45 protein-coding genes, 7 pseudogenes and 1 other annotated feature (2 of these 53 running past the window's edge) are annotated in these 57,671 nt (G+C 67.6%); of the genes and pseudogenes, 19 read left to right on the top strand and 33 right to left on the bottom strand.

The features are described from left to right. The 3 genes from KPL57_RS08435 to dnaK all read right to left on the bottom strand — a co-directional run. Positions 1-164 carry the start of a DnaJ C-terminal domain-containing protein gene (locus KPL57_RS08435; protein ID WP_226351152.1) on the bottom strand. It extends 1,084 nt beyond the left edge of the window, so the window shows 164 of its 1,248 coding nt (coding positions 1-164); its start codon is at positions 162-164; the stop codon falls past the left edge of the window. An 88-nt stretch (positions 165-252) separates the two neighbouring features. Then, positions 253-927: a nucleotide exchange factor GrpE gene (gene grpE, locus KPL57_RS08430; RefSeq protein ID WP_226351151.1), complete on the bottom strand. Its 675-nt coding sequence runs from the start codon at positions 925-927 to the stop codon at positions 253-255. A gap of 38 nt (positions 928-965) precedes the next feature. Next, the gene (gene dnaK / locus KPL57_RS08425; RefSeq protein WP_226351150.1) at positions 966-2,837 is read right to left on the bottom strand and encodes a molecular chaperone DnaK; all 1,872 of its coding nucleotides are present in this window, start codon (positions 2,835-2,837) and stop codon (positions 966-968) included. A gap of 206 nt (positions 2,838-3,043) precedes the next feature. Here dnaK and KPL57_RS08420 point away from each other — a divergent pair, with 206 nt between their 5' ends. Both KPL57_RS08420 and KPL57_RS08415 read left to right on the top strand, forming a co-directional pair. Further along, positions 3,044-3,643, top strand: coding sequence for a DUF3558 family protein (locus KPL57_RS08420; protein ID WP_308187911.1), 600 nt, complete (start codon positions 3,044-3,046; stop codon positions 3,641-3,643). Positions 3,644-3,902: 259 nt separating this feature from the next. Beyond that, positions 3,903-4,667, top strand: coding sequence for a transposase family protein (locus tag KPL57_RS08415; RefSeq protein WP_226351148.1), 765 nt, complete (start codon positions 3,903-3,905; stop codon positions 4,665-4,667). 216 nt (positions 4,668-4,883) lie between these two features. Here the strand turns inward: KPL57_RS08415 and KPL57_RS08410 are convergent, their stop codons facing one another. Further along, positions 4,884-5,534, bottom strand: a complete 651-nt coding sequence (locus tag KPL57_RS08410) for a transposase (protein WP_226351147.1) — start codon at positions 5,532-5,534, stop codon at positions 4,884-4,886. A 159-nt stretch (positions 5,535-5,693) separates the two neighbouring features. Here KPL57_RS08410 and KPL57_RS71900 point away from each other — a divergent pair. The 4 genes and pseudogenes from KPL57_RS71900 to KPL57_RS08395 all read left to right on the top strand — a co-directional run. Next, positions 5,694-6,260: pseudogene (locus tag KPL57_RS71900) on the top strand (PPE domain-containing protein); the annotation flags it as partial. A 935-nt stretch (positions 6,261-7,195) separates the two neighbouring features. Continuing rightward, positions 7,196-7,327 carry a hypothetical protein gene (locus KPL57_RS66115; protein ID WP_255677190.1) on the top strand — a complete coding sequence of 44 codons (132 nt, stop codon included), beginning with the start codon at positions 7,196-7,198 and terminating at the stop codon, positions 7,325-7,327. Further along, positions 7,324-8,145: an ESX secretion-associated protein EspG gene (locus tag KPL57_RS08400; protein WP_226351146.1), complete on the top strand. Its 822-nt coding sequence runs from the start codon at positions 7,324-7,326 to the stop codon at positions 8,143-8,145. The genes KPL57_RS66115 and KPL57_RS08400 overlap by 4 nt, the downstream gene beginning before the upstream one ends. Positions 8,146-8,381: 236 nt before the next feature. Then, positions 8,382-9,291: pseudogene (locus KPL57_RS08395) on the top strand (IS5 family transposase); the annotation flags it as partial. Positions 9,292-9,325: 34 nt separating this feature from the next. On the opposite strand, the gene KPL57_RS08390 reads toward KPL57_RS08395, so the two are convergent. Together KPL57_RS08390 and KPL57_RS08385 are read right to left on the bottom strand one after the other, a co-directional pair. After that, a complete protein-coding gene (locus tag KPL57_RS08390; protein ID WP_226351145.1) occupies positions 9,326-9,721 on the bottom strand; it encodes a hypothetical protein in 396 nt (131 codons plus the stop codon). A gap of 5 nt (positions 9,722-9,726) precedes the next feature. Further along, a complete protein-coding gene (locus KPL57_RS08385) occupies positions 9,727-11,403 on the bottom strand; it encodes an IS1634 family transposase (protein ID WP_226350710.1) in 1,677 nt (558 codons plus the stop codon). Between the two features lie 720 nt (positions 11,404-12,123). On the opposite strand from KPL57_RS08385, the gene KPL57_RS08380 reads away from it, so the two are divergent. After that, on the top strand, positions 12,124-12,888 hold the full coding sequence (locus KPL57_RS08380; RefSeq protein WP_226351144.1) for a transposase family protein: 765 nt from the start codon (positions 12,124-12,126) through the stop codon (positions 12,886-12,888). Here KPL57_RS08380 and KPL57_RS08375 read toward each other — a convergent pair. After that, a complete protein-coding gene (locus KPL57_RS08375) occupies positions 12,881-13,684 on the bottom strand; it encodes an ATP-binding cassette domain-containing protein (protein ID WP_226351143.1) in 804 nt (267 codons plus the stop codon). The two genes, KPL57_RS08380 and KPL57_RS08375, sit on opposite strands and share 8 nt — an antisense overlap. Before the next feature lie 197 nt (positions 13,685-13,881). Here KPL57_RS08375 and KPL57_RS08370 point away from each other — a divergent pair, with 197 nt between their 5' ends. Further along, the gene (locus KPL57_RS08370) at positions 13,882-14,646 is read left to right on the top strand and encodes a transposase family protein (protein ID WP_226351142.1); all 765 of its coding nucleotides are present in this window, start codon (positions 13,882-13,884) and stop codon (positions 14,644-14,646) included. A gap of 589 nt (positions 14,647-15,235) precedes the next feature. Here the strand turns inward: KPL57_RS08370 and KPL57_RS08365 are convergent. The 3 genes and pseudogenes from KPL57_RS08365 to KPL57_RS71895 all read right to left on the bottom strand — a co-directional run bounded on the left by KPL57_RS08365 (position 15,236) and on the right by KPL57_RS71895 (position 17,603). Beyond that, the gene (locus tag KPL57_RS08365) at positions 15,236-16,150 is read right to left on the bottom strand and encodes a ParA family protein (protein ID WP_226351141.1); all 915 of its coding nucleotides are present in this window, start codon (positions 16,148-16,150) and stop codon (positions 15,236-15,238) included. 733 nt (positions 16,151-16,883) lie between these two features. Beyond that, a pseudogene (locus KPL57_RS08360) lies at positions 16,884-17,252 on the bottom strand (transposase); the annotation flags it as partial. 36 nt (positions 17,253-17,288) lie between these two features. Further along, a complete protein-coding gene (locus tag KPL57_RS71895) occupies positions 17,289-17,603 on the bottom strand; it encodes an IS3 family transposase (protein WP_226351140.1) in 315 nt (104 codons plus the stop codon). Here KPL57_RS71895 and KPL57_RS08350 point away from each other — a divergent pair. Next, positions 17,529-18,326 carry a transposase family protein gene (locus KPL57_RS08350; protein ID WP_226351139.1) on the top strand — a complete coding sequence of 266 codons (798 nt, stop codon included), beginning with the start codon at positions 17,529-17,531 and terminating at the stop codon, positions 18,324-18,326. The two genes, KPL57_RS71895 and KPL57_RS08350, sit on opposite strands and share 75 nt — an antisense overlap. Before the next feature lie 27 nt (positions 18,327-18,353). Here the strand turns inward: KPL57_RS08350 and KPL57_RS08345 are convergent. Then, a pseudogene (locus KPL57_RS08345) lies at positions 18,354-18,527 on the bottom strand (transposase); the annotation flags it as partial. A gap of 239 nt (positions 18,528-18,766) precedes the next feature. Beyond that, a complete protein-coding gene (locus tag KPL57_RS08340; protein ID WP_226351138.1) occupies positions 18,767-19,990 on the bottom strand; it encodes an ISAs1 family transposase in 1,224 nt (407 codons plus the stop codon). Between the two features lie 208 nt (positions 19,991-20,198). On the opposite strand from KPL57_RS08340, the gene KPL57_RS08335 reads away from it, so the two are divergent. Beyond that, positions 20,199-20,792, top strand: coding sequence for a hypothetical protein (locus KPL57_RS08335; protein WP_226351137.1), 594 nt, complete (start codon positions 20,199-20,201; stop codon positions 20,790-20,792). Positions 20,793-20,859: 67 nt separating this feature from the next. Here the strand turns inward: KPL57_RS08335 and KPL57_RS08330 are convergent, their stop codons facing one another. From KPL57_RS08330 to mobF, 3 genes are all read right to left on the bottom strand, one after another. After that, on the bottom strand, positions 20,860-21,270 hold the full coding sequence (locus KPL57_RS08330) for a nuclear transport factor 2 family protein (RefSeq protein WP_226351136.1): 411 nt from the start codon (positions 21,268-21,270) through the stop codon (positions 20,860-20,862). Positions 21,271-21,508: 238 nt separating this feature from the next. After that, positions 21,509-22,135 carry a hypothetical protein gene (locus KPL57_RS08325; RefSeq protein ID WP_226351135.1) on the bottom strand — a complete coding sequence of 209 codons (627 nt, stop codon included), beginning with the start codon at positions 22,133-22,135 and terminating at the stop codon, positions 21,509-21,511. After that, positions 22,135-26,061 (bottom strand): MobF family relaxase, encoded by a 3,927-nt coding sequence (mobF, locus tag KPL57_RS08320; protein ID WP_374203683.1) that lies wholly within the window; start codon positions 26,059-26,061, stop codon positions 22,135-22,137. Before mobF ends, KPL57_RS08325 begins: the two co-directional genes overlap by 1 nt. Before the next feature lie 55 nt (positions 26,062-26,116). Here mobF and KPL57_RS08305 point away from each other — a divergent pair, with 55 nt between their 5' ends. Next, the gene (locus KPL57_RS08305) at positions 26,117-26,437 is read left to right on the top strand and encodes a transposase (protein ID WP_226351134.1); all 321 of its coding nucleotides are present in this window, start codon (positions 26,117-26,119) and stop codon (positions 26,435-26,437) included. Next, positions 26,398-26,526 (top strand) — a sequence feature (AL1L pseudoknot). (Overlaps the previous gene by 40 nt.) Positions 26,527-26,580: 54 nt before the next feature. Here the strand turns inward: KPL57_RS08305 and KPL57_RS08300 are convergent. Continuing rightward, positions 26,581-27,490 (bottom strand): annotated as a pseudogene (locus tag KPL57_RS08300) (IS5 family transposase); the annotation flags it as partial. Here KPL57_RS08300 and KPL57_RS71890 point away from each other — a divergent pair. Together KPL57_RS71890 and KPL57_RS69485 are read left to right on the top strand one after the other, a co-directional pair. Further along, a pseudogene (locus tag KPL57_RS71890) lies at positions 27,389-29,157 on the top strand (IS3 family transposase). The pseudogenes KPL57_RS08300 and KPL57_RS71890 sit on opposite strands and share 102 nt — an antisense overlap. Before the next feature lie 62 nt (positions 29,158-29,219). After that, positions 29,220-29,444, top strand: a complete 225-nt coding sequence (locus tag KPL57_RS69485) for an integrase core domain-containing protein (protein WP_308252827.1) — start codon at positions 29,220-29,222, stop codon at positions 29,442-29,444. A gap of 661 nt (positions 29,445-30,105) precedes the next feature. Here the strand turns inward: KPL57_RS69485 and KPL57_RS71885 are convergent. From KPL57_RS71885 to KPL57_RS08275, 3 genes and pseudogenes are all read right to left on the bottom strand, one after another. Beyond that, positions 30,106-30,183, bottom strand: a complete 78-nt coding sequence (locus KPL57_RS71885) for a hypothetical protein (RefSeq protein ID WP_226351185.1) — start codon at positions 30,181-30,183, stop codon at positions 30,106-30,108. 142 nt (positions 30,184-30,325) lie between these two features. After that, positions 30,326-30,688 (bottom strand): annotated as a pseudogene (locus KPL57_RS71880) (recombinase family protein); the annotation flags it as partial. 246 nt (positions 30,689-30,934) lie between these two features. Continuing rightward, positions 30,935-33,904 carry a Tn3 family transposase gene (locus KPL57_RS08275; RefSeq protein WP_226351132.1) on the bottom strand — a complete coding sequence of 990 codons (2,970 nt, stop codon included), beginning with the start codon at positions 33,902-33,904 and terminating at the stop codon, positions 30,935-30,937. A gap of 380 nt (positions 33,905-34,284) precedes the next feature. Between KPL57_RS08275 and KPL57_RS08270 the strand changes: the two genes are divergently transcribed. The 6 genes from KPL57_RS08270 to KPL57_RS08245 all read left to right on the top strand — a co-directional run bounded on the left by KPL57_RS08270 (position 34,285) and on the right by KPL57_RS08245 (position 41,329). Next, a complete protein-coding gene (locus tag KPL57_RS08270; protein WP_226351131.1) occupies positions 34,285-34,830 on the top strand; it encodes a hypothetical protein in 546 nt (181 codons plus the stop codon). A gap of 941 nt (positions 34,831-35,771) precedes the next feature. After that, positions 35,772-37,511 (top strand): murein biosynthesis integral membrane protein MurJ, encoded by a 1,740-nt coding sequence (gene murJ / locus KPL57_RS08265; RefSeq protein ID WP_226351130.1) that lies wholly within the window; start codon positions 35,772-35,774, stop codon positions 37,509-37,511. A 357-nt stretch (positions 37,512-37,868) separates the two neighbouring features. Continuing rightward, positions 37,869-38,405, top strand: a complete 537-nt coding sequence (locus KPL57_RS08260) for a transposase family protein (protein ID WP_226351129.1) — start codon at positions 37,869-37,871, stop codon at positions 38,403-38,405. A gap of 65 nt (positions 38,406-38,470) precedes the next feature. Then, positions 38,471-40,147 (top strand): IS1634 family transposase, encoded by a 1,677-nt coding sequence (locus KPL57_RS08255; protein ID WP_226350710.1) that lies wholly within the window; start codon positions 38,471-38,473, stop codon positions 40,145-40,147. Positions 40,148-40,322: 175 nt separating this feature from the next. Then, positions 40,323-40,940 carry a ParA family protein gene (locus tag KPL57_RS08250; RefSeq protein ID WP_308252826.1) on the top strand — a complete coding sequence of 206 codons (618 nt, stop codon included), beginning with the start codon at positions 40,323-40,325 and terminating at the stop codon, positions 40,938-40,940. Between the two features lie 179 nt (positions 40,941-41,119). Further along, positions 41,120-41,329 carry a hypothetical protein gene (locus KPL57_RS08245; RefSeq protein ID WP_226351127.1) on the top strand — a complete coding sequence of 70 codons (210 nt, stop codon included), beginning with the start codon at positions 41,120-41,122 and terminating at the stop codon, positions 41,327-41,329. A gap of 365 nt (positions 41,330-41,694) precedes the next feature. Here the strand turns inward: KPL57_RS08245 and KPL57_RS08240 are convergent, their stop codons facing one another. The 14 genes from KPL57_RS08240 to KPL57_RS08175 all read right to left on the bottom strand — a co-directional run. Next, complete coding sequence (locus KPL57_RS08240; protein ID WP_226351126.1) at positions 41,695-42,264, bottom strand: hypothetical protein; 570 nt, start codon at positions 42,262-42,264, stop codon at positions 41,695-41,697. 318 nt (positions 42,265-42,582) lie between these two features. Next, entirely contained in the window at positions 42,583-43,608 is a 1,026-nt protein-coding gene (locus tag KPL57_RS08235) for a low specificity L-threonine aldolase (RefSeq protein WP_226351125.1), read from the bottom strand. After that, the gene (locus KPL57_RS08230) at positions 43,605-44,846 is read right to left on the bottom strand and encodes an MFS transporter (RefSeq protein ID WP_226351124.1); all 1,242 of its coding nucleotides are present in this window, start codon (positions 44,844-44,846) and stop codon (positions 43,605-43,607) included. The genes KPL57_RS08235 and KPL57_RS08230 overlap by 4 nt, the downstream gene beginning before the upstream one ends. Then, positions 44,843-46,153, bottom strand: a complete 1,311-nt coding sequence (locus tag KPL57_RS08225) for a DUF1116 domain-containing protein (RefSeq protein WP_226351123.1) — start codon at positions 46,151-46,153, stop codon at positions 44,843-44,845. The genes KPL57_RS08230 and KPL57_RS08225 overlap by 4 nt, the downstream gene beginning before the upstream one ends. Next, positions 46,150-47,415 carry an ATP-grasp domain-containing protein gene (locus tag KPL57_RS08220; RefSeq protein WP_226351122.1) on the bottom strand — a complete coding sequence of 422 codons (1,266 nt, stop codon included), beginning with the start codon at positions 47,413-47,415 and terminating at the stop codon, positions 46,150-46,152. Before KPL57_RS08220 ends, KPL57_RS08225 begins: the two co-directional genes overlap by 4 nt. Before the next feature lie 59 nt (positions 47,416-47,474). After that, the gene (locus tag KPL57_RS08215; protein ID WP_226351121.1) at positions 47,475-48,494 is read right to left on the bottom strand and encodes an aspartyl/asparaginyl beta-hydroxylase domain-containing protein; all 1,020 of its coding nucleotides are present in this window, start codon (positions 48,492-48,494) and stop codon (positions 47,475-47,477) included. Positions 48,495-48,499: 5 nt separating this feature from the next. After that, the gene (gene asnB / locus KPL57_RS08210; protein WP_226351120.1) at positions 48,500-50,305 is read right to left on the bottom strand and encodes an asparagine synthase (glutamine-hydrolyzing); all 1,806 of its coding nucleotides are present in this window, start codon (positions 50,303-50,305) and stop codon (positions 48,500-48,502) included. A 2-nt stretch (positions 50,306-50,307) separates the two neighbouring features. After that, positions 50,308-51,552 (bottom strand): hypothetical protein, encoded by a 1,245-nt coding sequence (locus KPL57_RS08205; RefSeq protein WP_226351119.1) that lies wholly within the window; start codon positions 51,550-51,552, stop codon positions 50,308-50,310. Positions 51,553-51,595: 43 nt separating this feature from the next. Then, complete coding sequence (gene sbnB / locus KPL57_RS08200; RefSeq protein ID WP_226351118.1) at positions 51,596-52,603, bottom strand: 2,3-diaminopropionate biosynthesis protein SbnB; 1,008 nt, start codon at positions 52,601-52,603, stop codon at positions 51,596-51,598. 11 nt (positions 52,604-52,614) lie between these two features. Continuing rightward, positions 52,615-53,601, bottom strand: a complete 987-nt coding sequence (sbnA, locus tag KPL57_RS08195; protein WP_226351117.1) for a 2,3-diaminopropionate biosynthesis protein SbnA — start codon at positions 53,599-53,601, stop codon at positions 52,615-52,617. A 288-nt stretch (positions 53,602-53,889) separates the two neighbouring features. Further along, positions 53,890-54,831: a TAXI family TRAP transporter solute-binding subunit gene (locus KPL57_RS08190; RefSeq protein WP_226351116.1), complete on the bottom strand. Its 942-nt coding sequence runs from the start codon at positions 54,829-54,831 to the stop codon at positions 53,890-53,892. After that, on the bottom strand, positions 54,828-56,225 hold the full coding sequence (locus KPL57_RS08185) for a HAMP domain-containing sensor histidine kinase (RefSeq protein ID WP_226351115.1): 1,398 nt from the start codon (positions 56,223-56,225) through the stop codon (positions 54,828-54,830). Before KPL57_RS08185 ends, KPL57_RS08190 begins: the two co-directional genes overlap by 4 nt. A gap of 4 nt (positions 56,226-56,229) precedes the next feature. After that, on the bottom strand, positions 56,230-56,886 hold the full coding sequence (locus KPL57_RS08180) for a response regulator transcription factor (protein WP_226351114.1): 657 nt from the start codon (positions 56,884-56,886) through the stop codon (positions 56,230-56,232). Positions 56,887-57,088: 202 nt separating this feature from the next. Beyond that, the gene (locus KPL57_RS08175; RefSeq protein WP_226351113.1) for an IS3 family transposase occupies positions 57,089-57,671 on the bottom strand (it continues 682 nt past the right edge of the window). Within the gene, positions 57,089-57,671 belong to an annotated coding region that runs on past the window's edge; the region does not span the whole gene.

The raw sequence follows: 57,671 nt of genomic DNA, 5'->3' as shown, positions 1-57,671 counted from the left end.
ACCGCCTTGAAGCGGGCCTCGGCCTTCTCGTCGCCGGGGTTCGCGTCCGGGTGCAGCTCACGGGCGAGCTTGCGGTACGCCTTCTTGATCTCGTCCTGGGACGCCGTCGAGGAGACGCCCAGCTCGCGGTAGTAGTCCTTCTCGATCCAGTCGCGCTGGGTCACTCCGCCTCCTTTCCGTTCACGCCCGCGACGCGGCGGGAGACCTGTCGTCTCCCGCCGCACCGCGTGGTCACGTCCCTACCCGTCCTGGTCAGGCCGGGTTCTGCGGCTCGCCGTCGCCGGCGTCCGCGCCGCCCGCGGCGTCGGTCTCGGCCTCCGCCTCGGGGCGGTCCTGCACGGTCACCATCGCCGGCCGGAGGACCCGGTCGGAGATGCGGTAGCCACGACGCAGCACCGTCGACAGCACGGTGACCGTGGGGCCGGAGCCCTCGGCCGGCTCGTGCTGCACGGCCTCGTGGAGCTGCGGGTCGAAGGGCTCGCCCTCGGTCCCGAACGGCTCGAGACCGAGCTTCGTCAGCACCGCGGTGACCTTGTCCGCAGCGGCCTTGAAGGGTCCCGTGAGGTCGCCGTGCTGGGCGGCGCGCTCGAAGTCGTCGAGCACGACCAGCAGGTCGTTCGCGAACGAGACCTTCGCGTCCACCTTCGTCTGCTCACGGTCCCGGTCGGCCCGACGCCGGTAGTTGGCGTACTCGGCGCTGACCCGCTGCAGGTCCGCGGTGCGCTCGGCGACCTCGGCCCGCAGCTTCTCGACCTCCGGGTCCTCCCCGTCGGCCGGGCCCGCGACCTGCTCACCGTCCCCGGCCGGGGCCGCCGTGTCGGCGGCCCCGGTCGCGTCGGCGTCGGGACGGACCTCGCCGGTCTCCGGGTCCACCTTGCGGCGGTCCCGGAACGTCACCGGCTCCTCCTGCTTCTGTTCGTCTGCCATGTCGACCGTCCTGTCGTCCCGTGGATGGCCGCCGGCCGTCACTTGCCGCCCTTGGCGTCCTTGTCGTCGTCCACGATCTCGGCGTCGACGACGTCGTCCTGCGCGGCGGAGGCACCGGCCGCACCGGCACCACCCTCGGCACCGGCACCCGCGGCGCCCTCGGCACCGGGCTGCGAGTACAGGGCGGACCCCATCTTCTGGGACTCGGTGGCGAGCTTCTCCATCGAGGACTTGATCGCCTCGTGGTCGGTGCCCTTCAGCGCCTCCTGGGTCTCACCCAGGGCGGCGTTGACCGAGTCCTTGACGTCGGAGGGGAGCTTGTCGTCGTTCTCCTTGACGAACTTCTCCGTCTGGTAGACGAGGGTCTCCGCCTGGTTGCGGGTCTCCGCCTCCTCGCGACGCTTGGCGTCCTCCTCGGCGTGCGCCTCGGCCTCCTTGACCATGCGGTCGATGTCGTCCTTGGACAGCGCCGACCCGCCGGTGATCGTCATCTCCTGGCTCTTGCCGGTGCCCATGTCCTTGGCGGACACGTTGACGATGCCGTTGGCGTCGATGTCGAAGGAGACCTCGATCTGCGGGACGCCGCGCGGGGCCGGCGCGATGCCGGTCAGCTCGAACATGCCGAGCTTCTTGTTGTACGCGGCGATCTCGCGCTCGCCCTGGTAGACCTGGATCTGCACCGACGGCTGGTTGTCGTCCGCGGTGGAGAAGATCTCCGAGCGCTTGGTCGGGATCGTGGTGTTCTTCTCGATCAGCTTGGTCATGACGCCGCCCTTGGTCTCGATGCCCAGGGACAGCGGGGTGACGTCCAGCAGCAGGACGTCCTTGACCTCACCGCGGAGCACACCGGCCTGCAGCGCGGCACCGGCGGCGACGACCTCGTCCGGGTTGACGCCCTTGTTGGGCTCCTTGCCGCCGGTCAGCTCCTTGACGAGCTCGGTGACGGCGGGCATCCGGGTGGAGCCACCGACGAGCACGACGTGGTCGATCTGGTTCACCGAGATGCCGGCGTCCTTGATGACCTGGTTGAACGGCTGACGGGTGCGGTCCAGGAGGTCCTGGGTGATCCGCTGGAACTCCGCGCGGGACAGCGTCTCGTCCAGGAACAGCGGGTTCTTCTCGGAGTCGACCGTGATGTAGGGCAGGTTGATGCTGGTCGAGGACGAGCTGGACAGCTCGATCTTCGCCTTCTCCGCGGCCTCGCGGAGCCGCTGCATCGCCATCTTGTCCTTGGTCAGGTCGATGCCCTGGGAGGACTTGAACTTGTCGACGAGCCAGGTGACGATCCGCTCGTCCCAGTCGTCACCACCGAGGTGGTTGTCGCCGTTGGTCGCCTTGACCTCGACGACGCCCTCGGCGATCTCCAGCAGGGACACGTCGAACGTGCCGCCACCCAGGTCGAAGACCAGGATGGTCTGCTCCTTGTCGCCCTTGTCCAGGCCGTAGGCCAGCGCGGCCGCGGTCGGCTCGTTGACGATGCGGAGCACGTTCAGGCCGGCGATCTGACCAGCCTCCTTGGTCGCCTGGCGCTGCGCGTCCTCGAAGTAGGCCGGCACCGTGATGACGGCGTCGGTGACCTCGTCGCCCAGGTAGGACTCGGCGTCCCGCTTGAGCTTCTGCAGGACGCGGGCGCTGATCTCCTGCGCCGCGTAGGTCTTGCCGTCGATCTCCGGCGTCTTCCAGTCGGTGCCGATGTGGCGCTTGACCGAGCGGAAGGTGCGGTCGGAGTTGGTGACGGCCTGGTTCTTCGCCGACTGGCCGACGAGGACCTCACCGTTGCGCGCGAACGCGACGATCGACGGAGTGGTGCGGGCACCCTCCGAGTTCGCGATCACCGTCGGCTCGCCACCCTCGAGGACGGCGACGACGGAGTTGGTGGTCCCGAGGTCGATACCGACCGTACGAGCCATGGTGACTGCCTCCGAGATGTGTGGGGTATGAGTGCGTCCGGCTCAAGTTGTACCAAACCGGGGAGCAGCTCGCGCATCGCCCTTGAGTGGGCTCTGCTCAACTTGCTCTCGTGGGGGTCAACGGACCACCCGGGAGACTTGTTCCCGGGGGACTCAACTTTTATCCGCGACGTTCACGTGTGCAGGTCCGTGGCGCGGGCTAGCCTGTGGCCGGTCGATCGGCGACGGAGGATCACGTGCTCAGACCCGCTCTCCGTGGAGCACGCGTTGCCGTCCTGCTCGTCGGCCTCGCTCTCCCGCTCGCGGGGTGCCCGTCGGCCCCGAGTACTGCCTCCCCGATCTCCGCGACGCCTTTCCCTCCCCGCCCGGCCACGGTGGACGTGACCGGACGCCATCCGTGCGACCTTCTGGACGCCACACGGCGTGCCGAGTTCGGCTTGGACAACGGGCGCCCCGGCGAGGTGACGGTCGACGGCAGGCGTTCGCCCACCTGTATCTACCTCGGACGGACCGCGAAGATCGACTCCAGTGTTCAGTTCCTGCCGGTGCCCGCAGCCGACCTGGCCAGGGCACCCGGAGCCGAACTCGAAACGTTGGCCGGGTACGGGGTGGTGCGGTCGTCGGATTCCTCCGACACCCTCCCGGCTTGCGACATCGTCGTGGACATCGGCGATGACGTCTCGCTGCGAACCCAGTCCCAAGCTCTATCGACGAATCTCCGTAGCGCGGGCCTGACAGACGACGCCCTGTGCGGCCGTTCCCGTGATCTGGCCAACGCAGTTCTGGCGGAACTCACCCGGCGCTGATCACGTACGTCCGGAGTTCGCTCGTGCGAACACCCTTCGTGGGAAGCGCCGTCGCGGATCGACGACTTCCCTAGCGTTCAGGCATGTCCATCGGCCCGTCCGACTCCTCCTCGGCCACTGATCCCGGTCTGCTGAGCCAGGAGGCTTATTCAGGGCCCGTGAAATAACGATCTAGCCCGGCGTGTCGGGTTGGGCGACAGCCCGTCCATCGCGAAGATTGATTTGCCGAATCAATCCAAGATGAACGGGTTGTCGCAGTATGTACTATACCACTGGCTTTCGGCGTGATGAGATTCAGGATCTTGCCGCTCTGGTGCATGAGCAGGATCAGCGGAACGCGACTGGCCTGCGACGGCCTTGGCCGCCGATTCTGGGATTGTTCTGGTCGGTGGTGATCACGTTGGCGTATCTGCGCGGGAATCGTGTGCAGTGGGAGTTGGCGGAAACCTACGGGGTGTCGCAGTCGACGGTCAGTCGAGCGATCGCGGGGGTGACACCGTTGCTGGCACAGGCACTGCGGAGTGTCGTTCCGACTGCGGAGGAGCTTCGTGCCGATCGGCAGTACATCATCGACGGAACCCTACTGCCCTGCTGGTCATGGACCGCCATACCAGGTCTGTGGTCGGGCAAGCATCGCACCACCGGCGTCGTCGTCCAGGTCGCAGCCACCCTGGAAGGGCAGCTGTCGTGGATCTCCGACCCGACCCCAGGCTCCCGACACGACCTACATTGCCTCGACCAATCCGGCGCCCTCGACCACCTCGCCACATACCCACCGATCGGCGATAAAGGCTACATCGGGCGCGGCATGCTCACCCCGTTCAAAAAACAACCCGGCCGGGAACTTCTCGACTGGCAGAAAACATTCAACAAGAGCCTCAACCGCACACGCGCCACCATCGAGCGAGTCATCGCCCATATCAAAACGTGGAAAGTTCTCCACACAGACTACCGCCGACCCTACGCCACATTTAAAACGACGATCTCGGCAGTCATCGGACTCATCTTCTACGCACTTACCTGACGGAGCCTGAATAAGCCTCCAGGTCTCTCCCACGACCGTGCTGCAGGTCGGGGAGGCCCTGAAGCATCAGATCGACGACATGCGGTCAGCGCTCATCAGTGCGCGCACGCGGCGGGTCGACCGTTGCGGAGCCGATCCCATATCTGACCTCGCCACTCCGGCGTTCGACCGGAAGTACCAGCAGCTTCTCGAGGTCTACGCAGCCCACCAGGAGGCTTATTCATAAGCCGCAAAGAAGTAGAGGCCTACGATTGCCGCAACTGTGCTTTCGTATTTGCTGATGGGGTAGCGGTATCGGCCACCTTCTTCGCTGAGCATGCGCCATGTTTTGAGGTGCGCGATGGCGTGTTCGACGGCTGCGCGGATTCTGCCGAGGGCGGTGTTGAACTCGACTTGGCTGGGGTCGAGGTCGATACCGGGGGATCGCTTGTGCGGGACCGTGTTGATGCCCTCGACGCCGATGTAGCCGAGGTCGGCGACGGACGGGAGATCGCGCAGACGCTCCGCCAGCCCGGATGCGGCGTAGGCATGTGCGTCGTGGCGGGCGCCGTGAATCGGGACTTCGCCGACCGCGACGAGGACTCCGTCGAGGGTGGCGGCGATCTGCAGGTTCATGCCCGAGTAGCCGGCCTTGACCGAGAACAGGTCGGACACTGCGTTCCAGTCCCACGTCGGGCACACGGTGCCATCGACCAGCACTGTTCCGCCTCCGAGGACCTCCCGCGGGTCGGGCACGACGTCGGCGAGGACCTCGCCGATCACCGGGCGCAGCAGGTCCCAGCGGCGACTGACCGTGGACTGGCTGACCCCGAAGATCGCGCCCGCGAAGTCCTGGGTCACGTTCTTGCGCATCAGCGTCACCACCATGGCCACTGACCGGAACAAGCCCAACGCAACAGGCCTACCTGCAGAAACGAACTTGCCGCCGCATCGGGCGTGTACTCTCACCACCAGATCGGTGAGTTGTCTATCGTCCAACCCTGTCATAGCTTTGAATCGCAACAGCTCTTCGCCGATCCTCGTTCGATGCCTGGGAACACCGAACAAACCGGCAAGGGCTGTTGCACTTCAAGCGCGACACACCGCCGTGCCGGTATCGAGACAAAATCGCCGGTGACGGCTTCCGCAGATCAACAGAATTACTCCCTTGTGAATAAGCCCCCAGGACGAGCTCGAGCGGGCGGTCCGAGACCTCCGAGTCGTCGCCGAGTCCTTTCAGCTGAACGAATCCGACATCGAGAAGACGTTCGGTGCGACGGACCCGGGCCAGTCCTGATGGCATTTCCCCACTACTTCAACTTTGCGGCCAGGACCCTGCAGGAGAAGTACCAGTGGGTCGTCGGCGAACCCGGTTCGCAGGCTGTCGTCGACGCCGCAGACGCGCTCAGGGCCGTCGACAACGACCTCCGCCGTGCCTCCGACGACGCCCGCAGACGCATGGCGGAGCTCGGCATCTCCTGGCAGGGCCCCGCCGCGGCCGCCGCCCAGCAGTCCCTCGACGGCATCACCACCTCGATGACGTGCACCGCCCCCGTCACCGCGAACGGCGCGACCCAGCTGGACGCCTACGGACAGTCGTTCGACCGCACCCAGGCCGCCATCGCCGCTCTGGACCCCACCCCGCCCGGCATCTTCACCAGCGGCGTCCGCAACGCCCACCTGCTGGCGGGCGCCCCGTTGACCGGTCTAGGCGCCACCGTCGCCGACTACGTCACCTCGCTCGAACGCGACCAGCGGCACAGCGAGGAGGCCGACCGTGTGCTGCAGGAGCACCTCGACACCGCGTCGGCGATCGACGACCGCTTCCTCACCGTCGACCCGGCATCGGCCGCGGCGCCCACCGGTGCCGGAGGTCCGCCGCCGAGCTCGAACGGGGCCGGCGGGTTCGGCCCGGCCGCCGTCGGGGACGGCGGCGGAGCCACCCGTGTCGGCGGCGGGGGACCGGGCGGCGGTACACCGGGTCAACCGGGTCAACCGGGTCCACCGGGTGTCGGGCCCCGGCCCGGACCGGGCGGCATCGAGGCTCCCGGCGGGCGGGGAGTCGGCGGGCGGGGGAGCGGTGGGTCGGGAGGTTCGGGTCCCGGCACGCCGGACGTCGGGCGACCCGCTGGCCCCGGCGGGCCCGGGAACAGCGGGGATGGCACCGACCGGGACCGCACCGGGCTGCCCGGACCGGCCGACGTCGTCGCACCCCAGCGCCTCGACCCACCGACGACGCCTGCCCCGGACCCGTACCGGCCCGCGACACCCCAGGGCGCGTACCCCACGTCGACGGCACCGGGCCCCGATCCGTTCGGCACCCGCGTCGACCTCGGGCGCCGGTTCGGCGAGCGGACCCGGGCGCAGCCGCTCCTCCCGCCGTCGGCCCGTGGCCCCGGGTACGGCGAGCGACTCCCCGTGGGACGGGATCCGGTGGCGGACGGCCGTTCGAGCCGTTCGGTCCCGGCGCCCGGTCCACCGAGCCGGCCTGGTCCGCCCGCCCCGGCGAGGCCACCGGACGGGGCACCGGCCCGAGCGGCTACGGCTCGATGGCCGGCGGCGCGGGCGGCCGCGACGCCCAGGACCACCGCAACCGCTATGTCGTCCCCACCGACGAGGTGTTCGACATCGAGATCGCCGCGACCGACGCCGTCCTGGCCCCCGAGGAGCCCCACCGATGATCGACTGGAACCGCGCCACCGTCCTCACCGCCGCCGAGTTCGACGTCGCCCGGGACCTCCTCGACCTCGGTCGCAACCCCGCGGTCCTGGAGCTGCTCAGCCCCGGGTTCACCGACGTCGAGCGGACCCGCGTCGTACGGGGGTGCCTCGACACCCTGGCGGCGCGGGGCCTGTTCACCGGCACCACGTTCGAGCCGAGCCTGGTCGACGACCTGCGCACGGTCGTCGCACCGGAGTTCCAGCACGACCTCGTGGTCGCACCCCCGTCGTGGCAGCGTGCGCTGGTCGCGCGGCGGGCCGGGCGCGCGGTGCTGGCCACCCGGATCGACGACGACGTCGCGCTCGTGCGCGTCCGGCCCGACGACGCGTCCACCGTCCTGGTCGAGCTGCTCGGCGAGGTCGTCCCGGGCCCCGGTGTCGGGGTGCAGATCCCCGTCGCGGTGCTGGGGGACGCCGTCGAGCGCGCCGACGGCGACGCCGACCGGCTCGTCCACGAGCTCCTCCGGCGGGGCTGCACCGCGGCCGAGGCCGAAGTGCTGCGGCGGATGGGACGGACCGAGGGCGTCGCCCAGCTCGGTGCCGGGCGCAAGGGACCCGACCCGTGCCGCGCGCCGGGTGTCCTGCTGGTGCACGCCACCCCGGACGGCTGCTACGTCCAACGGCGCCCGACCCCGGACGTCGTCGGCGGCCCGCTGCCCGACGACGCCGTGGTGCACGCCGGACCGGCCGACGCGACGTACCTGGTCCGTGAGCTGGACCGGCTCGCCGACGCGGCCCGGCGCCGTCGCGCACCGGTCGGGGCGCACCGGACCTGGTGACGGGCAGCCCGGAACTCGCTTACCGGGTAAGCGAATTCGGCAGGGAAGGTATCCCTGTCGCACCGCGAGATGCAGCTCAGCGGGCCGTGGGGATCGACGATTCCCGCTGAGGTGCATCTCGCCGTCGCCCGGCCACGGACCGCGCAGATCCGCCGGAACCGACCGGCGCAAGCAGCGTGATCGGCACTGCGGCGTGATCGGCACTGCGGCGTGATCGGCTCAGAGCGTGTTTGGAAATGGTGGGTGTGTCGGGATGGTCGACACGGCTGGGGTGCTCCATCGTGGTCGGCATGCAGGAACGACCGCGCCGGTACCCCTCGGACACCAGTGATGCCCAGTGGGTGGTGATCGAGCCGTTGTTACCGCCGCTCGCGCGGCGGGGGCGGCCTGTTGCTCATGCTCGTCGGGACGTGCTGGACGCGATCTTGTATGTCGTGCGGACCGGGTGTGCCTGGCGGGCGTTGCCGGTGGACTTCCCGCCCTGGCAGACCGTCTACTGGTACTTCAACCAGTGGGAACAGCAGAAGGTCACCGAGAAGATCCTCCCGGTCGTGCGGGGGCAGTTACGTATCGCCGAGGGCCGTGATCCGGAGCCGAGTGCGGGGATCATCGATTCCCAGTCGGTCAAGGGCGCCGACACCGTCGGCCAGGACTCCCGCGGCTACGACGCCGGGAAGAAGACAGGCGGACGGAAACGGTTCATCGTGACCGACACCCTCGGTCTGCTGCTGACCACGATGGTGTGCTCGGCCTCGGTACAGGACCGCGACGGCGCCAAGCCGATCCTGCTCAACCTCTACCTGCGCACCAGGGTGCGGTTCGTCTACGCCGACGCCGGCTTCGCCGGGCGACTGCTCGACTGGGCCGCCACGATCCTGCAGACAACGATCGAGATCATCCGCAAGCCACCCGAGCAGCGCGGATTCACCGTCCTCCCACGAAGGTGGGTGGTCGAACGGACCCTGGCCTGGCTCACCGCACACCGACGCCTGGCCCGAGACTACGAACGCCACCCCACCACATCCGAAGCCATGATCCGCTGGGCCGCGATCAACACCATCACCCGCCGCATCGCCCGTGGATACCCCGCCACCCGCCAGCAGAAACACACGACACCCTCAACCCACTAGAATTTCCAAACACGCTCTCAGCGGCGTGAGCGCAGCGGGGTCCCGTGAAGTCAGCGCAGGACGACGGTCCCCCGCGGCACCTGCCCCGCCGACGCCGGCGGCACCGTGTCCGGCACCTCCACCCGGACCGGCAGCGACCCGGGGACCACGCGGTCGTCCACGTCGCGGTACTCGAGATCCCCGTCGGGACCCAGCTCGGTGACGTAGCCGTGTGTCGCGAGCTGGGCGTCGTCGAGCTCGGTCAGGGGCTCGGCGCGCACCGCGGACACCGCGTACTCGGGCCAGACGACATCGGGGTAGGCCTCGTGCAGGTCGGTGAGCAGCCCGACGAAGACCTGCTGCCAGCGAAGCGGCATCGACTGGGCCAGTGAGCGCGGCACGACGAGGTGGTCCGGGCAGGCACCGGGCACCGCGGAGTCGAGGTAGTCCGACCTGACTTCGGTCACTTGTCTTAGTGCTTCGCCGCGGGCTGACGGAGCGCGTCGAGGAGGGCCTGTTTGTCGGCGGGGACGGCGGGCGGGAAGGTCTGCTGGGTGCCGTTGATGGCGATGGTGGCCGAGCGCAGTGGTCGGAGCTGGCGGACGACGTTGCGGATGGTGAGCCCGGTGCGGTTCTGGATCTCGCGGGCGACTGCGAGGGCGGTGAACACGATGGTCAGGTGCGCTTCGATGGACTGGCGTTGGTGGTGGAACATCGGGCGGGCGCGTAGGTCGGTTTTGCTCATCCGGAAGGACTGCTCGACGTGCCAGAGGTCGTGGTAGTCGCCGATGATCTCCCCGGCCGCTGCGCCGCCGGCCGGGATGTTGGTCACGTAGCCCTTCAACCCGACCAACCGGTATGCCCGAGCCAAGGAGGCCTCGTCCAGGGCGCGGGAGCCGTTGGTGACCTTGACGAACCGCGGTGTGCGCGCGGGCTTCTCGCCGGCGATGACCTCGCGGGCCCGGTTCTCCTGCAGGGTCAACGTGCGCCGGTCCCGGACGGCCCGCTTCGTGGAGTAGGCCCAGACCGCCCGCCAGGATCCCGGATGCTGGTTGGGGTTCCAGACGGGCTCGGCCTTGACCTTCGGGCTGTTCTCGCTGCGCCCGGTGCGGCGGTCGCGTGGTGTGAGGGTGTCGATGATCTGCCCGTCGACGAAGGCGTCGCCGTGCCAGTGGAAGTGCGACTCCAGGTCAACCGGGGCCTTGGTGAGTCGGGAGCCGACGATGAACCGCAGGCCGGCCTCGTCGAGGTCGCGCAGGTTCGCGGCCGAGAGCATCCCTGCGTCGGCGACCACGACCATCCCGCCCGGCTCGACCGGCAGCTGGTGTCGGGCCCGGAAGGCCTCGATGATCGGCAGGATCGTCGCGGTCTCGGTCTTGTTGCCCTCGAAACAGCCGATCTCGAGGGGGAACCCTGCGCGATCGACCAGCAGCCCGACGACGACCTGCGGGTCGACCCGGCGTTCCTTGGAGAACCCGACCTTGCGCAGGTCGTCCTCCTTCTCCGCCTCGAAGTAGAGGGTGGTGACGTCGTAGAGACACAACGACACATCCCCACTGCCACGGGCGTGGGTGAAGCAGGCCCTCGCGATCTCGTCGCGGTAGCTGCGCCCGGTGCAGCGCAGCAGGGTGCGGCGCATCGTCTTTTCGCTCGCCGCGGTGACGCCCAGACCGGCCAGCACCCGACCGGTGTCCAGGATGGACGTGGGCTCGACGATCCGGGCGATCACCAGGTCGCGGAACGTGTCATCAGCGACCTCTGCGAACCCGAGGCCCGCGTAGACCTCGGCGAGGATGTCGAACAGCACCCGCGACCCGGTCGTGATCACCTGCGGCGCACCCACCCGCCGGGTTGTGGTGCTCGGGGCGCGCCGCGGCATCTGGCCGAACAGCCCCTCCTGCGTGGCACCGCCGGCCGCGGTGGGCGCGATCAGCTCGGCCCGCCGGGGTGACGGCGCGACGCCCAGATCCAGGGCCTGCTGTGCAGCGTCGTCGATCAGCCCACGGGCCTGCTCGACCAGCAGGCCCAGCTCGGCCTCGGTGTGCGCTGACCCGACATGGGCCACGATCCGTCGATGGCCCTGCACGGACTCGGCGATCTGGACCGCGGTCGCCCCGGAGGCCGTCCGTACCCGCCTCACCCACGCCACCTGACCGAGCGTAGAGCACCGAATTAGTGCCTCACACCGCTCCCGCGCAAACACATCACCGCAGCTCAGCGCAGTACAAGCTGCGAAACCAGGCTCGGGTGACCAAAGTCAGGCCGTCAGGAGAATCCGCGCAGCCGTCGAACACGCCATCGCGCACCTCAAAACATGGCGCATGCCTCAGCGAAGAAGGTGGCCGATACCGCTACCCCATCAGCAATACGCAAGCACAGTTGCGGCAATCGTAGGCCTCTACTTCTTTGCGGCTTATGAATAAGCCCCCAGAGCGATCCCAGAATCGGCGGCCAAGACAAACGTGCCCCAGTCGCGTTCCGCTGATCCTGATCATACACTAGAGCGGCAAGATCCTGAATTTCATCACGCCGGAAACCAGTGGTATAGTACATACTGCGACAGCCCGTTCATCTCGAATTGATTCAGCAAACCAATTTTTGCGATGGGCGGGCTGTCGCCCAACCCGACACGCCGGGCGAGATCGTTATTTAACGGGCCCCGAACAAGCCTCGCCGCGCCGATCTTTGCGCTTTTATCGCCAGGTTGGCCGTTCGCTCTCCTCTACCGAACCGTCGGTACGGAAGATCAGGAGGCTTATTCAGGGCCCGTGAAATAACGATCTAGCCCGGCGTGTCGGGTTGGGCGACAGCCCGTCCATCGCGAAGATTAATTTGCCGAATCAATCCAAGATGAACGGGTTGTCGCAGTATGTACTATACCACTGGCTTTCGGCGTGATGAGATTCAGGATCTTGCCGCTCTGGTGCATGAGCAGGATCAGCGGAACGCGACTGGCCTGCGACGGCCTTGGCCGCCGATTCTGGGATTGTTCTGGTCGGTGGTGATCACGTTGGCGTATCTGCGCGGGAATCGTGTGCAGTGGGAGTTGGCGGAAACCTACGGGGTGTCGCAGTCGACGGTCAGTCGAGCGATCGCGGGGGTGACACCGTTGCTGGCACAGGCACTGCGGAGTGTCGTTCCGACTGCGGAGGAGCTTCGTGCCGATCGGCAGTACATCATCGACGGAACCCTACTGCCCTGCTGGTCATGGACCGCCATACCAGGTCTGTGGTCGGGCAAGCATCGCACCACCGGCGTCGTCGTCCAGGTCGCAGCCACCCTGGAAGGGCAGCTGTCGTGGATCTCCGACCCGACCCCAGGCTCCCGACACGACCTACATTGCCTCGACCAATCCGGCGCCCTCGACCACCTCGCCACATACCCACCGATCGGCGATAAAGGCTACATCGGGCGCGGCATGCTCACCCCGTTCAAAAAACAACCCGGCCGGGAACTTCTCGACTGGCAGAAAACATTCAACAAGAGCCTCAACCGCACACGCGCCACCATCGAGCGAGTCATCGCCCATATCAAGTCGTGGAAAGTTCTCCACACAGACTACCGTCGACCCTACGCCACATTTAAAACGACGATCTCGGCAGTCATCGGACTCATCTTCTACGCACTTACCTGACGGAGCCTGAATAAGCCTCCAGGTACCTGTCGAAGTTCTTCGCGAACCACCGGTCATGGGTAACCGCGATCACAGTCCCCTGGAATTCGTTCAGAGCGACTTCGAGAGCTTCCGCCGATTCGAAGTCCAGGTTGTCCGTAGGTTCGTCGAGAAGGAGCATCGTGGCCCTACTCAGCTCGAGCAACAGGATCTGAAACCGGGCTTGCTGTCCACCCGAGAGTTGGTCGAAGTACTGCTCGGCCGCCCGCGCCAGCCCATAGCGGGCCAGGGCGCGAGAGGCATCCTCGCGGACGAGCCCGTCGCGCTGACCGTCACCTTCGTGGAGAACCTGCAGGAGTGTCTTGTGCGCGAGGTCTGGTCGCGCTTGGGTCTGGGAAAAATAACCGATTCGAACACGAGCGCCCAGCTGAACATCACCGGTGTACGTGATCAAGCGGCCCAGGGGGGTTCTCTGCTGCCCCGTATCAACGTTCCCCTCCGCAGCCAGTAAAGCGAGGAGGTGTGTCTTGCCTGCCCCGTTCGGGCCGAGGACCGCCACGCGATCGCCGTGGAACACCTCGGCGTCAAAGGGCTGGAACTTAGCCGGAACCGAGAGTTTCCGGCAACGCAGCACCCGCTTGCCCGCGCGCCCGCCCTGCAAGCGCATCGCAAGATGTTGTTGGCAGGGCACTTCGGTCGGCGGCCCTGCTGCCTCGAACCGGTCCAGCCGTGTCACAGCAGCATGATAGCGGGCGGACATGCCGTCGTTGTACTTGGCCTTCTCGCGCAATGTGTGGACCAGCGTGCGCAGGTGCACGCGTTCCTCGTCCCATCGCTTGCGGAGCTCACCGAGCCGTCTGTTCCGGTGATCGCGTGCTTCTGCGTAGCTATCCAGGAGGCTTATTCAGGGCCCGTGAAATAACGATCTAGCCCGGCGTGTCGGGTTGGGCGACAGCCCGTCCATCGCGAAGATTGGTTTGTCGAATCAATCCGAGATGAATGGGCTGTCGCAGTATGTACTATACCACTGGCTTTCGGCGTGATGAGATTCAGGATCTTGCCGCTCTGGTGCATGAGCAGGATCAGCGGAACGCGACTGGCCTGCGACGGCCTTGGCCGCCGATTCTGGGATTGTTCTGGTCGGTGGTGATCACGTTGGCGTATCTGCGCGGGAATCGTGTGCAGTGGGAGTTGGCGGAAACCTACGGGGTGTCGCAGTCGACGGTCAGTCGAGCGATCGCGGGGGTGACACCGTTGCTGGCACAGGCGCTGCGGAGTGTCGTTCCGACGGCGGAGGAGCTTCGTGCCGATCGGCAGTACATCATCGATGGAACCTTGCTGCCCTGCTGGTCATGGGCCGCGGTGCCGGGTCTGTGGTCGGGCAAGCATCGCACCACCGGTGTCGTCGTCCAGGTCGCAGCCACCCTGGAAGGGCAGCTGTCGTGGATCTCCGACCCGACCCCAGGCTCCCGACACGACCTACATTGCCTCGACCAATCCGGCGCCCTCGACCACCTCGCCACATACCCACCGATCGGCGATAAAGGCTACATCGGGCGCGGCATGCTCACCCCGTTCAAAAAACAACCCGGCCGGGAACTTCTCGACTGGCAGAAAACATTCAACAAGAGCCTCAACCACACACGCGCCACCATCGAACGAGTCATCGCCCATATCAAAACGTGGAAAGTTCTCCACACAGACTACCGCCGACCCTACGCCACATTTAAAACGACAATCTCGGCAGTCATCGGACTCATCTTCTACACACTTACCTGACGGAGCCTGAATAAGCCTCAGGACACACCCTAGTTGCTGCCGAGGTAAAGTTCGAGAACTGCGGTTACGAATTCCGACCGCGACGGAGCCCCCAGCTCTAGCCGCCGTGCCTCCAACACAGCGAACTCCATCTCAGTCCAGCGCGGATGCCGCTCCCGCAACGTTCCTGCAGACCGTCTCGGCCGGCGTGTGCGGGGCGGAAGACCAGATGCTGATGTCGACGGCGGCTGGAATCGCTGAGTCAAGTCGCCGTATACTTGCTCGTAGCCGTCGAGTATGAACTCCCCAAGCGTGCGCCCACCAAGCTGCGCGGCCACCTGCTCCAGCAGGTCATCGGGTAGATAAACCGAGTAGGAAGATTTCAGATCAGAGACAGTCGATGTCTCCTTACGCGCTGAATTCCCCAACCGAGAGGACGCAGCGGTGGACGGAGCCGTCGCAGCCGGAAGTGACTGCATGGCGTCATCCTCCGAACTCTGAGCTGGCACCGGAGTCGGCTCGATCGGCGCCTGAGCAGGGCGTCCCAGTCGACCTGCGAGACCACCCGCCCGCGGTGAGGCCTTCCGGAAGGCAGACAGATCCCGCTCCGTCATGCCGGGATCTCCAAGCGAGTAGCGATACGGTCCATTACTTCTTCTGCCAACGCGGCGTAGTCACCAGCTAGCCCGGCAGAGCTCGTCGCGACCCGAGGTGCTGGTCGGTCGCTACGGTGCAAGCCTCGGCCCCGGTCACGGAGAGCTTTAAAGTACGCGCGCCGCTGCTCCGGCAACTGTTCTTCCAGCTCGTGCATCACCAGCCCGGAGCCTCGTGCGTCGACCGCAGCGGACTCGACGTGACGGATGGTCGTCCGGAAAACCAGGTCGTCGGCGCCGAGATCCCGCTCAACCTGTGCCCTAGTGTCTTCCTGAATCCGCTTGGCCGACGATCCGATTCCGAAGAGGACGACGCCTAGAAGCTCGAGGTCCGGGTTTGTCGACGCAGTGACCGATCCGAACATCTTAGCGACTGCTGCAAGCCCATCGAGTGAGGACCTGTCGCTCTTCGTCGGGATAAGTAGGAACTGCGAGGTGGTCATGATCAGCCGCTGGATTACCCGCTCTCCCGGCGGGCAGTCAATGAGGATCAGATCGTAGGTCCCCGCCACCGGGGCCAGTGCTTCCTGCAGTACTGCCGAGACGTCCTCACCCTGCATCTGTCGACCGACGAGCGTACCGACGAGCTGAGCGAGCTGGTCACCTCCGCAGACCAAATCCAGGCTGTCGCGGACGTTGAGAACGGGCCGAAGAGGTGCGCCGGTGATCAGCGCGGCGACCATCGAGGCCCCTTGATCGTCGGACGGGGCTCCCTTGATGCCGAGGTCATCCGACACGTTGCCTTGTGCGTCCATGTCGACAAGCAGCACGCGGTAGCCAGCCGCGGCGACCAGCGCGGCCAGGTTCGTAGCGACGGAAGTCTTGCCGACGCCGCCCTTCCCGTTGATGACAGCCGTCGTGCGGGGAAGCATCGCGCTCAGTCTCCTTTGCAGTCCACGCAGCCCGGGGAGTGTGGGTCGGTGATGGGTTGGGATTGGTCGAGCAGAGGACGAACCCCTAGTAGACCAGACGCGGCCACGCTGCGTCCCCACCGCCACGCCGTGGCTGACTGTATGCAGATGTTGTGCCTGACGAGGGCCGAGCAGTGGCTGCGATGTGGCCGCCTTTCTGCAAAACCTCTGCTTAGTAGCGGCCATAGTACAGCAAAATTGCAGCTGCAGTTAGTCAAGCGACGTGCTTGTATTCAGCCGCAACAAGGGTGGCGCGCAGCATAATGGCAACCTAAGCACAGCGTGTGTGTTGCCGCCAGGTGGCAAAAGACATGCTACAGGACAGCAAGCTAGTTGCGACACTATAGCAGCTATACGGCACAGATGTAGCTTCTGTGCGGCCGACAGAATGCTGCTGTAAAGCAGAACGATAGCTTAATGGCAGCGCGCGTGCAGCGCACAGTATGCAAGTGGATTGCTGCAAATAGGCGGGCTAGTAGCGATCCGAGTGCGTGCTGGCTGCAGACAGGGTGATTGCGGTTAGCGGGCAGTCAGCTACTGTAGTGCGACATGGTTGCGACATGGAAGCCGTGCGTCAGCAACCATGTCGCACTAACGGTGCGTAGCTACTGCGTCCATGTTGCTGGATGCCCGGTCGCGTCCGCGGACGTGGTGGATGGGGATCGGCACCACCGCGTGAGTCTTCGTGATCAATCTAGGCGCTGAGCGCGCCGGTCGTCACCTCCATCGTCGTCTCGGTGGTCGGGTTGGTCGCAGCCCAGGCCTTGGTGAGCAGATCAAGGCTGATGTAGCGGCGCCCTTCGGGCCATTCGTCGGTCTGTTCGGCCAGCACGGCCCCGACCAGACGGACCACGGCGGTGCGGTCGGGGAAGATCCCGACCACGTCGGTGCGGCGCCGGATCTCCTTGTTCAGCCGTTCTTGGGGGTTGTTCAACCAGATCTGGCGCCAGAGCTCTCGCGGGAACACCGCGAAGGCGAGCAGATCCTCGCGAGCTTGGTTGAGGTGCTCGGCGGCGACGGGAAACTTCTCCGCGAGCCCGTCGACGACTCGGTCGAACTGGGCGTGTGTCAAGCCCCGGGTTTCGTAGAGGCTTGGTTCTCACGCTCCAGCGGGTTGCTGGGCGTGGTGGAGAGCTTCGTGCTCGACGGGTGGGATCAGGCCGAGTTCGCCGTGTAGCCGGCGGTGGTTGTACCAGTCGATGTATTCCGCGACGGCCAGTGAGCCTTTCCCAACCTGTTTGTGCTGGTCAGGGGTGTGAGGTGCGTGGCTTGTCGTGAGATGGGTGGGGCTCCTGGTAGACGGATAGCTGTCGCGCCACCGCCTACCGAGGAGCCCCGCGTGTTGTCCTACCCATCCGGGATGTCGATGTCCACTCGCACGGTTCGTGTCCTGGCCGGGCTGCTGCGCGGACATCGTCGCCGGATCGGGACCCGGTGGCGGCTCCTGACCCCGGCCCGCCAGGCCCTGCTCGTGCTCGCGCACCTACGTAAGGGCGAGACCTACACCGACCTGGCCAGCGGATTCAGAGTCGGGAAGTCCACGGTGTCCCGGTATGTCGCCGAGGCGATCGGGCTGCTCGCTGCGCTCGCGCCGACCCTGGAGCAGGCCATCACGGTCGCGGCCGGGAAGGCGTTCGTGATCCTGGACGGGACGCTGCTGCGTATCGACCGGGTCGGCATGGGCTCGGGCTATGACCGGGCGTTCTATAGCGGGAAGCACAAGTGTCACGGGCTGAATGTGCAGGTCATCGCCGACCCCGCGGGTCGGCTGGTGTGGATCTCCCCGCCGCTACCGGGGGCACGGCACGACATGGGCGCTGCCCGGATCCACGGGATCATCGACGCGGTCAACACCACCGGGGTGCGGGCGGTCGCTGACACCGCCTACCAGGGCGGCGGTCCCGCGATCACCGTCCCGCACCGACGCCGACGCCGCGATCTCGACACCGGCCGGTACCGGCCCCTGTCAGCGAATCAGAAGGCCGTCAACGCCGCTCACGCCCGACGGCGGGCACCGGGTGAGCGGGTCAACGCCGAGCTGAAGAACTGGAAGATCCTCCGCAAGATCCGCTCCAGCCCCTCCCAGGCTGCTCAGCTCGTCGCAGCGATCCAGACCCTCATGATCACCACCGCCTGACCAGCACAAACAGGTTGGGAAAGGCTCACTGCCATCAGCTGCGGTCTTGTTCCCCGTGCCGTGGATCGTGAGCCAGTCCCGCAACGTGCCCCGCGCGATGCCCAGGTCGTCGGCGATACCACGGACGGTGGCACCCGGGGTGGACTCATACAGATCAACAGCCTGCCGACGGAACTCGTCGGTGAAACTCTTCCTGGCCATGATCGCTGGATCATCTCGCTTCCCCAGCAGTGCTGGAATCAGCGTGTCCAAGATCTGGGGTCAAGCCCCCTTCCCGCAGCCGCGGTGACCGGTCCACCGCGAACATCTTCGGCCGGGACCGCCCGACCCGCGCCGCTTCCTCAGCCGGCCCCGCCCGGTAGCCGGCCCGGCCGCCGTGACGGGCGACCTCACGAGAGATCACCGACCGATCCCGCCCCACCAGGGCCCCGGCAAAGTCGCTAGATGATCTTGTAGGTGGTCAGTGGTCGATGGGGGTCGCGGGCGTGGTGGCGGAGTGCTGCGGCGATGTTGCTGACGCCGTGCAGGCGTAGCGCGGTGATCGCGAGGTTCCGCAACGCCGACATGACCTGCGGGGCGTGACCGGTGTGGGCGGTGGCGCGGTCTTCGTCGAAGCAGACATCACGGACCCAGTGCAGGCGATTCTCGATCGACCAGTGCCCACGGATCCAGCGGGCGAGCAGTCCTGGATCGGCGTCGGTGCTGGTCAGGCTGGTGATCGCGTAGGCGGTCTCGGTTCTCCACTTCCCGCCAGGCCGCAGTGGGCGACGCCGGCGCACCAGCTTGATCGCCTGGGATGCGTGGGGGAAGAACTCTGCGCCCAGGTCGGGACAGGGGTGCAGGCTGACCACGCTGATCGTGCGGGTCTCGACGCGGCCGTGCCCACGCCCGCGTTGACGATCAGCGACGCCGATCTGGGTCCAGGGCAGCGCCCGTACCCGTGCCAGCAGCGTGGGCTGGTTCGCTTTGATCGTCATCAGGTAGTGCCCGCCGCGGCGGTGTAGGTAGTCGGCGTGGGCTCGCTGGGTGTGCAGAGCGTCCGCGGTGACCAGTACATCGTCGAGGTCGAGGGGGTCGAGCAGCGCGGTGAACGCGGTGATCTCGCTGCCCTTCTCTGCGACCTGAACCTGGCCGAGCACGCCACCGCTGGTCTGGTCGAGCACCGACACCAGATGCGGGAGCCAGACCCTGCCGTCGGCGGCACGGACGCGGGCGCCGCGCAGGGTCTTGCCGTCCAAGGCCAGCACGCGACGCTGTTCCCGCCGGGGTGTGCCCTCCGCCGCCGGCTGGGCGCTGAGCTGGGGCAACACCCAGGACCGCAACGCCGCCTCCAGCGCCGAGGCGTCGACCCGTTGCAGGACCCGGCGGATGGTCGACTCGTGCGGAGCGACCGCGCCCACCCCGAGCACGTCCAGCACGGCGCGGCCGACGTCATGGGCGTACTCGGCGATCGCGGTGAACGACCGGGCCCCCGCCAACACCGCGCACGCCCCCAGTAGCAACACCGCGAGGACACCGTGGCGGACACCGCGTGGTTTCCGCGGGTCCGGCACTCGCGACAGGGCCTCCACCAGCGACAACCCCGCCGCCTCACCGACCGGCGCGGCTCTCCCCGCGTCAGGACCGACCTCCAGGCCTTCCAGAGCAGCAACGATCGGAGACACTGACACTGCGGACACAGGCTTCCTGACGTGAGCAAGGATTCGACACCCTCATGATCACGCCAAGCCTGTGTCCGCACCCACCCCCACCCCCCACATCACCGCAGCTCAGGACCCACCCATCACGACTTTGCCGGGGCCCTGTCCTTGACGGCACTACACTCAGTGCGTCAGTCAAGCTTGACAGGAAACTCTAGTCGAGGAGACCTCGATGGCACGCAACACTGAGGTTCACGGGCCGTGGCGGATCGAGGGCGGGCACCCCGGCGGACCGGAGCACGTGGGGTCGGTGATGTCGATCGACGCCGACGGCGTGGTCGACCCGACTGGGGAGACCGTTCCGGCGGTGGCCCGGCGGGCGGTGTGCTCGTGCGGCTGGTCGGGGCCCCCGCACGACGCGCCTCGGGCCGAGGGGGCGCTCATCGTGCGCCGCTACCGCAAACAGTCCCGCGAGGAGCTGGCGTCGCAGTGGCGCACACACGTGGCCGAGTGGGTCCCTGCGCCCCTGGACAGCCCCGACGGGGGTGAAGAAGGCACCGGCCAGGGCCGCCCGCCGCGGCAGAAGCGCCCCTCGGGCGCGGCCGGTGAGCAGATGGCGCCGCCACCGGTGCCTGATCCGTTGGCGGAGCTCGGTGCTGTGGTGCTGCGCGCGCACGCTGCCGCGCACGAGGCCCGGGCGGCGAACACGGCTCTGGCCGCCGCCGCCCGGGCCGCCCGTCAGAGCGGGGCGTCGTGGGCGACGATCGGTGCCGTGACCGGCGTGAGTCGTCAGGCCGCGCACGAACGCTGGCGATCAGTGACATGACCTCCGCGCGCCCCACCGAGTGACCCGGGGGGGCGAGCCCGGTTGGTCTCACCGGTCGCGGGCACACCTATGGGTGCCCCGGGGCCTGCGAGGGCGTGGCGGCGGGGACCATCGGGTTGCCGTTGGCGCTGGCGGCGGGGATGGCCTGGATGACGTCCCAGTGCTCGACGATCTTCCCGTCCTCGACGCGGAAGAAGTCCGCGACCGCAGACCGTTTCCCGTCCTTCTCCGTCGACTCGGCGTGGACCACCACGATGTCCCCCTCGGCGACCACACGGCCGATCCGGAAGCTCACTCCGCTGTCTTTGACATACGGGCCCATCGCAGCCACGAACGCCGCCCGCCCGTTGGGGACCTGCGGATTATGCTGGATGTAGTGCTCCGCCACATAGGTCTGCGACGCACCCGCAACATCACGGTGGACGAACGCCTGGGTGTAGAAGTCAGTCACCAACTTCGCCTTGTCCAGCGGCGGCACCGGAGTCGTCGTCGGCATCGGCGTCGCCGAGACGGCCGCAGAATGCTCTGCGTGGGGCTGCCCAGCGGAGCTACACCCTGACATAGCCAGCAGCACCACTGCGGATGCGGCCACCACCACCGACCATCCCCGCCGCTTCCCCAGACCCTGTGTCCCTGGCTGCCGTGTCAACGTTGATCTCATCACCCGGCATCCCTATCCCATCCCGCCCCAGCCAGCCCCGACCCGCCGACCACGATCACCCGGCCGAACCGGCAGCTGTCCCCGGAACGGGCGACGATGACGACTCTGCCTGGACCGCCACCGGGGCGGCCCGGCGTCGTTCCAGATCAGCGGCACGGGCCCAGTCGAACCACGGCCGCCACTCCTCGACCCGCAACCGACGTCCCGGGTCACCGCCCGGTGTGCGGTGCTCAGGCCGGTCGCAGACACCGCCGCGGGCGGTGTCGGGGGCGTCGAACGCGGTGAAGGCGTGTCCCACCCACCGGGTATGCCACTCCGCAGCAAGGAAACCCGAACCGTGCGGACCGTAGGCCTGCCGATACGCCGCATGCAGCCACGACAGGGTCTCGCGACCCCAAGTGTGGACGGGCCAGCAGAGCGGGATCTGGCGCACCGACGGCTCCAGGATCGGTGTCAGCACCGTCGCGACCCATGCCCCGAGCTCGTCCCACGCCGACGCCGCGGCATCGATATCGAGCGCCGGCCACGCCGTCGGCCGTAGCTCGTCCGGAGTCCCCGCAGCCGCCCCGCCGACGCCGTCGCTATCGCTGGTGACGGTGGTTTCGAGGCGGGCGAGCCGAGCGTCCAGCGCTGTGACCAGCGCAGCCAGCTGTTCCGGCGGCGGCAACGACGGGTCGAGCATCAGTGGTATCCCAGGCCGTGACTACGACGCTGCTCGGCGCGCTGTCCCAGGTGGTGCGCGTCGTGCTGGTCGAGATGATAGCGGCGGGACGCTTCCTCAGCCCGGGCACGTTCCCGCGCCCCGACCGCGTCCACCCTCTGCTGGGCCGTCTGCCCGGCCGAGGCACTGCTCCCAGTGTGGAGGCGGTCGGTGCCGGTCCGCATCGCGTACTCACGCTGCGGGCGGGGCCGCTCCTCGACCGGGACCACCGGCGCCCTGTCCTGGGAGCGGCCGCGGCGGTGCAGCTCGTCCGCAGCGAGGCGAGCGTCCTCGGCGAGATCACGAACCCCGCCATACCAGCTGGTACGGCGCTCATGCGCTGCCGACCACGTCTCGACCTGCCCGGCGGCGATGTCGACCAGCACGTGCGCGGTCGCCGCGCTGACCACGGCCAGCGCCCGAGTGGTCTGGTCACCTCGCGGGTTGTCCCGCGCCGCGTCGGCGAGGTGTGCGGTCACCCGGGCGTCATGCAGCCGTTCGTGCGCCTTCCAGAGCTGATCAGCCGCATAAACCGGTGCCCCGGCGTGGACCCGCTCCCAGACCCGCACTTTCTCCACCAGCACCGCATCCGACAGACGCCGATGCTCGACCAGAGCAGCATCGGCGCCGAGGGCTTCGACCGCGCGGGTCCACCACGCGCGGGCGTAGACGTCAGCGGCGGCCGGGGCCGGACCGAGACTCAACGCGGTGGCGTCGATCCCTGCGTACTCCCGGTACCCGGCCGCGACACCAGCGCGGCGCACCCACTCCGCACGCTCACCAGCGTCGTCGGGGACCTGTCCGAGGTGCTCCACCGCCCACTCGGCCTGCCGCTCAGCGGCCTGCTCTCCGAGCTGGTGGATGCGGTCGACGATCAACGGGGCCAACACGTTCCGCTGCCGATCATGAACACCGTCACCCGCAACAGTCCACGTCTCGAACCGCCCGGCCGCACCCACCGGGTCCTCCGGCACCCGCGTACTGACCGCTCCGGCGATGCGCCAGCGCAGCACATCCGACACGTTCTCGGCGCTGTCGAGCTCCCGAGAGGCCGCGACCTGGCCCAGCAACCGGGCCGGATCGTGACCGCTCAGCTCCGCGTCGGCGAGGACGGTCAGCAGCGACCCGCGACCGCCCTCGGCCGCGACCCGCGACGCGTTGACCGGCCCCAACGCCCTGACCAGGAGTTCATCGGCCCGTTCGCGGTGCTGGATGCGGGCCAGGTCGAACCAGTCCCCGGCCAAGGTCACCAACGCCCGGGCCTGCTCACGGCCTTCGGCTTGGGCGGCGAGCGCGGAGACCTGCGCTCCCCTGTACTCGACCACCGCCGAGAACCTGGACCGGGCGGTCTCGGCCAGGGCCTGCGGAGAGTGCTCGTCCGCCGACCGGGCCGCGACCAGCCACACATGATTCTCGACCCGGCCCCGGGTGATCGCCGGATACACCGACTCCCGACCCATGCCCTCACCGATGACCGAATGACTCGTGTCCACGGTCGACGACTGCGCAGCATGCACCGTCCCCGCATAGGCCAATCGTAGATGCCGGGCGGCGTACTCGGCCGGGAAGTACGCGACCACTCCGTGCTGATCTTCCCCCAACAGAAAGTGATCATTGTTTTCATCACCGACAGCGCCGATGATCGTGTAGATCTCCCGGTTGGTGACCGCACCGGTCTTCCTCCCACGGGACCCAGCCGGGAGATCCACCCGCAACGACCGGTCGTTGAGCCGGGCCTGCACCCGATCCCCCACCGACACCGGCTGACCTGCAGGTTCGACACCGTGCACCCGCCCGACCGGCTCTGCCTGGACCCGGCCGAGGCCGATCAACTCCTCCCGTAAGCGTTCCGAGAGCTGCGCGGCCTGCTCATTCCCACTGACGATCAGCAGCGACTGCTGCCCGGCGACGGTGTCAGCCAGCCACGCCCGCGACGCACCCGCCTCCATCTCCTCCACCGACCCAGCGTGCAACCGGCCCCGAGCCAGATACTCCGCCACCGCAGCCGTATCCCCGGCACGGACCTGCAACGACGCCGCCTTCTCCCACTCCTGCTCGAACCGATGCACAACCTGTAACTCGGTCACCGACGACGCCGTGTCCACGAGGTGGGAGAACAGGCCACCCGCGCCGATCGCCCCGAGCTGCTCCGGGTCCCCGGTCAGTACGACCTTCGCCCCCGCCCCGGCGGCGAGCTCGGTGATCAGGTGCAGATCGTGGGTGGAGGTCATCCCGGCCTCATCGACGATCACCAGATCACTCGCCGAGAGCCGGTCCCTCACCTGCCCGTCCACGCCCGAGGTGAACCGGCCCGCGAACACCGCCGTGTTGACCGCCTCGATATGAGTATCGGCGAGGTTGTTCGCCGCGATCTGCGACGTCGTCAACCCGATCACCCGCCCCCCGACCTCCCGGGTCCAGACCTCGGCCAGCGCGGACATCGTCCGGGACTTCCCCGCCCCCGCGGGGCCGACGACAACGTCGCCCGCGACCCGGGAGGTCAGCACCGTCAGAGCGGCGTGGACCTGATCCGGGGACAGGCCGTGCCCGGCGAGTTCCGCCCGCACCTCTGCGGTCCGCTCCGCCGCCAGGCCGACATCCAGCGCCGAGGACACCCGCGCGACCACCGCCTCCTCACGACTCAGGTGTGCTGCGGAGGTGTAACGCTCACGGTGCGCACCGCGCAGCACATACCCCCCGTCCCCGACCACGGCCGACCCGTCAGCGTTCACCCGCGCGCCCCGCTCACGGCGCAACGCATCCGGGATCGGCGCAGGCTCGGTCATCGACACCTGCACCACATCCGCACGCCGCACCGCCTCCCGCGCCAGCGCCTCCAGCGCCGCACCACGCTCAGCCGCGCTCGCATCCTCTAGCCCGAGATCAGCCCACCGGTCCCTGACCCCGGCCTTGACTGCCCACACCAACGTCCCGAACGTCCACACCGCATACCGCGCCGACACCCGATCCACCGCACCCGCCAACAACACATCCCGGGTCAACCGCTCACCAGGCTCGGTCACACCGACGGCGGCGTCGGCGATCCCCGACAACGCCCCGGCCAACTCCGACACCCGCGACCGCGCCCACCGTTCCAACGCGACCGGCCCCGCATCCGCCGACTTCGGAGCCCGCGTGTCCAGCACCGCCGCCTGCGCGATCCTCCGCAACGCCGCCGACCCCGGCACCGACCCCGCCCGGGACCGGTACTGCCCCGTCAACGCCGCAATCCGGTCCACGACCTGCCCGCGCCGCGTCGAGGCCGCCGCCAACAACGACTCGTCGATCCCCGCGATCTCCCGCACCAGACCATCCGGCCGATCCCGCCACCCGACACCAGTCGCCTCGGTGACCAGCTGCTCCAGGGTCTGCTGATACACCGCGTCCACGGCCTGCTTAATACCCGCAAACGACGCCCCATCCAGAGCGCCGACCTTCCCCGAGCTGGTCGCGGTGCGGTTCAACAGAGCTGCGTGCGTGTGCAACTGCGGCTCATCCTCACGATTCGTCGAATGCCCCCACACCGACCACGCCGTCCCCGTCCCCTGCTCGAACGTCCCCATACCCGCAGCCGACCGCGGACCCGAATGACGCCCCGTCCGCGTCACCGCCACCCGCGCATCCGCAAACGACACCGCCGCCTCAACAGCCTTCGCATGCGCGCCACGGACCCGCTCCGCGTCCTCCACCGCACCCGCCGCAAGCAACGCCGCGTAATACACACTCACCGACTTCGGCGCACTGAACGTCCAGTCGTAATACGCCACGCTACGACGACCATCCGACTCCGCCGACCGCCGAATCTCCTCCACCCGCTCCGCCGACAGAACACCCTTCTCCCGCGCAAGCGCACGCTCAACACGCTCGGCCGCAGACAGATAATTCCGAGGACGCGACCCGATGAACACCGGTGTTTCGCCCCGGGTTTCATGGAGGCTGTGAAGCCTGAAGGATGATCGTTGGATGGTCGCTCCGAGGAAGTACCCCGATGAGCTGCGGGAACGTGCGGTTCGGTTGGTGGTGGACGCGAAGGCGGAGCCGGGCGGGCGCGGAGGAAATGTGTGTCGCCGGATCGGTGAGCAGTTAGGGATCAACCCTGAAACGTTGCGGGGCTGGGTGAAACAGGCCGAGATCGATGCCGGTACTCGGCCTGGTGTGACCACAGATCAAGCGGCCCGCGTGGTGGAGTTGGAACGCGAGGTCCGCGAGTTACGCCGCGCGAACGCTATTTTGAAGTCCGCGTCGGCTTTTTTCGCAGCGGAGCTCGACCGCCCCAGCCGGTAGTCCTCGACTACATCGATAGATACAAGACTGATTTCGGGGTCGAGCCGATCTGCGCGGTGTTGACTGATGCCGGTGTGAAGATCGCCCCGAGTACCTACTACGCGTCGAAAACTCGGCCGCCCTCGGCGCGGTCTCTGACTGAGAGCGTGTTTGGAAATTCTAGTGGGTTGAGGGTGTCGTGTGTTTCTGCTGGCGGGTGGCGGGGTATCCACGGGCGATGCGGCGGGTGATGGTGTTGATCGCGGCCCAGCGGATCATGGCTTCGGATGTGGTGGGGTGGCGTTCGTAGTCTCGGGCCAGGCGTCGGTGTGCGGTGAGCCAGGCCAGGGTCCGTTCGACCACCCACCTTCGTGGGAGGACGGTGAATCCGCGCTGCTCGGGTGGCTTGCGGATGATCTCGATCGTTGTCTGCAGGATCGTGGCGGCCCAGTCGAGCAGTCGCCCGGCGAAGCCGGCGTCGGCGTAGACGAACCGCACCCTGGTGCGCAGGTAGAGGTTGAGCAGGATCGGCTTGGCGCCGTCGCGGTCCTGTACCGAGGCCGAGCACACCATCGTGGTCAGCAGCAGACCGAGGGTGTCGGTCACGATGAACCGTTTCCGTCCGCCTGTCTTCTTCCCGGCGTCGTAGCCGCGGGAGTCCTGGCCGACGGTGTCGGCGCCCTTGACCGACTGGGAATCGATGATCCCCGCACTCGGCTCCGGATCACGGCCCTCGGCGATACGTAACTGCCCCCGCACGACCGGGAGGATCTTCTCGGTGACCTTCTGCTGTTCCCACTGGTTGAAGTACCAGTAGACGGTCTGCCAGGGCGGGAAGTCCACCGGCAACGCCCGCCAGGCACACCCGGTCCGCACGACATACAAGATCGCGTCCAGCACGTCCCGACGAGCATGAGCAACAGGCCGCCCCCGCCGCGCGAGCGGCGGTAACAACGGCTCGATCACCACCCACTGGGCATCACTGGTGTCCGAGGGGTACCGGCGCGGTCGTTCCTGCATGCCGACCACGATGGAGCACCCCAGCCGTGTCGACCATCCCGACACACCCACCATTTCCAAACACGCTCTGATAGCGAGAACCTGAAGGAGATCGAGCGGGTGTGGCGGGACAACTTCAGCGTGTACGGCAGCCAGAAAGTGTGGGCGCAACTCCGACGAGAAGGCGGCGTCGCGGGCCGGCACGTCGCCCGGTGCACGGTGGAACGCCTCATGCGCCGTGCAGGACTACGTGGGGTGTCCCGCCTGCGGGTGCCGCGCACGACCACCCGGGGCGCGGGGCCGGACCTACGCTCGGACCTGGTCGAACGGGACTTCACCGCTGCAGCACCGAATCGTATGTGGGTCGCGGACATCACGTATGTGAAGACCAACTCGGGGTGGGTGTACGCAGCGTTCGTCATGGACGTGTTCTCCCGCCGGATCGTGGGCTGGCAGCTCTCCCGCCACCTCTACACCGACCTCGCCCTGGACGCGTTGAACATGGGAATCTGGACCCGTCAACGTGACGGCGCCGATCTGGCCGAGTTGATACATCATTCCGACCGCGGAGCCCAATATGTTGCCGTTCGGTACGGTGAGCGACTCGCCGAAGTCCACGGCACGGGGAACAAGACCGCAGCTGATGGCAGTAGCTGCCCCAGCCCGGTACAGCCCATGCGTACCACGCCGGGGTCGGGCCTGGGTGGGGAGGAACCACCGGGGCAGAAGATCGCCCGTCTCGAGGCCCGGGTCCGTGAACTCGAGATCAGCGAGAAGAAGCTGACCGCCGAGCGGGAGATCCTGCAGCGGGCGGCCAAGTATTTCGCGGGGGAGACGCGCTGGTGACCCGCTTCCAGTTCGTCGCTGACCACCGGCACACCTTCGAGGTGAAGCGGTTGTGCGAGCTCGTGCACGTCTCGAGGTCGTCGTTCTACGCCTGGTTGGCTGCGGCCCCGGTCCGGGCGCGGCGGGCCGCTGGTGATGCGGTGTTGGTGGCGCGGATCCAGACGATCCATGACGGCGACAACACCATCGGTGCGCCGCGGGCCACCACAGAGCTCAACGACGGTGTCGCCGCCGCCGATCGGGTCAACCACAAACGCGTCGCGCGGGTCATGCGCGCGGCCGGGATCGCCGGCTACCGCCGCCGACGCCGCGTGCACACCACGATCGTCGAGCAGCCCCGGCAGACGGTGCCCGACCTGCTCAGGCGGGATTTCACCGCCCCAGCACCGAACCAGGTCTACGTCGGTGACATCACCTACCTGCCCCTCGCAGGCGGGACGAACCTGTATCTGGCCACGGTGATCGACTGCTGCTCCCGCAAACTCGCCGGCTGGGCCCTGGCTGATCACATGCGCACCGACCTGGTCAACGACGCGCTCCACGCCGCGGAACGGGCTCGTGGGTCGCTGCGCGGGGCGGTCTTCCACAGCGACCACGGAGCGGTCTACACCTCGAGTGCCTACGCCGAGCTCTGCGACCGGCTCGGGGTGACCCGTTCCATGGGCGCGGTCGGGTCGTCGGCGGACAACGCCTTGGCCGAGTCGTTCAACGCCACCGTCAAACGCGAGGTCCTCCAGGACAGCACCTGCTGGCCCGACGCGGCCACCTGCCGACGGCAGGTCTTCAGATGGCTGACCCGCTACAACACCCGCCGACGGCACTCCTACTGCCAGCACCTGTCCCCGAACACCTACGAACAGGCCCTCCGGGCTACCGTCACAGCCACAGCCGCGTAATCAACCACCGTGTCCAAGATCCGGGGTCAAGGCCCGTCGACGCGGTCGCCTCGGTCGGCTCCGTGGGTGATTCCTACGACAACGCGATGGCCGAGGCGTTCAACTCGCTGTTCAAAGCCGAACTTGTCCGCAACCGGGGCCCCTGGCAAGGGATCAACGATCTGGAACTGGCCGTCGCGGAATACATCGACTGGTACAACCACCGCCGGCTACACGGCGAACTCGGCCTGATCCCACCCGTCGAGCACGAAGCTCTCCACCACGCCCAGCAACCCGCTGGAGCGTGAGAACCAAGCCTCTACGAAACCCGGGGCTTGACACCGGCGCCTTCACCGACGACTCCGGCCGACGCAACTGCCCAAACACCGCCCGAACATCATCCGCCGCAGCAACCTCACCCGAGACGAACGACAACCCCAGACCGGCCATCCCCGTGCCAAACCAGTACCCCGACGGCTCCCCCGCAGCCACCGCCTTCTCGTAGTAACCGGGCGCGTCCACACCCTCCCCAGCCGACCGAACAGACTGATGCGCAGCGCAACCCGACCCGCGCACGAGGTACTCCACCGCACCCGCACCGACCGCCGTCACCCGCAACACGAGTCGCAGCCTACCCGACCCGGGCCAAAGATCATCAGATGATGCATGGGTGTGGTGGGATTCGGTCCGGCGGACGACTGGGCGCGCAACGACCAGGAGACCGAACGGGCCGAACAATCCCAGCACGGCGGCAAGACCGAGCCGCAGGCGAGGACGAGCCGAACAGCCACACCGACCGGCACCGCACAGCAGCCGCACCGACGAGTCGGGGGCAAGCCGACCCGGACCACAGCCGCCCCCAGCCGGCGGCGAGGACCGGAAGCGGCGCGGCAGCACCGAGCTGACCCCCGCCCCTCCCCTTACTCGGGGCGCCGGTAAGGGAGTTGTCACCAGCCGCAAACGAGTCGATCATTGCTGGTCAGCGGGTTTATTTTCGGTGAGGTTGCGGTAGAGGGTGGCGCGGCTGACGCCGAACGCGGCTGCGATCTGGTCGGCGGTCTGGCCGGTGTCGAGCGGCCTGGGCCGCGGCGAGCTGGTTGGGGTCGAGTTTGCGGGGTCGGCCGGGCAGTTTGCCCGTGGCTGCGGTGGCCTCGCGGGCGTGGGCGGCGCGTTCGCGCATGAACACTCGTTCCATGTGTGCGAACAGCGCCAGTAGCGCGACGGCGAGTTCGGCCATCGGCGAGTCGTCGGTGGTGTCGATCGGGATCGGGTCCTTCAGGGTCTTGATCCCGATGCCCTGCTCGCGCAGCTCGTGCACGACGTTGAGGCATTCGCGCAGATTGCGGCCGAGTCGGTCGAGGTTGGTCGCGATGATCGTGTCGCCGGAGCGGGCGTAGCGGCGCAGCTCGGTGAAGCCGGGCCGGTCGATGGTGGCGCCGGTCTTCTTGTCGGTGTAGATCCGCTCGTCGGGTATGCCGTGGTGGCCCAGGGCGTCGAGCTGTCGTTCGAGGTCCTGGTGTGTGGTCGAGACGCGGGCGTAGCCCAGTTCCATCACGTCACCGTCCTGGCCTGGTCCCGGTCGGCATCCAGGGCGGCGGCGATCCGCGGGTCGGTAATGGCGGACTCGCCGGTCATGATCGTCTCGTTTCCTCCCGCAACTGTCTCATAAGTTTACCATGTGGCCGTGTTTCGAGGCGGTGTTTCGACGTTAGATTGTGAGACAGCGTGACCTGGGGTGATGTCGATGTCCGAACTCGCCTGCACGCTGTCGCGGAACCTTGGTTTCGAGACCGGCCAGTCAGCCGCTGGAGGCGGCGGCGGCCAGGCGAAGACGGGCGTCCATGTTCAGCCGCACCTCGCCGTAGGGCAGCACGTGCGCCCAGAACAGCGGCGTCAGCCCGCGCCGATCCTCAGCGGTGAGCGCGTCGTCCCACTCGGAGCCAGCGAGCAGGTCCTGGATCATCAGGGTGTTCACGTACACCAGGGCGGCCTGCAAGATCCGCAGGCACAGCACGCTCATCTCCTGCTCGTCGCGCCGGTTGGTGGCCAGGTCCCCGCCCTTGCCGTAGAAGATGACCGCGTTGGCCCGATTCCACGACTCGACCACGTTCAGGCCCTCGTGGATCTCTCGCTGGAGTGCCCGGCTGTGCAGGTAACGGGCCAAGAAGATGGTCTTTTGCGCCCGGCCCAGCTCGATCATCGCCTGGTAGGTCGGGTGCGCTGCGTTGGCCTTCATGAATCGCCGCAGGATCGCCTCGGTCGAGGCGGTGCCCACGCGGATCGCGGTGGCGTACTTGAGCATCTGGTCGTACTGCTCAGCGATGCGGTCCCACCGGACCGGGCGGGTCATCGCCGGTGCCAGACCCGGCCAGGCGTCTGGCTCGCCAGCAGCCGGGCGGTACAGCTTGACCTTGTTGATCCGCTTGATCCTCGGCAGCAGGTCGAACCCGAGCAGCTTCGTGATGCCGAACCCGATCTCGGACTGACCATGCGTGTCCACGTAATTGGCCTCGACCTGCATGTCGGTGCCATGCCGGATCGCGCCGTCGACCATCGCGTGCACCTCGGAGGCCGAGCAGTTCAGCCGCTGCGAGTGGATCACCACGGAGCCGCGCTCGACGTGCCAGTAGATCAGCACCCCTCGGCCGCCGTAGCGGGAGTGCCACTCGGTGAAGATGTTCTGGTCGAACGCGCCGAAGTGAGTCGAGTCGCTGGCCACGGCGGTGGATCCGTCGCCCCACAGTGTCTGCTGGCGGGCGGCGAAGGTGGCGTTGGCGATCTCGATCGCGATCTGCCGCGCGGCCTCGGTGCTCAGGTAGCGGCGCCGGGCGTAGCGAATCTCGTCCTCGGAATGCCCGTGCTCGCCGCCGGCGACCGCACGGATGCCGGTGTTGGTGCCGTACCCGTAGATAGCCAGCAGCAACCGCTCGGCCAGCACGTGCTCGGGCAAGGTGCCGCGGTCGGCGACCGAGGTCACCGCCGACAGGCAGCCGGTGCGCAGCACCGCCTCCTTGAGCATGTCGATCAGCGGCACCGTGCCCCACCGGGCCTGCACAGCCTGCTTGAGCCGGCGCAGGTTGCGCGGCTCCGGCGAGGCCTCCAGCGGGGCCAGCTTGACCGCGCCAGCCGCGCGGTCGCTAATCGACAACCAATCGCAGCCCGGCAGGGCGGTGTGCAGGGCCTCCAGCTCGGCGCGCATCTCGGCTTGCAGGTCGGCGATGAACTGGCTGGGGTCCAGCGGCTTGCGCAGCGCCTGGTAGTGCTCGACGCGATGGTCCTCGAAATCGGTCGGAAGGTCTTCGGCCGGGTTGCGCCAGGTGTCCGCGCCGACGACCCAGATTTCCTTGCACCGCAACTGCTCGCGTAGCGCCTGGAAGGTGCACACCTCGTAGACCATGCGCACGACCCGTTGCCGGCGGCGCTTGTCGTCCTTGTAAACCAGCGCCTCCCAGTCCTCGCTCAGGCCGCGATGGACCGGGATGTGCTCGCCGGCCGGGTAGTAGTGCAGGTTCCCGGCGCTGGCGTAGCGGGTGATCAGCTCCAGCGCGTCGAGCACCGGCCGGTGGGTGGTGTTGTTGCTGCGGAACTCCAGCACGTCCAGCAGCTTGATCAGCCCAGTCCGGTAGTGGTTGGTGTAGGAGCCCTTCAGCGTGGCCTTCACGGTGCGCTGGTAGGTCGGCCCGGAGGACTTGAACTCCGCGATCAGGTCGGCCAGCACGGCCTGCGGCGCGACCGGGAACACGGTGTCGCGCACGAGCTGGTCGCCGGCGTTCACGGTCGCCTCGGCGACCCGGAACAGCAAGTTCTCCTTGCCGGTGACCCGCTTGAACTCCTTGATCAGCTCCTTGGTCACCCGGACCTCGGCGCGGGCGTTGATCCGGTGCACGGTGGAGATCAGCAGCTCGACCAGCGTGTCGGTGATCTCCCGTTCCCGGCAGTGCAACAACGCCGCCAGCAGGGCCAGCGTCACCTCAGGCGCGTGTCCGCGCAGGTGGCTGGGCGCCTCGACCGCCGCCCGCGCCCGCCAGGCGGCGACCACCTTCGGGGCGATGTCGGCGAACACGCCGGCTGACAGGCCGACCGCCCGTACCGCTTCCAGCTTGGCGATCTCGGTCAACATCGTGTTCAGGCTGACGTTGCCCGGATCGGACCGGATCGAGGCCAGCACCGCCGGCCCGTCACCGTCCCCGCCGGGTTGGCCGTCGTCATCGGCACCGGCCGCGACCAAGGCGAACAGCCGAACGCGCACCGCCTCGGATAAGCGGATCGCCACCCGTGCGAACAGCAGCTCCTCGCCGCGGTGCAGCGCCGAGCGCACGATCCGGTCGACGCGGCCGCCGGTGGGCGGCTCGATACGTTCCTCCCGGCACCGGTCCAGCAGCTGGTCACGGACACGTTCAGCGCCGCGCTCGGTCTGGGTGACGGTGGTGACCAGCCACTCGGTGAGCTTGTCGGCGTCGGCGACGCTGCACTCCCGGAACCCCAGTGTCCGGCGAATCTGGCTGCGATGGAACTCGATCGTGCGGCCGGACCAGTCGTAGAACGCCAGCTCGGTCACCGGCACACCGACCTGCCGGGCCACGTAGTCCACAGCGGCGTCGGGGATCTCGCTCCGGCTGCGGGGAAACCGGCCGTGCTCGGTGTAAAAGCGCAGCAACACCGCGAACCCGAGCCGCGTCGCGCCACGCTTGCCGGCCACCATCGCCAGCTCGGCCTCGACCAGCGTCCACCGATCGATCAGTTCGTCCTGACCCAGCTCACGCGCCACGCACGGACGCTACTCCCACCCCCCGGACACCGCCGCGACCAGAGATTCAGGGTCAAGCCCCCAGCGCTCGTTTGCGGCTGATGACACGATCCTTACCGGCACCCCTTCTTCCCGGAGGGCATCGGGGGGCGCCCGCCGGTCACTGACCGGAAGCAGATCAGCACACACCGCTCCTGTCAAGAGAATCTCGACAGGGTCGCAGCGTGTCACTCTCTTACTGAGCGGGATACGCTGTGGCCCTAGCTCATCGACTCTCAGCGACGCGCACCCGAGCCGAGCCGAGCCGAGCCGAGCCGAGCCGAGCCGAGCCGAGCCGAGCCGAGGAAAAGCTATCCCGGCCCCAGCTCGGGAGAAACGAGACGGGGAGAGCGCCGACGGGCATGAGCGAGACCACCGAACACCGCGACAGCGACAGCGACAACACGGTCATGCCCGCGCTGCCGCCGCAGACTCTGGCTGATCGACTCAACCGGGCGTTCGCGACGCTGCATCCCGACGACCGTGGGCCCTACAGCAACCGCGAAGTCATCCGCTGGCTTCAGGCGAACTCCACCCCCGAACAGTCCATCCCCTCCCTGAACTACCTCGGCCTGCTCCGCAGCGGCGAGGCCACCGACCCCACCGTCGGCAAGCTCCAATCCATCGGGCGCTTCTTCAAGATCCCTGCGACCTACTTCATCGAAGACAACGCCCACTCCGACGCCGTGCAGGCCGATCTTCAGCTTCTCGACGCGATGCGCGACACCCAGGTCCGCGAGATCGCCGCCCGAGCCGTCCAGCTCGACCCGTCCATCCGCGACTGGCTCATCGACACCATCCGACGCCTACCCGACCTCGCCAACGGCCCCCCACCGCGCACCGCGCAGCGCCAACGCATCGAAATGCCGGTCACCGACAAGCCCACCAAACGGCGACGGCGGGCATGATCAACCCACGTGACACACCGTGTCTGATCGATCTCTCCGGGAGCACGACCGTGGGAACCCCGCCGCATGCGACAGCCACGCGCAGCTACGACACCGACGCTGCACTCCGGGCTTTCGCTCGTACCGCACTCGCCGAGATCGGCGCGACCCCCGACCTCGACCCGGTCGAGCTATGCCGACGGCTGAGCATCCACCGAGACCGCCCCATCGAGATCGTCTCGACCCGGATGCCCTGCTCCTCGCTGCTCGGGTTCAGGACTGGTTCTGCGTGAAGACCACGACTACCGACTACATCGTCCACCCGCACAACCTCGCGCGATCACAGCATCCGTCACGAGATCGTCCACGTCCTGTTCAACTACCCACATCCCCTTCATCTGATACTTTTTCTGGCTGCTACCGGGGAGTTACTTCCTCAGTCTGGCCTGTCAGTCACTCAGCCTAACTGCCCAATCTATCTGGAGAACACTGTGTCTATTTTTTTGCGATCCGCTGGCAAAGCCTTTCTCCTCAGTGGCGCTATCACTTTGGGAGCAATTTCATTTAGCGGCCTTGCCGATGCCGCACAGCCTGGAGCGTCCCACTCCAGTATTTCTGCTCCGACTCAGCAGTCATGCGGGTTTCGCAGCGTACGAATCTCACAACATGAGTCTTCCGCCTACTGGCGCAATTGCGTCAGTCACGGTCAGCGCATTAATGTCGACCGCGCATTCTGGCCCGACTTTCAGGTCTGCGTACCGCAAGGTCAGGACCGCTACCTTGGCGCCGGACTAATTCCGGTTGGTCCAGGAGCTATCCGTGGGGCCACGGTAATCGGCTCCTGCTGATCTCCACCAGAGCATGCTTGAGGAAACAATTCGCTGTGGCCAGCGCGCCCCGGTCGCGGCCCTCGCCGAAATTCTCCCTGTCTCTCTACTAGACACAGCTTTACCGCAGTGATCATGCGCCGGGATGACGCCGAGAGCACGCAACCTCTTACGCAAATCCCCTCCCCACTAGTCGGCGAGGTCTCACCTGTCACTAAAGAGATAGAGCAAGTGCATGCACCAGCTGGCCGCCTTGTCGGCGAGCCGACGCGACCTCCTCATGAATTACTAAGATCATCCAGATTGGTCGCGATTGCAAGTCTCGTCAGTAGAGTTACTGGCTTCATTCGCAACATCGCGGTCGTGTCGATCCTTGGATTCGCATCTCTAAATGATGCATACACGATTTCTAACACGCTTCCTAATGTCGTTTACGAGTTGCTCCTCGGCGGGGTTCTAAGCAGTGTAATGATCCCCGTCCTAGTCCGCGCTCAAGGCGACGCTGATGGGGGCGAAAAGTTCACGAGAAAGTTGCTAACACTTACAGGAGTTGCGCTCCTGGTCGCAACTATTCTAGCCGTGCTAGCTGCGCCCTTATTGACACGTCTCGTGATTAGCGCGAGTGAGGCAGCTCCCGCAAACTCTGAGCTCACCACAGCATTCTCCTGGCTCCTTCTTCCGCAGATCTTTTTCTATGGCATGGGAGCGCTACTCGGGGCGATTCTCAATTCGAAGCAAGTTTTCGGCCCATTTGCCTGGGCTCCGGTCCTGAACAATATCGTCGTGCTCGCCACGCTCGCGGTCTATGCGCTAATCCCTGGTGAGATTTCAATCAACCCGATAACTATGGGGGAGCCTAAGCTGTTAGTGCTCGGCTTAGGAACAACCATCGGTGTTGTCGCGCAAACACTGCTGCTACTACCATACATGAAGCGCGTCGGATTCAATTATCGTCCGCTATGGGGTTGGGACTCAAGACTGTCGCAAGCTGGCGGAATGGCCTTGTGGGTCACTGGGTACGTTGCAGTGGGGCAGATCGGCTACGTTATCACTACGCGTGTAGCGACAGCAGCTGATGCTGGTTCTGTTGTCACCTATACGAATGCCTGGTTGTTACTGCAAGTTCCTTATGGCGTTCTGGGAGTCTCTCTTTTAACCACACTGATGCCTCGGCTTAGTCGGGCCGCAGCAAACGCTGACATTAGACAGCTCGCTAATGACTTTTCTCTAGGGGTGAGGTTATCCACCCTGGCTTTAGTCCCCGTCGCTGCCGTAATGACCGCCTTTGGCGACGTCCTTGGTATCGCCTTATTTTCGATCGGTGCTGGGGGCGGCTCGGGCGCAGAACGGCTTGGTCTGACTGTTGCATGGTCGGCATTTGGAATATTGCCGTACGCGGTGATGATGCTACAAATTCGCGTCTTCTACGCGCAGGGCGACTCGCGCACCCCGACGCTAATCCAGTTGTGGCTGATCACGTTAAAGGTGCCACTTCTGCTTCTGTGTCCGATGGTCCTGCCGTCTGAGCAAGTGGTCATCGGGATTGCTGCGGTTAACTCTCTTTCTTTCATCTGGGCCGCCATCGCTAGCCAATGGCTTCTCCGTCGAAAAATGGGGGAGATTCCGATCAGTGAAGTGCTAGACTTTCTTTGGCGGGTCTCCCTATCTGCAGGATTAAGCGCAGTCGCTGCTCGGGGTGCACTGGAGCTGGCAGAGCCGCTGCTGGCGACCTACCCGGGCCTCGTGCGTGCGTGGGCTCTGCTCCTTGCCGGAGCCCTTATCTCCCTATCCCTTACTTTTGCCACGTTAAAATTACTGAAAACGCCCAGCATTAACGACCTTCTTGGTCGTAAAGATCACATGGGAGCAAACTAAGCCTCATGGGCAAGAAGAAATGATGACTCGCTCGCTGACCTCGCCACGATCCACGACGACCACCACGACCTCGACGTCTCCATCTACGGCGGCAAGTGGGACGATCCCGGCATCATCACAGCCCAGGTCTGGCGCACAGAACTCATCGACCGCAACGAAGACCTCCCAGACTCCTGACTCAACCGGGTCATCCGAAAAATCGGATGACCCCCTGCCCAGGGCCCCGGCAAAGTCGTGATGGGTGGGTCCTGAGCTGCGGTGATGTGGGGGGTGGGGGTGGGTGCGGACACAGGCTTGGCGTGATCATGAGGGTGTCGAATCCTTGCTCACGTCAGGAAGCCTGTGTCCGCAGTGTCAGTGTCTCCGATCGTTGCTGCTCTGGAAGGCCTGGAGGTTGATCCTGACGCGGGGAGAGCCGCGCCGGTCGGTGAGGCGGCGGTGGTGTCGCTGGTGGAGGCTCTGTCGCAGGTCCCGGACCCGCGGAAACCGCGTGGTGTCGGCCATGGGGTCCTCGTAGTGTCGCTGCTGGGGGCGTGCGCGGTGCTGACCGGAGCCCGGTCGTTCACCGCGATCGCCGAGTACGTCCACGACACCGGCAGCACCGTGCTGGACGTGCTCGGGGTGGGCGCGGTCGCTCCGCACGAGTCGACCATCCGCCGGGTCCTGCAACGGGTCGACGCCTCGGCGCTGGAGGCGGCGTTGCAGTCCTGGGTGTTGCCCCAGCTCAGCGCCCAGCCGGCCCCGGAGGGCACACCCCGGCGAGAACAGCGTCGCGTGCTGGCCTTGGACGGCAAGACCCTGCGTGGCACCCACGTCCGTGCCGCCGATGGCAGCGTCTGGCTTCCGCCTGACTTTGGTCACCCGAGCCTGGTTTCGCAGCTTGTACTGCGCTGAGCTGCGGTGATGTGTTTGCGCGGGAGCGGTGTGAGGCACTAATTCGGTGCTCTACGCTCGGTCAGGTGGCGTGGGTGAGGCGGGTACGGACGGCCTCCGGGGCGACCGCGGTCCAGATCGCCGAGTCCGTGCAGGGCCATCGACGGATCGTGGCCCATGTCGGGTCAGCGCACACCGAGGCCGAGCTGGGCCTGCTGGTCGAGCAGGCCCGTGGGCTGATCGACGACGCTGCACAGCAGGCCCTGGATCTGGGCGTCGCGCCGTCACCCCGGCGGGCCGAGCTGATCGCGCCCACCGCGGCCGGCGGTGCCACGCAGGAGGGGCTGTTCGGCCAGATGCCGCGGCGCGCCCCGAGCACCACAACCCGGCGGGTGGGTGCGCCGCAGGTGATCACGACCGGGTCGCGGGTGCTGTTCGACATCCTCGCCGAGGTCTACGCGGGCCTCGGGTTCGCAGAGGTCGCTGATGACACGTTCCGCGACCTGGTGATCGCCCGGATCGTCGAGCCCACGTCCATCCTGGACACCGGTCGGGTGCTGGCCGGTCTGGGCGTCACCGCGGCGAGCGAAAAGACGATGCGCCGCACCCTGCTGCGCTGCACCGGGCGCAGCTACCGCGACGAGATCGCGAGGGCCTGCTTCACCCACGCCCGTGGCAGTGGGGATGTGTCGTTGTGTCTCTACGACGTCACCACCCTCTACTTCGAGGCGGAGAAGGAGGACGACCTGCGCAAGGTCGGGTTCTCCAAGGAACGCCGGGTCGACCCGCAGGTCGTCGTCGGGCTGCTGGTCGATCGCGCAGGGTTCCCCCTCGAGATCGGCTGTTTCGAGGGCAACAAGACCGAGACCGCGACGATCCTGCCGATCATCGAGGCCTTCCGGGCCCGACACCAGCTGCCGGTCGAGCCGGGCGGGATGGTCGTGGTCGCCGACGCAGGGATGCTCTCGGCCGCGAACCTGCGCGACCTCGACGAGGCCGGCCTGCGGTTCATCGTCGGCTCCCGACTCACCAAGGCCCCGGTTGACCTGGAGTCGCACTTCCACTGGCACGGCGACGCCTTCGTCGACGGGCAGATCATCGACACCCTCACACCACGCGACCGCCGCACCGGGCGCAGCGAGAACAGCCCGAAGGTCAAGGCCGAGCCCGTCTGGAACCCCAACCAGCATCCGGGATCCTGGCGGGCGGTCTGGGCCTACTCCACGAAGCGGGCCGTCCGGGACCGGCGCACGTTGACCCTGCAGGAGAACCGGGCCCGCGAGGTCATCGCCGGCGAGAAGCCCGCGCGCACACCGCGGTTCGTCAAGGTCACCAACGGCTCCCGCGCCCTGGACGAGGCCTCCTTGGCTCGGGCATACCGGTTGGTCGGGTTGAAGGGCTACGTGACCAACATCCCGGCCGGCGGCGCAGCGGCCGGGGAGATCATCGGCGACTACCACGACCTCTGGCACGTCGAGCAGTCCTTCCGGATGAGCAAAACCGACCTACGCGCCCGCCCGATGTTCCACCACCAACGCCAGTCCATCGAAGCGCACCTGACCATCGTGTTCACCGCCCTCGCAGTCGCCCGCGAGATCCAGAACCGCACCGGGCTCACCATCCGCAACGTCGTCCGCCAGCTCCGACCACTGCGCTCGGCCACCATCGCCATCAACGGCACCCAGCAGACCTTCCCGCCCGCCGTCCCCGCCGACAAACAGGCCCTCCTCGACGCGCTCCGTCAGCCCGCGGCGAAGCACTAAGACAAGTGACCGAAGTCAGGTGTGACGACGCGAAGAGCACGGTGCGGATTGGCTTGCCGTCGCCCGCGCTGCAGCGCAGGGTTTTCCCATGTTGACGGCATTACTGCACGCCGTATTCCAGTATACTTGGTGGATGACGCCTCCATCCCTCTCTATCGGTCCCGGACTCCGCGTCGTGACCGTCACGAACTTGAAGGGCGGCAGCGGGAAGTCCACGACCACTGGTCTTCTCGCGCACGCGTGGGCCGCGGCTGGCCGACGCGTGATCGCCGTCGATGCCGATCCGCAAGGCACGCTGACTCGCTGGGCGCAGGACGCCGACTGGTACATCCCTGTGTTCGGTCTCGCCACGAACAAGCTGCATACGGAACTCTCCGGGATCGTGTCCCCGGACCGTTATGACGTCGTCGTGGTGGACACGCCGCCGCTGGAGCTGCAACGCGGCATCGTCTACTCGGCGATGCGCGCTGCAACTGATGTCGTGGTGACCCTCGCTCCCACTTCGTCGGAGTGGGACGTCTTGCCGAAGGTGTGGGACGCCCTGGACGAAGTGGAACCGTTGCGCTCCGGGCCGGCTCTGGTTTCGGTGCTGTGGAATCGGGTCCGGACGAACACCACCAGTGCTGCGGTTTACCGGGAGATGCTGGACGAGTCACGTCGATACTCCTGCCGCGCCGTGATCCCGTTGGCCGAGCGCTACGCCCAGGTCATCGGCGCCGCGGTCAGATTCCGGGTCGAGGACACCGCTGTGGTGGACGCTGCCGCCGAGATCGCGGGTCGGGGTGGCTGGTGAGTAGGCGCGAGGACCTGCGGTCGCGGGCCTCCCGCGCAGCGAACCGGGCACCGGCCGCCGAGCAGGCGCAGCCCCCACAGCACCCGGCTCCGGTCGCCCTGACCGCCGATCAGCCGCCGCCCTCGTTACCACCAGCTTGGCCAGCGCGCTCTGCGGCCAGCACCCCGAGGACGAAACCCGTGCGCATGACCGTTGACCTGTCCCCGCTGGCTCATGAACGGCTTCGTGCGCGCCGGAACACGCTCCGGGAGGAGTTGGGCGTGGTCGCCGACCTGCCGGCCGCGGTCGTGGTCCGAGCGCTGCTGGCCGAGCTGGACGCAGACCCGAACCTCGCCGCCGCTGTCCGGGACCGCATCGCCGACGATCCGACTGGCTACGGCAGGCAGTAACTACGGGACTACTGCAACACTGCGTTACGGTCGTTCGGAGGTTGACTCGCGCGCCCGACAGCAAACCCAGGGCGCCGAGCCCGCGAAGGTCGACGTCACAGGCCAGCATTCCGGTGCTGCCTGGATGGTCGTCCTTCTTCATGGCGCTGTTGTCCTGGCTGTTGCCGGGCCGGGGACGTTCGCGGCGGTGACAGACGGGCCTGTAGTGGGCGTTGAGGGCGTCTGTGACGGCTTCAAGTGGCGCCGGGTGGTCGTGGGCAAGTCGATCCGGACCGGAGCCCGCTCTGGCGGGCGAGGACCGGAAGCGGCGCGGCAGCACCGTTCGTGCGCGTCGAGAGCCGCCGGTCGGGCGCGGGTGCCGGTGTTCAGCACGACGCCCCGACAGAGACGAGTCGTCGGGAGCGCTGGGTTTGGAGCAGAGCGGCGATCTGAGCGCGGGTGGCCTCTCGGGTGCTGACGCGGGCGGGGTTGTGGTCGGGGACGAGCCTGCTGAGGCGTGCGTGTCGATCTCGGGTCTGGTTACCGGCCAGGATGAGGCGGGCTTCAGCCCGTTGCTGGTCGTCAGCTCGCAGGGCCGCGGCGGGCAGCGTGGTGTGGCCGTAGGGCAGCCGCTGCGCGGCGGCGTGGCCGTGCCGGGCCGCGATAGCGGTCCGGGCCTGGGCGTCGGCGTGCGGGGCCCTGAGGGGCCCGCACGGGCCGGTCCAGGGGCCGAGGCGGTGGCGTAGCCACGCCGCCGGCCAGCGGACCTGCCCGGCGGGGCAGCGTTCGACGGGCCGGGACGGTCCGTCGGTGCTGGGTTGGTGTGCCAGGGCGTCCCGGAGGTCGTTGTTGGTCCACCCGGCCCGCCAGAACGGCTTCACCTGGGCGCGGATCGCTCGTGGTGAGAGCCGGGCCAGCAGCGGGTCGTCACGCAGCTGCCGCGCTGCGGCGAGCATCTCCCCCGGGCCGATGGTGAACTGGGACAGGAGCAGAAATACGCCGCCGGCGAGGCAAATGACACCATCGCACCTCGCGTCGCCGTAGCGCGCCGCACAACGTGCGGAACGCGGCGCGCAGACCGGCAGCGGTGGGGCCAGGAGTAGCACGGCGATGAGACTCACGACGTTCGCGGTAGCCGCCCGGTGCCGGCCGCGTCAGGTCGCCGTTGACGACGGTCTCCGCCGTCAACGTGGCGCCCACACCGAGCGTGCCGAACTTGAGCAGAGAGCGCCGTGCGGTGGCGCCTCGCACCGTCGGTGCCTGCGAGATCCCGTTCACGTCGGCACCTGGGCCAGCCGCCCCAATGCCTCGCCGACTGCGGCCCGGTCCACCCCGGAGTGCGTCATCCAGCGCACCCGGCCGACGACGGGCACTGTCAACAGGCCTCGGGCGCCTAGCCTCCGCACTACCTCATCCGGGTTCTCCACCCGACACATCACCACGTTCGTCTCGGGCACATCGACGTCCCACCCGAGTTCGCAGAGGCCGGAGGCCAGGACGCGGGCGGTCTCGTGGTCGGTACGTAACCGTGCGATCCGGTCTAAGGCGACCAAGCCTGCGGCGGCGAGCATGCCGCCTTGTCGGATCCCGCCGCCGAGCATCTTACGCGCTCGTCGGGCCTCGGCGATGAGCGCCACCGATCCTCCTAACACCGACCCCACCGGCGCCCCGAGCCCCTTACTTAGGCACGCCTGCACGGTGGTTACACCACGAGTCAACCGGGCCGGCGCTACCCCAAGTCGTACGGCCGCGTTCCAGATCCGTGCACCGTCGAGATGGACCCACAGTCCCGCATCGGTCGCAGTGCGGATCAAGGCGTCGTGCTCATCCACAGTAGTCACCGTGCCGCCCGCAGCATTGTGGGTGTTCTCCAGGCACAGGCCCGTCGTGCGCAGCGCGAAGTACGGCCCGGTGGATGCAGCCGCAGTCCGCACGGCGTCCGGTGCCGGCCGGCCGGGCGCGCCAGTCCGCCACGGCAGCGGCCCTGGTGTGGCGCCGGCCAGCCAGAACGCCGTTCCGACCTCCTGGTCGAGGACGTGGGCCTGCGCGGGGGCCAGGAGGCGCTCGCCGCGTCGCACCTGCAGGAACAGCGCGATCAGATTGCCCATCGAGCCACTGGGCACCCACAAGGCGGCCTCCGTGCCGAGCACGGTTGCTGCTCGTTCTTCCAGCCGCCGCATCGTCGGGTCCCCGTCCAGCACGTCGTCGCCGAGTTCGGCCCTGCCCATCGCAGCACACATCACGGGGTCGGGGAGGGTGACGGTGTCCGACCGGAAGTCGAGGATCGCGGTCGCGGTCATCTGCCGTCCAGGTTCGGCGCCCCGTCGACCGAGGAGGACGTTGTGCTGCTGGCGCGACGCCCCGCCGCCATAACCCCAGCGGCGGTGAGGGCTAGCACAGCACCGACCAACATCGTCGCGGTTGGGCCAGAAGCATCGATGGTCAATCCGCCGATCGCGGCGCCAAGCGCGATCGACACGTTGAAGGCCATCACGAACAGCGAAGTGGCGGCCTCCGGGGTATCCGAGGCAGAGCTGAACACCAAGGTCTGCAACGCGACCGGCAGCGCTGTGTAGAACAGCCCCCAGGTCAGCAGCAGAACGATGGCCGGCACCGTCAGATTGCCGGCGACGATCATCAGCGCGATCGAGACCCCGAGTCCCAGGGCACAGACGATGATCGTGCCGGGTAGCGCGCGCGCCGCGGCGACGCCCGACAGGAAGTTCCCGAGCACGCCCGCAGCGCCGTAGAGCAACAACAGGCCGCCGATCCAGGCCGGCTCGATGCCCGTGACCTGCTCCAGGAACGGTGTGACGTAGGTGTAGGCAGCGAAGTGCCCGGTCACCATCACGGCGGTGACAAGAACAGCGATCCGCAGGGCAGGTGTGCCTCGCAGCAGCGCCGGCAGATCGCGCAGGACGACGACCCCGGCCGGTTCCATCCGCGAGAGCAGGGTGGCCGTGGCCATGGCGGTGGCCACACCCAGACCGGAGATCACCCAGAACACCGTGCGCCATCCGGCGGCATCCCCGAGAAGCGTGCCGAACGGCACCCCGACGACCGAGGCGACCGAGATCCCGGAGAACACCACGGCGATGGCCCGAACCGAGGCCTTCGGGGGGACTAGCCGCACTGCGATGCTGGCGGCGATCGACCACATCACCCCGTGCGCGAACCCGGTCAAGAACCGCGATCCGAGCATCAAAGGATAGCTGGTCGACAGCGCGGTGACGGCGTTGCCGATCACGAACACGGCGAGGACGGCCAGCAGCAGCGTCCGGCGATCCAACCGGCGAGTGGTGGCGGTCAGCACCGGAGCGAACACCCCGGCGACGACGCCGTAGAGCGTCACCGCGAGACCGGTGCTGCCCTCGGAAACACCGAGGTCCGCGCCCATCGTCGTGAGCAGCCCGATCGGCACCATCTCGCTGGTGGTGAACGCGAAGACGCCCAAGCCCAGCGCCACGACGCCGAGCCACGAGCGCAATGGCCCAGGGGCGGCCTTGCCTGCGGAGCGGGCCGGTGGGAGCGCGGTCATCGGACGGTACCTCCGGTTGTGACGGGCGTCGGGGCGGAGGCCAGCCGGGCTGCGGCGGCGCGGAAGGGCTCGATCGGCGGTGCGAAGAGCACGGCACCGGCATGGCCACCGTCGCGCAGCGTCGCGCCGAGATGGATGGCCGGGACGATCCCGGTCTCGGCGACAGCAGCGACATCGATCCCGCAAGGGACGCCGCGATAGCGCAGGTACGGGATCTGGTAACTGGAATGCTCGGCGACCGTGATCCGGTACATCGACCGGGTCAGCTCGACCATCGCTTCGGGGGTGCCAGCGGAGAAGTCCTGCAGCGCGAACGCTGCTGCCGCAGCCATCCCACCGAGACCGACCGTCTCGGTGATCAGGCTCTCGCCGCCTACGTAGGCCAGGTCGGCGTGCGTCCACGGCTCGAACAACCTGCCGCGCAGCGTGGAGGTGTCGGGGAGCGGCCCGCGGAACCACTCCGAACCGAACCCGGACACCCTGATCGCGAACTCCCGCTCGCTCAGCGTCATGGCTGTGACCACTCCGCTGCCGGGTACGCCGGCCGCCGCGTCCGCCGCGGCCTTCGACGCTGCCATCGCCATGTGCAGGAACAGATAGTCGGCTTCTCGCAGGTATCGGACGAGGTCACGGCGCGCGGCGGTGACAGGCTCGGGACTCGCGACCAGCGCTTCGAGCACTGCTGTGCGCAGCAGCGTCCCGGACGCCGTGTGCCGACTGTGCAGGTCGTCGCCGAGCAGCAGCGCACGGCGCATCAGTGGCCGCAGCCCGATCCCCCCGACCTCACGCAGCAGAGCCCCGAATGCCGGGGCGACGGTCTCGCGCACGTGCTCGAGCTGGGCGCGCACCGCGTCAGACCACACGCCGAAAGTCAGGGACTCCGTCGACGGGCCCTCGTTGATCCGGCAGAACCCCTGCCGGTCGTGGGTCTCATCGCGTACGACGACGACTGGCATCGACCATGTCGTCACCCCGGTCAACGACCCGACGGCGCCGTGATCGTGACAGGGCTCCAAGACGATGTCGCCCGAGGTCAGGAGGGCATCGGCTGTGGCCTCGTCGGCTGCCAGTCCTTCGAAGACGGCAGCGCCGACAATGGCGCGACGCTGCCCACCGGTGTAGGCCACCCACGGTAGTGGCGCGCCGGAGGTCAAGATCGTATTCGGGGTCATTCCGGGCACGACCTCGCCGGCGGGCACGACGTCGGTCAGCACCGGTTCGGAGTCGAGGATGCGGGCGACTGCGTGCGCGTTTGGGGTGACATCCGGGCTGGTTTCGATCGGATCGGTGCTCAAACCGGTGCTCATGCGGGGTCCTCCTCGTCCACCTCGACGGAGACGGTCTTGGTTAGGCGGGCCGCAGCGGCGGCCACGTCCTCAGCGAGAGGGCAGTCGATGACCACGGACACCGAACGTCCGCCGGAGTCGGTGAGCTCCCCGAGCAGTTCGCCCCGGCTGCGGGTGACGACCACGGCGCACAGCCGGGGCGGGTCGTCGTCGCCGGCCGGGACGAGGTCGGGCCAACGACCGTCGTCGGTGATCCAGCTGACGGGCGCCTCGTCGCTCAGCACGTCGCGCAACCGGCCGCGACGGTGGTCGAGGTAGACCTGCTGCGCCCAGCGGCGGCGGGTGCGCCGTGGCGGAATGCGGCGGCCAAGCGCGAGATCGACAAGGTCCGGTTCGATCGCCGCGCCGGAGGAGAGCTGCCACAGCCTCGTGATGGCGTCGCCGGGCGGGCGGGCGGCGACCTCCATCAGTACCGCTCGGCCGCCGTCGTCGGACAGCCGGAACTCGGCGTGACTCATCCCGGTGCCGAACGACATCGCCGCCAGCAGCGCGGTGTTCGCGTCCAAAAGGGTTTCGCGGCCGACGTCGTTGAGCGCGGCGGCGGGGGACACATGGCCGGTCTCGGTGAAGTACGACGTCGTGCTCTCGTTGGTGGTCTTGGCCGTAACGTCGGCCCACACCACTTCCCCGTCGTGCACGAGGGACTCCACGGAGAACTCCGGCCCACCCACCCGCTGCTCGAGCAGTAGGAACTCCCCGGCCGGATATCCCTGCAGTGCGGTGGACAGGTCGGCGGGCGAGTTGATCGCCCGGACGCCTGAGCTGGACATCCGGCCGACCGGCTTGAGCACGGCCGGGTAGTGCTGCCAGTCATCGGCGGCGGTCGGGTCTCGACCGGGACCGAGCGGTAACCATCGCGGCGCCAGGCCTGGCGCGGAGAGCCGCTGCAGCAGCTTGTTGCGCGCGATCCGTGACGCGCGCCCACCGGGCCCGGGCAGCCCGAGTGCCTCGGCGAGCGCCCCCGCGGAGTCGACGAACAGCTCCCCGCAGTTCAGCACCGCACCGATCTCGACGCGCTGGCCCAACTGCGTAGTAGCGGTGAGCAGCGTCTCGAATGAGTAGTCCGGCAGGTGCACGATCTCGATCGCGTCGTGCAACGCATGTGCAGGGTCGGCTCGGCGCCGGGTGAGTTCGTCGGAACTCGTTTCGGGTCCGAGGACGACCGCGGGCTCGTAGCCGCGGGTCCGGATCTCCGCGATCAGGTTCAGGTGCCGGCAGAGCACGACGAGATCAGTCGTGAGCAGAACGGCTGGCCGATCCTGTGCCGGCGGCATCGACCTGCTCATCGCTGCTGACCCGGGGTCACCGGCACGGTCAGCTGTTGCCCTTGGCGTCCGGCGCGCGTGCGGAGCACGGCGCTCGGGGTCGGACCGTCGGTGAACAGCTGAAGCGTGCGCTCCTCGCTCCATCCGGCGAACCGGTACTCCGACTCCCCCAGGTGGACGAGGCCGAGGCGCTGCCCGGTGTCGAGCGCAAGCTCCAGGCCGCTACCGGTCTCGTGCACTCGTGCCAGGGTCGTAGGTTCGCCGACGGCGAGATCGGCCTCGGACTCCCAGAGCCCGAACGAGACCGGTATCTCGAGCCGGCAGGCGGCCCGCGCGCGCTCGACCGCGCGCTGCGGGCAGGCCTGGCGGTTGAAGAGAACATCGCCGTCGGCGAAGTAGCTCGCCCAGCTCTGCGGGAACACCTCGGCCAGACCTGGGACGACGAGCGCGTCGATCACAAGATGGGTCCGGGCCTCGGCGCCGTGGTTCTGTACGCGGTGGGTCCGGCTGAAGTCGCCGAACCAGAACTCCCCGGGCTGCCAGGCGTGTTCCACTCCGTCGAGCACGAGTAGCGCCGCAGGGTTCGTTACGACCGGAACGTGCAGGCGGACGACACCCCAGCGGGGCCCGTACTTCGGGTCTGTGTGGTCCATGCCCACCGTGTCCGGACCGAGCGCCATCAGCCGCACGGCGTGCAACGGTGCCGGAATCGACCCGAGGATCTGCCGGACATAGGGCAGCTGATCCAGCCACTCGGTGTCGGCGAAGTCCTCGGCCCCCGGGCCGCCGGGATCGGTGCGGTCGCCGTCCCCGCCGGGGCTGCGTAGCGCCAGGCAGCGCCAGTCGACATCGGTCTGCGAGCCAACGCCCTTGTCGTCGTAGACGCGCTGACGGTCCCAGGCGTGCGTGCGGACCGCAGCCAGTTCGGACAGCATCCGGGCGGCGTCGAAGGTCGGGCGCAGCAGGGTGGCCTCGGCGGGCATCGGCACCGCGGGGCTCAGCGTGTTCGCATTCATCAGTACTCCGTTCTCGGTCACGGTGGTCAGCGGGCCGAGGCCACGGCCGGCACCACGGCGTCGTCACGGTCGATATAGATCTGGTGCCAGCGCTCGAGCATGTAGAGCGTCCACAGCGCGTAGCTGTGCTCGGGACGGAACTCGGCGACGACGTCTCGTAGCACGTCGGGTTTGAGATGGCCGCGGTCGAGCGCCTGGTCGTTCAGGAGCGCATCTTGGATGTCGCCGCGCAGCTCGTCGGCCAGCCAGGACTCCAGTGGCACCGCGAGTTCCTGCTTGCGCCGGTGCACCACCTGGTGCGGCAGGTAGCGCTCGGCGACCCGCTTCAGCAGGACCTTCTCCCGACCCTCGACAAGCTTGCGCGACGCGGGGATCCGGGAGGCGAAGTCGATCAGCCGGTGGTCCAGCAGTGGGCTGCGGGGCTCCACCGAGTGAGCCATCGACATCCGGTCGATCTTCACCAGCTGCGCGTCGGGGAGCCAGAACCGGCAGTCCACGTGCATGACGCGATCCAGGTCCGGCGCGCCGGTGAGGGTCCGCGCGAAGCGTGGACCGAGGTGATCCACCGGGAAGCTGGGCAGATCGGCTCGGAAACTCCGGCTGTAGAGCCTGTTCTTTAGTGCGTCCGGCAACCCGTCGGCGAGCACCCGGTGGTAGCGGCCGGCAAGCCCCGCCTCGGTGTCAGCGTCCAAGAACCGCTGGTAGCGACCGTAGCCGCAGAAGACCTCGTCCGAGCCGTCGCCGGTGAGCACGACCGTCACGTGCTCGTGGGCCAGCCGGTACATCACATCCGCGGCGATCGTGGACGGGAAGGCGAAAGGCTCCCCGACATGTCGCACGATTCGCTCGACCGACTGCCGTGCGTCGCGGGCGGTGATCTGGCGTGTGTGGTGGATCGTTCCGCAGTGCTCGGCTACCCGCCGGGCATGAGCGGACTCGTCGAAGCCCGCGTGGTCGAACCCGACCGAGAAGGTGTGGAGCTCGGCCCCCAACATGCGGCGTGCCACGGCCACGACCAGGCTGGAGTCCAGGCCGCCCGACAGCATCGCCCCGAGCGGGACCTCGGACTCCAGCCGATCCTCGACGGCGGCGCGCAACAGCTCATCAAGCCGATCCTCGGCCTCACGGCCGGTGATGCCGTCGAGCTCTCCGGTGAATCCGAAGTCCCAGTACCGCCGCTCGGCGGGCGCGCCGCGCCCGTCGAACACCAGCACCGTTGCCGGCGGCACCCTTCTAGCCTGCAGGTAGATCGTTCGTGGGGCACCCACGATCCGATAGCTGAGATACTCGTCGACGGCGACCGGGTCGATCGTCCGCTCGAAGCGCGGGTGACGCGTCAACGCGTCCAGCTCGGAGGCGAACGCGACCGACCCGTCCGGCAGTGAGGCATGGAACAGGGGCTTCTTGCCCATGCGGTCAGTGCCCAGCACCAGACGTTGTGTGCGGGCGTCGTAGAGCGCGATCGCGAACATACCGTTCAGCCGCTCGGTGAACGCCTCACCCAGCTCGGCATAGAGCGCAGGCACGACAGCGACGTCGCTTGTGCCGCGGACCCGGTGCCCGCGTCCTCGTAGGAAAGCGCGCAGCTCGCGATGGTTGTAGATCTCGCCGTTGACCACGGCGACGACGGTTCCGTCGTCGCTGTAGACCGGCTGCGAGCCACCGACCAAGCCGATCACCCGCAGCCGCCGCATACCGAGCGCGACCGCGGAGTCCCGGTGGACGCCGAACTCGTCCGGGCCGCGATGATGTAGGGCGGCGCACGCCGCATCGACGAAGCCGTCCTCGTACCCGATCCGTCCGAATCCGGTGGTCCCGGTGATTCCGCACATGGTCAGGTGTTCGCCAGGTCGAACCGGCGTTTGCCGTGGCCGGAGCGCAGGTCGGTGGCGTGGACCGCTTCAACCTCGATCGGCCGCACCAGTCCGGAGTCGACCATGGTCGCAACGTCGGGAGCGACATCGGCGACGGCCGCCCGCAGCGCCCTTTGCTCCTCGTCGGTGACAGGGTCACCGGCGACTCGGATCCGCAGGTGGCCGTCGTCCATCGCTTCGAAGGGTCGGCCAGGGAACACCGTTGCCATGACGTGGGTGAGGTCGTGACCGGACAGGCGCTCGCCATGCTTGTAGTCACTCGTGATCCGGCCCTCGATGCGGTCGAACACCTGAACATCGCGGCCGTAGCGGCGGATCGTCCGCAGTCCCGCGACCAGGTCGCCGGTGACGTAGCGCAGCGCGGGGAACTGGCGCCGGGCAGTGGAGGTGAGTAGCAGCAGCCCGTCGCCCGGCGGCCGTGGCGACGCACCCGGAACGACGGTGTCCGGGGAGACCACCTCGGCCACGATGTGGTCGTGAAAGTGATAGAGCCCGGTCTCGGCGCAGGAGTACCCGATGGCACCGATCTCGATGCTCCCGAACACGTCCATGACGTCGTTCGGTGAGATCCCGAACCAGTGGGCCACACCCGCTCGCCAGGCGGCCGGCGCGACGTCGCCGACGACCATGATCTTCCGCGGCCGGAAGTCGGGCTCGGGCAGAGCGGCCATGATGCGGTCGAGGATCATCGGCATCGTGAACAGCACCGCCGGCTGCCATTCCGAGAGCCGTTCCAGGTGCTCGGGCAGTGGTGCCCGAAAGTCGATGTCGCGAGCCTGCAGCCCGAGATCGGTGAAGATCTGACGCGCCGATGCAGCGGCGTGCCCGGTGCCGAGGTCGGCGACGGCGACCTCGTCCGGCGCGATACCAGTCAGGAACTTGGTGAACAGGTCCCCGCGGTGGGCGATGTAATCGGCATCGTCCTGCTCGCAGTAGAGGATCTGCTTGCGAGCACCGCCAGAGGTTCCGGAGGTGAAGAACGCGTGGGTGCCGGGGACCTCACGCGTGTCGCCGTAGTAGTGCCGGGTGAGGATCTCGCTGTCCAGAAGCGGGAGGTCGGCGAGGCGGCCGGTGCGGTGTGCCCCTGCGGTGTCGAGCATGTCGCGGTACCAGTCGAACCGGGCGCGGTAGCGGTCGACGAGTTCGGCGACATGCGGCCCGGTCGTCACACCGGCTGGGGGACGCAGGATGGAGTCGGTGGTCATTGCAGAGCTCCTTGCCGTTGGGGTGGGCGATGCCGGGCGGTGCTCAGGCCCACCGCTCGGTCTCGCCGAAGAAGTCCGGGATCTCCACGGTGAGGCCGAGTTCGGAGGCGACGCGATGCACGTGCCGGCCCACCGCGAGATCGAGCACGCCGAGGCCGAACGGGGAGAAGATCAACGGCCGGTCGTTGTCGAGCTTCCGTTCGCCGGTCAGTAGCTGGGCGAGCGTCCCGTCGACGAAGTCGCGGTGGCCGAGTCGCTGCTCGGCCAGGTGTGGTGATGTATCTGCGGTGAGGCAGTGGTCGACGTCGTCGACGATGTTTCGGGCGCCGGCGACGATGTCCGGCGACAGGTCCCGCAGCGAGATGTTGAGGACGGTCTGGCCCGCGGCGAACGTGTCGGGGTCAAACACCCATGGTTCGCCTGCGGTCGTGACGAACACGATCAGGTCAGCGTCGGACATCTCGGGGCGGGTGGCCTCGACGACCTTCGATCGGTAACCGAGGTCCTCGGAGTACGTGCGCAACGAGTCGGCGTAGGAAGTGACCAAGTCGGTGACGGCGACCTGTCCGAATTCCCACCCGCGGGCGGCGAGGTAGTCCACCACGGTCCGCCCGAGGACACCAGCGCCCACAAGCAGAACGCGGTCCGCCCGTCGGCCGCCAGTGAGCTGCTCGGCGCCGAGCACGGCTGACGCGGCGGTTCGGGCAGCACTGATCTGCGACGCCTCCAGGCATGCGACCGGAAAGCCGGTCGCGTAGTCGTTGAGAATCAGCACTGCCGACGCCCGGTGGACGTTGTCTCGCACGTTGTCCGGGAAGCTGGCAATCCACTTGATGCCAGCCGTGGCGTGCTCGCCGCCCAGATGAGCGGGCAGCGCGATGATTCGCGAGGACGGCTTCTCAGGAAAACGTAGGAAGTGGCTCCGCGGGTTCACCGAACGGCCAGCATGGTGATCTACGTAGGTCGCCTCGACGATGTCCACGACATCAGATCGGGACTCCTCGAGGACGGCACGCACAGTGCCGCCCCGCACGATGTCGAATGTGAACACGGTCTGCCCCTTCAGGCGGCGACGTTGCGTCGTGCGGGCAGCAGTGGCAGCAGCGCGTCCGGCCCATAGGTCTCGGCCGCCCACTGGTCGTTGTAAATCGTTTGCACGTACCGGTCGCCGAGATCCGGTGAGAGTGCGACGACGCGAGAGCCCGCGGGGATGCGGCCGGCTGCCCGCAGAACCGCGGCGAGGATGGAGCCGCTCGAGGCACCCAGCAGCAGGCCATAACGCCCTGCCATGTGCCGGCACACGCGCACCGCCTCGACCTCGTCGACGAGCACGTGTTCGGCGGCCGCGTCCGGAGAGTAGAGCTCAGGGCGGCGGCTGGCCCCCAGACCCGGTAGGTGGCGCGGCCCCGATTGCCCTCCGAAGGTCACCGAGCCCACCGAGTCGACGGCGACCAGGTGAGTCCACGGGGAGAACGCTCGGAAGTGCCTCGCGCAACCCATGAGCGTGCCGGTGGTGCCTGCGCCGACGAACAAGTGGTCGACCCGGCCCAGTTCGCGAAGGATCGCGGTCGCCGTGCTGTCGGCGTGTGCGTCGGGATTAGCCGGATTGGCGTACTGGTTCAGCCAGACGAGCTTGGGGTCGCTGTCGAGCATGTCGTGCACGGCGGCGATCCGGGTCGCGAGGAACCCGCCGTTCGCGTCGCGCCCCTGAACCCGGACGATGGCGGCACCCAGACTGCGGATCACGTCCAGGCTTTGTCGGCTGACGTTCGGATCGACCACGCAAGTGAAGTGGTATCCGCGCGCCGCGGCGACCATCGCCAGCGCCACACCCAGACTCCCCGAGGACGACTCCACGAACCGTCCGCCCGGGACCAGTTCTCCCCGCCGCTCGCAACGCTCGATCATCGCGACTGCAGGTTTGAGCTTGATCGATCCCGCCGGATTGAGGCCCTCCAGCTTGACGAAAACGTCACTCCCCTCGACGAAACCGTGCAATTCGACGAACATATCGTCGGTGACGATCTCGTGGGGATCGTGAACGATCATCGCATCTCCGATTGTTGGGCCAAACGAGCTTGCGCAGGGCGAGAGGGTTGCTTATTAAGCGGTATTATTCAGGTCGCGGCGAGTGGGGAATAGGGCCGCGAAACCGTGGTCATTACCGGGGAAGAGTAAGCGACCTGCCGGAATAAATAAGCGGCCTGGCCGCGGGCTGCACCTTAGGTAGGGCAGAGTTTCCCCTTGCTCGGGATCCTCATTTCTGCGGAGCGCATGGTGCAACGTTAGACTCCTGGCCGCGGGCGCGCGCCTGTTCTTAACTCTGTCTTTGGAATCTCACCCGTGCAGCTCCCGGTAAGCGTCGGCGGCTCCGGGGTGTAGCGGCACGTCTCCGGTATCGACGAGTACAGGCTGATCGAAGTACTGGATGCCCAGCGCCGAGGTGGGCACCAGGTCAGAGGCCCGCTCGACGAGTAGCCGGGCTAGAGCCTCTGCGGCCCGACCAGGCAGTGTTGGCGCGGCGACAAGCAGGTTTGCCACACCGATCGTCGCAATCGGTGTGGCGGCACCATAGACTCCAGCAGGCATAACGGCGGTGGAGTAGGGGCCGATGCCATATCGGGCGCGCAGCGCGGGTAGGTGTTCGGCGAGCGGGAGCAGCCGGACCGGGCTCTGGCCCATGAGCGTACTGACCGCGGGTGTCGGGACCCCGCCGGACCAGAGAAATGCGTCGATCCGTCCGTCGGCTAGCGCCGCGGTCGCCGCGGCGAGGTTGAGCTCGCAGGCCCGCACTGTGATCCCAGCCGCGGCGACAAGGCGGGTCCCCAACAGCGATGCGCCAGAACCAGGTGTGCCGAGCGACACGGCCCGGCCAGCCAGATCAGCGAGCCGGATGAACGGCGCTGACGACCGCACCGCGAGCTGTAGGTAGTTTTCGTAGAGCCTTCCGATCGCGAGCAGCTCTAGTGGTGCGGCGAATGGCGCCGCCCCGGCCCGCGCGGCCAGGACGAGGTCGGTGAGGGCGAGCCCGACATCGGCGCCCCCACGGATGACGAGCTCGGCGTTGCTGCGCGAGCCCCCGGTCGTGACGGGGCGCAGTGGCCACCCGGCCGAGCGTGAGACCGCTGCGAGCAGATCCGCGAACTCGGCATAGAATCCACCAGGCTCACCTGCAGCCAGCGAGAGTTCATCGAGCGCGACGCTAGTGCATGATGTGAGCATCGGGAGTAGGCACAGCCCACCGAGGATCGAGCGCCGCGGCTGTCCCCGCGCGCTCACTGAATCGGTCCTAGGACGACGGTGGCGAGTAGCCCGCCGGATGGTCGACACTCGAGGTCGAGGCGGCCGCCGTGTGCCTGTGTCAGCCGGTCCGCGATCGCGAGTCCCAACCCGGAGCCTCCGGCGGTGCCGGGGGAAGCGCCCTGCCAGAACCGCTGCCGAGCGCGGGCCAAATCGTCGGCGGCGATCCCGGGTCCGTCGTCGGAGATCGCGACCGTCCCGCCGTTCAGCCCGCTGGACCACCGCACCCGCACCGTCGAACCGCGGCCGGTGTGCCGCACAGCGTTGTCCAACAGCACGTCCAGCACCTGTTCCAGATCACCGTCGGGCCAGCCGACAGGCAGCTCCAAGGACTCCCAGTCACCGGAGTAGCCCTCGAGGGTTACCCCCGAGGCGGCGGCGGCCAACCGCCACGCGTCGACTCTACCGGCTGCGACGACGGCGGCGTTGCAGTGTGCGGGAGCAGCGGTGCCGGCAGCGACCGCCGCCGACTGCGCCTCAGCTGAGGCGAGTCCCAGCATCCCATCCAACAGTCGTTCCAGCCGGTCGATTTCTCCAAGCGTGGAGTCGTAAGTGGCGCGACCGCTGGCAGCGATATGGGGGTCAAGCCCGTCGACTCGCAGCCGCAACGCGCTCAGCGGGTTCCGAATCTGGTGCGACGCATCGGCGACGAGGCGCTGCTGTTCAGCTGCGCCAGCACGGACCGCTGCCGACATCCGATTGAACGACTCAGTTAGCTCACGTAGTTCTCGCGGCCCAGCACAGACGGCGATCTGTTCCCCTGCGCGACCTTGCGCGACGGCTCCGACGCCGCGGGCCAGCACCCCGATTGGACGCAGCACCCAGCGGGCCAGCAGCAGCGCGAGCGCAGCGAACCCGACCGCTGCAGCAAGTGCCCCACACAGCACAAGTGCCCAGGTAAGGGCCACGTCAGCGGCCGCTCGTGCCGGGTCGGCGAGCAGCAGCACAGCCCCGTTGGCGCGGTGCCCGGTCCCGACCGGCTGCCACAGCAACACCGAGTCGCGGGCGAACGGCGTAATCCACGTCGGGGCGACCGACGGCTGATTGCGCAGCGCCGCGTCCAGCGCAGCGGGCACCCCAGGGGCATCCAGCGCGAGGCCGACCGATACCACCGGTCGCCGCTGCGCATCGACGACGAGTACGCCTTCGCGGTAGAGGTCCGCGTGACGACGTGCGCCGCAGTCCAGAACGCCGTGGGAATCATCGGTTCCCTCGAGGGCGGCCATCTCGGCGAACCAATCGAGGTCGGCGCCGCGAGTCAGCGCCCAAGCCTGGGCCCGCGTGGTCGCCTGCTGCTCCAGTAACGGCATCACGAACGCGGCCACCGTAAGCAAGGAGAAAAACGAGAGGACGAGCAACAGACGTCGCTGCACCTCGTCACCGACCCAGGCGGTAACCGAACCCACGCACGGTCGCGACCAGTCCAGGGCGGTTGAGCTTAGCCCGCAGCGCCGCGACATGTACATCCAGCGACTTCGACCTGGCGACCGACGCGGTCCCCCACACCTCCTCGAGGATCTGGCGGCGGCTCACGGCCACTCCGACGCGGCTGGCGAGCGACGCGAGCACGGCAAACTCTTTCCCGGTCAGGGGCATGTCTACTGCGCCGACGATAACTTGGCGGGCACCGAGGTCAACCCGCACGTCCTCCACCTCTACCACTGTAGCGTCTGCGAGCACGTTTGCAGCCCGGCGCACGACGGTATCGATGCGGGCAAGTAACTCGCGCAGACGTACCGGCTTGACCAAGTAGTCGTCGGCACCGAGGTGCAACGCTCGCACGACGTCACCCTCCGCAGAGCGAGCGGTCAACACGATCACAGGGACCGCAGAGTCCTGCCGTACCTGATGCAACAGACTCAGGCCGTCACAATCAGGCAGGCCCAGATCGAGCAGTACCAGATCGACCTCGCCGAGCAACCCGATCGCTGCACCCCCGGACGGCGCGTGCACGACGCCGTGCCCGCGGACACGCACCGCCTCTGCTAGGGCACCTGCCACGCCTAAGTCATCCTCGACCACCAACACCCTCACGATGGGACATCGTGCCGCACCACCTCAGTGAAGCGTCCACGGTTCTATGCCGCTTCGGTACGGGGCTCGGGTGAGCGGTGTTCAGCGTAGTAGGCCTGCTCGTGTTCATCGGGTGGGATGTTGCCGATCCGGGAGTGCAGTCGGCGGGTGTTGTACCAGTCGACCCAGGGCCTTGACCCCGGATCTTGGACACGGTGGTTGATTACGCGGCTGTGGCTGTGACGGTAGCCCGGAGGGCCTGTTCGTAGGTGTTCGGGGACAGGTGCTGGCAGTAGGAGTGCCGTCGGCGGGTGTTGTAGCGGGTCAGCCATCTGAAGACCTGCCGTCGGCAGGTGGCCGCGTCGGGCCAGCAGGTGCTGTCCTGGAGGACCTCGCGTTTGACGGTGGCGTTGAACGACTCGGCCAAGGCGTTGTCCGCCGACGACCCGACCGCGCCCATGGAACGGGTCACCCCGAGCCGGTCGCAGAGCTCGGCGTAGGCACTCGAGGTGTAGACCGCTCCGTGGTCGCTGTGGAAGACCGCCCCGCGCAGCGACCCACGAGCCCGTTCCGCGGCGTGGAGCGCGTCGTTGACCAGGTCGGTGCGCATGTGATCAGCCAGGGCCCAGCCGGCGAGTTTGCGGGAGCAGCAGTCGATCACCGTGGCCAGATACAGGTTCGTCCCGCCTGCGAGGGGCAGGTAGGTGATGTCACCGACGTAGACCTGGTTCGGTGCTGGGGCGGTGAAATCCCGCCTGAGCAGGTCGGGCACCGTCTGCCGGGGCTGCTCGACGATCGTGGTGTGC

Source organism: Pseudonocardia sp. ICBG601 (assembly GCF_020496245.1).
This window is presented reverse-complemented; position numbering and strand designations above follow the sequence as displayed.

Excerpts from the sequence above, each read along its gene's own strand:
- KPL57_RS08270 (WP_226351131.1), top strand. The coding sequence starts at position 34,285 with ATGAGCGAGACCACCGAACACCGCGACAGCGACAGCGACAACACGGTC.
- murJ (WP_226351130.1), top strand. The coding sequence starts at position 35,772 with ATGCGCCGGGATGACGCCGAGAGCACGCAACCTCTTACGCAAATCCCC.
- KPL57_RS08225 (WP_226351123.1), bottom strand. The coding sequence starts at position 46,153 with ATGAGCACCGGTTTGAGCACCGATCCGATCGAAACCAGCCCGGATGTC.
- KPL57_RS66115 (WP_255677190.1), top strand. The coding sequence starts at position 7,196 with ATGGCCGGCGGCGCGGGCGGCCGCGACGCCCAGGACCACCGCAACCGC.
- KPL57_RS08230 (WP_226351124.1), bottom strand. The coding sequence starts at position 44,846 with ATGACCGCGCTCCCACCGGCCCGCTCCGCAGGCAAGGCCGCCCCTGGG.
- asnB (WP_226351120.1), bottom strand. The coding sequence starts at position 50,305 with ATGTGCGGAATCACCGGGACCACCGGATTCGGACGGATCGGGTACGAG.
- KPL57_RS08335 (WP_226351137.1), top strand. The coding sequence starts at position 20,199 with ATGGCACGCAACACTGAGGTTCACGGGCCGTGGCGGATCGAGGGCGGG.
- dnaK (WP_226351150.1), bottom strand. The coding sequence starts at position 2,837 with ATGGCTCGTACGGTCGGTATCGACCTCGGGACCACCAACTCCGTCGTC.
- KPL57_RS08235 (WP_226351125.1), bottom strand. The coding sequence starts at position 43,608 with ATGACCGCGACCGCGATCCTCGACTTCCGGTCGGACACCGTCACCCTC.
- KPL57_RS08410 (WP_226351147.1), bottom strand. The coding sequence starts at position 5,534 with ATGGTGGTGACGCTGATGCGCAAGAACGTGACCCAGGACTTCGCGGGC.
- sbnA (WP_226351117.1), bottom strand. The coding sequence starts at position 53,601 with ATGATCGTTCACGATCCCCACGAGATCGTCACCGACGATATGTTCGTC.
- KPL57_RS08370 (WP_226351142.1), top strand. The coding sequence starts at position 13,882 with ATGTACTATACCACTGGCTTTCGGCGTGATGAGATTCAGGATCTTGCC.
- KPL57_RS08400 (WP_226351146.1), top strand. The coding sequence starts at position 7,324 with ATGATCGACTGGAACCGCGCCACCGTCCTCACCGCCGCCGAGTTCGAC.
- KPL57_RS71895 (WP_226351140.1), bottom strand. The coding sequence starts at position 17,603 with ATGTCCGCGCAGCAGCCCGGCCAGGACACGAACCGTGCGAGTGGACAT.
- KPL57_RS08380 (WP_226351144.1), top strand. The coding sequence starts at position 12,124 with ATGTACTATACCACTGGCTTTCGGCGTGATGAGATTCAGGATCTTGCC.
- grpE (WP_226351151.1), bottom strand. The coding sequence starts at position 927 with ATGGCAGACGAACAGAAGCAGGAGGAGCCGGTGACGTTCCGGGACCGC.
- KPL57_RS08305 (WP_226351134.1), top strand. The coding sequence starts at position 26,117 with ATGGTCGCTCCGAGGAAGTACCCCGATGAGCTGCGGGAACGTGCGGTT.
- KPL57_RS08365 (WP_226351141.1), bottom strand. The coding sequence starts at position 16,150 with ATGCTTCCCCGCACGACGGCTGTCATCAACGGGAAGGGCGGCGTCGGC.
- KPL57_RS08325 (WP_226351135.1), bottom strand. The coding sequence starts at position 22,135 with ATGCTCGACCCGTCGTTGCCGCCGCCGGAACAGCTGGCTGCGCTGGTC.
- KPL57_RS08240 (WP_226351126.1), bottom strand. The coding sequence starts at position 42,264 with ATGCTCGCCGCAGCGCGGCAGCTGCGTGACGACCCGCTGCTGGCCCGG.
- KPL57_RS08205 (WP_226351119.1), bottom strand. The coding sequence starts at position 51,552 with ATGACCACCGACTCCATCCTGCGTCCCCCAGCCGGTGTGACGACCGGG.
- KPL57_RS08415 (WP_226351148.1), top strand. The coding sequence starts at position 3,903 with ATGTACTATACCACTGGCTTTCGGCGTGATGAGATTCAGGATCTTGCC.